The organism is Pseudoalteromonas atlantica (assembly GCA_007988745.1).
In the GTDB taxonomy this organism is placed as follows: Bacteria; Pseudomonadota; Gammaproteobacteria; order Enterobacterales; family Alteromonadaceae; genus Pseudoalteromonas; species Pseudoalteromonas atlantica.
In genome coordinates this window covers 1-57,671 of the sequence record BJUT01000020.1, presented here as the reverse complement: position 1 = coordinate 57,671, position 57,671 = coordinate 1, and the positions used below count along the sequence as shown (strand labels likewise).

Genomic DNA, 57,671 nt, shown 5'->3' with positions numbered 1-57,671 from the left:
GTCGTAAAAAAAATGATAGCGCCACATTAGCTCAAATAATGAATCTAAATAAGCAGTTAAATGATCAAACGCATCATCGTTTGCTTCAATAGGTTTAAAATGAGTATGTAAATGCTCGCTGTAAAGCGCAAAAATATGACGGATAATGTCTTCTTTATTTTTAAAATGATAGTAAAGATTACCCGGGCTCATCCCTAAATGTGATGCAATATGATTGGTTGATATTGCACGCTCACCATGTTCATTAAATAACGAAATACTGGTGTGTATTATTTTATCCTTAGTATTCATATGCGACGACTCAAATTAACTTATAAACTACATTACACTAAATATCAGCCTTGCAGTATAAACAAATCAGGCTGGTTTAAATACCATCATAATTTACTATTTTAAAAACGAGGGTCAGATTATACTGCACACGGGCATTTGCATAAATGCGGTGCTGTTAGCTAACGCAAAGCCTAAGCAGCGTAATTACACTTTAAAAAAATGGTAACTCATTTAAAGCACTTTTACTGATTAAATATCAAACATAAAAGCTCAACCTGATCTCCTAGGCTGATTTGTAGAACAAACACTGATAGACTACTTAAAAAATAATAGTTAGTGAAATCTATGAACGTTACGGCAATCTATCCTGGTACATTCGACCCGTTAACCAACGGCCACACCGACCTAATTCAGCGCGCAGCTAAAATGTTTAGCACGGTTATTGTTGCTATTGCTCATAACCCTTCTAAAAAGCCGTGCTTTAGTCTTGATGAGCGAGTTGATTTAGCCAACACTATTTTAGGGCATTTAAGTAATGTAAAAGTGATTGGCTTTTCAGGCTTACTAGCCGATTTAGCTTTTGATCATAAAGCTGATGTGCTTATTCGCGGTATTAGAGCGGTATCTGATTTTGATTACGAATTTCAGCTCGCAAATATGAACCGCCGCCTAAATCCAGATTTAGAAAGTGTGTTTTTAACACCTTCTGAGCGCAACTCGTTTATATCATCAACCTTGGTAAAAGAAGTTGCCCGCCATAATGGCGATGTGAGCGAATTTGTAAGCCCACTTGTAGTGGATGCTTTAAAACAAAGGTTAGGCTGCGACGCAAGCTAAATAAACACAATTAGCGCACTTTAGGTGCGCTAATATACCTAACTACTTTTTAGCCACAGCTTGTAATTCATTGCGGTTAAATAAAGCGCGTTTAAGCTTAACCAAGCCTAAAATATCTTTGTTTATAATTAATACTATTGCCATTATTAAGTCACTCGAAAACTGGCCAACCCCATAGACCCCCCATAACCACCAATAGTCATAACTAACCAACACCACATAATCGTAATGCATAGCCATGTGTAATGTTGCATTAAACGTTAAACCACAAAGAAGATAATAATAGGCTGTGGCGTTAGCATGTTTATAATTATAGGAGAGGCAAGCAAGCGTGAAAATGGTAAGTAAATCTGCAATTACTAAATCTAAATATATTGAGCCTGTAAGGATAAATGATGCTTTGAACATAAATAGGCTGAGCGTATAAGAGAGCATCATCACCAAAGAAATGTACATAATATGCTTATTGCGGCAGTTTATTGTACAAGCAAAATTATAAAGAAATGGAACTACAAAAGCCCATGTAATAAAAATACTTAGGTAGTCATTTACTGTGCTCAATGCCATAAATACATGTTGGAGCATTAATAAGCACCCATTTTTTTAACGAGATATTTTTTGACTTTTATTAACCCTAAAATATCTTTGTTTATAAATAAAACCAATGCCATTACTAAGTCACTTGTAAGCTGCCCAATACCATAAAGCCCCCAAAACCACCAATACTCTATATTCCCAACAACGATACTATCGTAATGCATACCGTAAAATACAAACGCATTAAAACTTAGCCCCACAATTAAATAATAAAAAGCGATCGGTTTAGCTTTCGATAGAAAAATCATCCATATCATCAAAGCGATTATGGTAACTGCATCAAATAAGAACAGGTTTAAGTGAGGTGTGGCTGTTTGCGGGTCCATAACCATACTTGATGTATATGAAGCCATCATAATAAATGATATTTGGGCTAAACTTTTATCTGACTTATTTATGCTTGTAGATAAGCAATATAAAAATGCAAAAACAAACAGCCATGTAATTAAAATGGTTATGTAATCATAAAGATCAGCCATCGCCCATAACAGGTTATGCATATCGGAAACGCTTCAACTTTGTAGTTAAATAATTACTTAGCTTTACTAAACCTAAAATATCTTTATTAACAACTAAAACCAACGGCATTAATAAATCAGTAAAATACATGCCAAACACATAAACATTCCAAAACCACCAATAATACAATGTGCCACGCACTTCGATATCGTAATGCATACCTAAAAATAAGCAGGCATTAAAGCTTAGCCCTACAATTAAATAATAAAAGGGCGTAGGTATAGTTTGTTTGGTGAAATTACGCCACAGAAGTAAAACCAGGATAGTTACAGCATCATGATAAAAATAGTTTAAGTGCGGCGTTGCAATAAGTGGGTCCATAAACAAACTAGCTGTGTAGGATACCATCATAAGAAATGAAAGCTGTGCTCTGCTCTTATCTGACTTATTAATACTTGCCGATAAGTTATACAAAAAGGCAAGAATAAAAAACCACGTAAACAAAACGCCTACGTTGTACCCTAAATCGACCAGCCCCCAAAGAATATCAGCCACTTTGCTTCAATCTCATAACACCGCTCACCCACTTATCAGTAGCATGCACTAACATTAAAAAATCCTTTTTAATGAACAAAATACTAACCATGATGATATCCATAATATTAATCACAACCGTATAAAAAGACCAAAACCACCACGGTTCGTAATTACCACGTACAAACACATCTATGTGCATAGCTAAAAATAATAACGAATTAATGCTCAAGCCAAATAATAAGTAAGTAGATATGCGCTTTTCAGGTAAGTAATACCGCAGAAAAAAAATAAAAAACAAAGTGACTACGTCATAGCAAAATAACTCTATGTAGGTAATATCATAAATATCAATAAAGAAACTAAAGCAATAAGATATGGCCATAACTAAAGATAGCCATACAGCCTGTTTTGTTGGATTGTTAATGCTAGTTGTTAGTGAATATAAAAAGGCCATTAAAAACCCCCACTGCACCAACACACCGATATAAACTGACACTTCAGGAGGGATTAGAACATTATTCACTATTGCGGTTTCTTAGCAAAGAACGAGTAAATAAGGTTTTTTAAATAAATAATTTTTAAAAAATCTCTATTGATAAACAGCACTAAAATCATGCTTAAATCTAATACCAGTACTACCGTTACATAAAAATCATAAAACCACCAGTGGGTGTAATTCTGTAAAATATGACGGTCTAAGTACATACCCAGAGCTAAACACATATTTATACTCAGCCCAAACATAAGGTAGTTAAAGGCAATTGTTTTTTCTTTAATATATAAGTTCTGCACAAGTGCCAATATAACTAGGGTTATAGCATCTAATAAAGCAATATCAAAATAAGTAACTGTTTGAAAATTAAAGAACATTCCTGGAAAATATGAAACAGCCATTATAAGCGAAAGAATAACTAATGCTTTAAAGCGTGAGTTAATAGATGAAACTAAAGAGTATAGAAATGCCATGAGAAATCCCCATTGCATAATAATACTTAAAGTATGTGCAAAGCTTATATCTGAGATAAAAGAAATAAACCCCATCTTAAAAGCAAGCTCGGAGAATAAAGATCTCGAAATTCATTAAAACAACCATTTACTAAACAACCTGACTTAACACTAAACTTTTTAACAATTATTATTAATTACAAAGTTCTATTAAAAAACCAACTTTTAAACCTAACAAGACCTAAAAAATCTCGGTTAATAAAGCACACTATGATCATGCAAATATTTACACTTCCTACCACAACCGTAAATACTGACCAAAACCACCAATATTCATAATATTTTGAAAAAGTCATATCTAGGTGCATTAAAAAACTAAAAATAATATTAGTGCATAATCCTGTAGTGACATAATAATACGCTACTGGGTATGATTTAAATTTGAAGCGCTTTAAAAAGAGTAGAGCAAGTAATGTACATGCATCTAATAAAATAAAATCTAAATAAGTAGTTTGCCCATAATCAGTGAACAAACTTCCCGAATAGCAAATGCACATAATAAGTGAGATATACACAAGCTCTTTACCTGGCTTGTTAATCGAGTTTGCTAATGCATGCAAAAATGCAAACAAAAAACCCCATTGTACAATTGCTCCAAGATAAATTGCGTAATTATAACTTACTGTCATTTTCCCCTCTATTTAAAATAACGGGTTGAGAGGGATTTACCATTCGGTGGTTAACCACTAATGAAAGCATCATTAATACATCGATAAGGTTCACACCAATGGAGTAGACACTCCAATACCACCATGGCTCAAAGTTATATAGAACATATAAGTCATAATACAAAAGCAACGTAAGTACGGCATTAGCAGTTAAAGCCAGAACGAGGAACAGGAAAGCTTTGTTACGTTTAAAAACATTGAAGTACTGCAAAGAGAGCAGCGCTACAATTGTAATAAAATCGTAGAACGCCCAATTAAGATATAGGTTATCTAACAATCTTATATAGCCGCCAAAAATATATGAGCAGAGGATTAGCGCAGATAGGTAAACTGGTGACTTATTTTCTTTGTTTATTCTGGAGACCAAACAAAATAGGAAGGCCATTAAAAAGCCCCACTGTGAGAAAGCCTCTACATAATCCATTAGGGCTTCAGATAAGTACATTTAAGCTAAGTTACTTTGCGGGTATCATTTAACTTGAAGTGGCTAAGGATTTTGTTCTTTAACTTATTAAGACCGAGAAAATCTCTATCAACAATAAGTGCAACAATCATTATTACGTCTATAATATTAACTGAAACTGCGTAAATGTCCCATAATAACCACCGTTCTTTGTTTTGATGTACATATAAATCAAAATACATCAAAAGAAAAAAAGTTAAATTTATTGACAGCCCTACGATCAAGTATATGAATGAAAAGGAAGTTTTTTTCTTACAGGCTAGGCTCACAAAAAGAATTAATATAGTTAGAACATCATATATTGCCCAATCTAAATATACAGTAGTTTTTATCGACAGCCATGTAAAGAAGTAATCAGATAGTGTATAAGAAACCATCATTACAAACGAACTGAACAAAAGGGTTGTATCTCTTTTCACATTTAGGGAGTAAACAAAGACATTGAAAAAAAATGCCATTAAAAACCCCCACATTGTAAATGCTGAAAGCGAAAAAAAGCCAAAAAACTCAGTTAAAAACATTTACAACCTTAATTAATCACTTAGGTTTTATAGGTATCATACCACCACCGCGCTGTAATTCTGCACCAGCTGCAGCAATAGCCTCTTGAGAGAAACTTACTGTATCAGATTGTAGGGTTTTAGGGCTAGCAATTTGTTCCGCTGCAGGCTGTAATTGTTGTGTTTTATTGTATGCTTGCATTTGTAATTGGCTATTAGCTGAAACTTGCATGTGATTTATCCTTGTATAAGTTTTAATATTATTTGGCGCAACTTTTAATCACACCATCATATAGGTAATTGCATTACCTGTTTTAAGCAGTGATAGCTATTTTGCTATCTGACTTATACAAAGCAACCAGCGTGCCAAGATTTTTTGACATACCCATAATATATGCTAACAAGGTATTATATTCACACTAAGCCTTAAGTTAACCCTTATAGCTAAAGTGAAAACTCGCACACCACCCCAAACTCATCTGACCAGCTTATTATACACATAAAAAAACGCACAGGGGTAACCGTACGTTTTTTATATCCAGGGAATTTAAGCCACGTATTTACACGGGATCTCCGCACCTGTACTTGGCTTTAAAATATATTCCATTGCTACTTCGTCACAGTTTTCTTTACGAAGGCAAAGTTCGCAATCTTTCATTACCTTCTCTGGTAACGATTCTTTACTACAAAAAGTAAAACGTTGCTGTTCAAAAAAATCCGGCACACGGGTTAGTACAATAACGCGATTAAGCGCCAATTTTTTGGCTTTTGCTAATAACTGCTCTACAAGCTGCCTACCCTGCCCAGTTACCGCGCTTTGTGGATCAATGCCTAAAGAGCGTATTTCAGCAAGCCCCGTATCGTAAATGTATAACGATGCACATCCCGACACTTTGCCGTCTATTTCCGTTACTGCAAATTCGTTAATTGAATGCACCATGTCGCTTTTAGCACGCGGCAAGTTTTCACCTACAGTTGCCCAGTGCTGTATCAGCCTAGCAATATCTTCAACATCATCTAAATTTGCATCACGAACCGTTATTTGCTGTTTTTTTTTGGCTTCTTTAACCGCTTTGGTAACTTGTTCAATAGATGTACCGCCAAGCGCTTGACGTGCTTTAATACAGGCATCTATTTCAAGTACTGGGTAAACGTCATCTTCAAACACGTCATTAACTGATTTGTACTGCTCAAGCGAAAGCTCCTCTAAGGTTTTACCTTCGCTTATAGCAAGCTGCACAAGTACACCCACAATGTGGTGGCCTTCTCTAAATGGCACACCTTTAGCTACTAAGTAGTCTGCAAGCTCTGTCGCATTAGCATGGCCGCCTTTTGCTGCTGCAAGCGTTTTATCACCGTTTACCTTTACGCCTTTAATACACGCTTGCGCCATGTGAATACAGGCAAGCCAAGTTGGCATGGCGTCAAAAAGGCCTTCTTTGTCTTCTTGCATATCTTTATTGTACGCAAGAGGGAGTGCTTTTAAGGTCATCATCATGGCACTAAACGCGCCAAATACACGGCCCGTTTTACCACGAATAAGCTCTAGTGCATCAGGGTTCTTTTTCTGCGGCATTAGCGATGAGCCAGAGGTAACATTATCCGCAAGCTCTATAAACCCGGCTTCACCAGAATTATAAAATATTAGATCTTCAGCCATACGTGATAAGTGAATCATCGAAATAGAGGCACAGCTTAAAAGCTCTACTACAAAATCACGGTCAGATACGCCATCAAGGCTGTTTTTAGTTGCGCCAGTAAAGCCCAAGCCTTGCGCCAAAGCTTGGCGATCAATTGGGTAGGCAGTACCTGCTAGTGCGCCACTGCCTAGAGGGCAAAAATTAAAACGCGCTTTGGCATCTTGCAAGCGGCTTTCATCTCGCTCTAGCATTTCAACGTAGGCCATACACCAATGACTAAATAACACAGGTTGAGCGCGTTGCAAGTGAGTGTAACCCGGCAAAATAGTGCCTAGTTCACGCTCTGCAAGGGCAACAAATTCAGCTTTTAATCCGGCAATAGCACCAAGCAAATGATCGGCAGTATCACGGCACCATAATCTAAAGTCAGTGGCTACTTGGTCATTACGGCTTCGGCCTGTGTGTAGCTTTTTAGCTAAATCACCTACTTTTTCGATTAGTGCAGCTTCTACGTGCGAGTGAATGTCTTCTGCACCTGAGGTTGCCACTGCTTGTGGATCTGCTTTTACTTCTTCAAGCAGTTCATTTAGTGCTGCAACCAATTTGGTGTGCTCATCGCTTGTAAGTACATTTACTTGCTCAAGCGCACCTGCCCATGCCACAGAGCCAATAATATCTTGCTCTGCTAACTGATAATCGAACGGAAGTGAGTCGTTAAATTGTTTAAACGCCTCATCTGGACCCGTAGAAAAACGTCCGCCCCATAATGCCATGAAATCTCTCCAAACCCTGTAATGCCCCTTATACAAGGGGCTATAAATAATTTACTTTTTAGCCATTGCTGAAATTCTGCTCGAAAGCGAGAATAAACGAATAAAGCCTTCAGCATGTGACTGGTCATATACGTCGTCTTCACCAAATGTAGCAAAGTCTTCGCTGTATAAGCTATTAGGTGATTTTTTCTGAACAGCTGTCACTTGGCCTTTGTAAAGCTTAAGTACAACTTCACCTGTAGCAAGTGTAGAAAGCGCTTCTGCACCGGCTAAAATAGAGTCTTTTAGTGGTGTAAACCAACGACCGTCATAGACTAAATGCGAAAATTCACCGCCCAGTACTTCTTTCCACTTACGGCTTGATTTATCAAGTACTAGCTCGTCAATAGCTTGCAGTGCCGCCATAATAACGGTACCGCCTGGTGTTTCGTAACAGCCGCGCGATTTCATGCCTACTAAACGGTTTTCTACAATATCTACACGGCCAACACCATGTGGCGCAGCAATGTCGTTTAATTTAACTAAACAGTCATAAGGTTTAAGCTGCTCGCCATTTACGGCAACCACTTCACCCTCAATAACCGTAAGCGTTACATGCTCAGCTTTATCGGGTGCTTGCTCTGGTGAATTAGTCCAGGTCCAAACTTGGTCACTAGGCTCACACCATGGATCTTCAAGCTCGCCGCCTTCGTGCGAAATATGCCATGCGTTAGCATCACGGCTGTAAATTTTTGTTGCTGAAGCAGAACACGGAATATCACGCTCAGCCAAGTAATCTAATAATGATTCACGGCTTGATAAATCCCACTCACGCCATGGTGCAATTACTTTTAAATCGGGTGCAAGCGCTGCAAAACATGATTCAAAACGTACTTGGTCATTACCTTTACCAGTACAACCATGCGAAAGTGCATCGGCACCTACTTTACGTGCAATTTCAACTTGCGCTTTAGCAATAATAGGACGCGCCATAGACGTACCTAATAAATAAGTACCTTCGTAAATAGAACCCGTTTTAAGCGTTGGGTAAATGTACTCACTTACCATTTCATCTTTTAAGTCAACTACGTAACACTCAGATGCGCCTGATGCGATGGCTTTTTCTTCAACGCCTTCAAGCTCTTCAGCGCCTTGGCCTACATCGGCAACAAAGGCAATTACTTCACAACCGTAGTTTTCTTTTAACCATGGCACGATAGCTGAAGTATCAAGACCACCTGAATAGGCTAAAACGACTTTTTTAATTGAACTCATAGGTGTTCCTTAACAAAATTTGGATTTAGTAATGTAACTAGCAGAGCATTTTGCGCATGCATGCGATTTTCTGCTTGTTGAATAATTTTTGATGCTGGGCCATCCATTACCTCAGAGGTAATTTCAAACTCACGGTGTGCCGGTTGGCAATGTAATACCGTAGTCGCACCTGTTTGTTCTAGCAATGCTTGGTTTAGCTGATAAGGCATGTATTTTTCTTTAACTTGCTCAAGAGGCGTATCATCGCCCATAGACACCCACGTATCTGCATATACAACATTAGCGCCTACAGCGGCTTCTACACGGTCGCTTACCATTACTGATGCGCCGTTCATTGCAGCAATTTGCTCAGCCTTTTTAAGAATTTGCGAATCAGGCGAGCTGCCTTTTGGTGTAACAGCAACAAAATCAGTTCCTAGCGTTGCCGCTAATAACATAAGTGAATGAGTAACGTTGTTACCTTCACCTAAGTAAGCCACTTTTAGCTCGCTTACATCGCCGTGTACTTCTTGTAGCGTTAAAAAATCAGCCAATGCCTGGCACGGGTGATATAAATCACACAAGCTATTCACTACAGGTACACTAGAGTATTCACCTAAGGTGGCTAAGGTGCTGTGCTGGTTTACGCGCGCTACAATTCCATCAGCCCACGTAGAAATATTAAGTGCAAAGTCTTTTACAGATTCACGTGCACCCATAGCGCCGTTTTGCTGATCTAAATACACAGCGTGGCCGCCTAAACGGTTAATACCAATATCAAACGATAAACGCGTACGTAAACTTTGCTTTTCAAATAAGGTAACAATTGACTTACCCGCTAATACTTGGCTGTACTTTTCTGGCTTTGCTTTTAAATCACGCGCTAGTTTTAGTAAATTTAGTGCGCCTTGTTGGTCTAATTCTAGACCCGTTAAAAAATTCTCTAACATGATAACCCTATGGTGTAATTTTTGTTCCGACATGCTCGCCCTGTAGCAAAGCAGTTAAATTGTCTGGCTTTTGCCAGCTGGAAATATACACACCGCGTCGTAAATGTTGGGCAGCGTGCAGGCTGGTCTTAACTTTGACCTCCATTCCGCCCAAAATTACCCCTTCATCAATTAAAGTATCAATGTGTTTTGTGTCAAGTTGATGTAACGGCTGCTTGTTTGCATCAAGTACCGCTTCTACATCTGTCATAAAAATAAGTTCTGCATTTAAGTTGCTAGCAATCGCTGCGGCAGCTTCATCAGCATTAACGTTATACCAGTTACCTTGCTCATCAAACCCAATAGAGCTGACGATAGGTAACCGACCAAGCTTAAGTAAATCGTTAACAATTGAATCATCATTACTTTCGCACTTACCTACTTGCCCAAGCGCTTTTAGCTTTTGAGACGCCATAACTCCGGCTTCATACAAACAAAGGCCAACAGGTTTATGGCCTGCATTAATAGCTTGGCTTACCAGCTGCTTATTTGCACAGCCAGCCAGCGCCCCCACTATGTAAGGCATTTGCTCACTTGGGCTAATACGCAGTCCTTGGTGCTTTGCACTAGCAAAGCCTGCTTGTTTTAGCCAAGTGTCAACTAACGAGCCACCACCATGAACAATAACAAACTGATTATTTTGATCAGCGTTTAATACATTAAACAAAGCTTTTGCCGCGTTTTCAGTATTAAGTACAGCACCACCTAATTTAATTACCCACGTTTTAGTGCTCATTAAAAGGCTCCTTTTAAGCCAGTGGTGTGATCTAAATTCATTGATAAGTTAATACATTGCAAGGCTTGGCCCGCAGCGCCTTTTAATAGATTATCTATCGCTGCCATAACAATCAGTTGAGAGCCTTGCTGCTGCCAACCAATATCAACATAGGGTTGTTTTACCACGCTTTTAATAGATGGCACTTTATCAGCTAACAAACGAATCAACGGCTCGTTCTTAAGTACTTGATAAGCATCAGATACGTTTTCCTTGGTAACGCCTGGCTTAAGCTGTACATAAATAGTTTCTAAAATTCCACGCGGAAAATTACCTAAGTGCGGTGTAAATAACACCTTGTGGCCAAGGTGTTGTTCAATTTCAGGACCATGACGATGGTTAAATAAACCATACGGGGCAAGCGATACTTCACAAAAGTGAGTACCTACGCTGGCTTTACGCCCTGCGCCAGTAACACCTGAAACAGCATTAATAATCACTTTTTCATCACTCAACAAGCCTGCCTGTTGCAACGGCTTTAACGCATTAAGCGCAGCGGTTGGGTAACAGCCGGCTACTGCCACAAGATTTGCATTGGCAATTGCACTGCTATTCCACTCTGCTAACCCGTAGGCTGCTTCGTTTAATAACTCAGGATGTTGGTGCTCAAAACCATAGTAAGTAACATAGTCGTCGTTGCTAGTAAGGCGGTAACCACCTGATAGGTCGAATACTTTTTTACCCATAGCTAAAAACTGCGGGGCTAAATCAACACTTACTTTGTGATCAGTACATAAGCAGATGTAATCGGCACTCGAATTTATGTCATCAAACGCTGATTCGCTCAGTGGTAGTAGAGGAATATCAAGAAGGTTTCTATGTTCTGGGTATAAATCACTTAATAATTTATGTTTATCTAAACTTCCCTCAGAGACATAACAGCCCGATAACGTTAAATTAGGGTGCTTAGCAACTAAGCTTGCTAATTCTGCGCCGCTATAACCGCTTGCGCCAATAATCGCTACATTCATTTTTTACTCGTTTATAAATTTACTACTAAATAGGTGTGGTGTTCGCTTACACTAGCTTAGATGCTAGCTAATACTTTTCTCAATGAATTGTTGATTATCGTCGCATTATCTTCATGGCTATACTTAATATATTTATGCTTAAAAAGTGAATTGATATTCATCATAAATACTTTTATATTGTTATGCAATTAAATTGAATAATTATTTTGGATTTCTTTATGTCTTTGCCGTCATTTATCTCTATGTACCAACAACTCATTGCAGCCCCCTCTATTAGTGCAATAGAAGATGAGCTTTGTATGAGTAATAAAGGGGTAATAGAGTTGCTAGCACGTTGGTGCGAAAGTTTAGGTTTTACTTGCGAAATTATAGAGTTAGAAGGTGGAAAAGGCCGATACAACTTACTTGCAAAGCGAGGGCAAGGCGATGGCGGCTTAATGCTTGCAGGCCATACAGACACCGTACCGTTTGACGATAGCCGCTGGAACCACGACCCATTTAAACTCACTGAACATAACAATAACTTATATGGGTTAGGTAGTATTGATATGAAAGGCTTTTTTGCTTTTGTATTACAAGCTATTAGTGAGCTTGATATAAAACAGCAAACACAACCTATTTTAATACTCGCCACTGCCGATGAAGAAACCACCATGGCGGGAGCGCAGCAAATTTGTAAGCATCCTAATTTAAAACCTGCGCGATGTATTATTGGTGAACCTACTGATATGACTCCTGTATTTACTCACAAAGGACATATGAGCACGGCTATAAGAGTGATTGGCCGTTCCGGTCATAGTTCCGATCCCGAACGTGGTCTTAACGCCATCGAAGTCATGCATAAAGTGATTACAAAGTTGCTGATCTTAAAAGAGCAGTTAAAGAATAAATATTCAGTTGAACATTTTGAAATACCTTACCCTACCTTAAATTTAGGTAATATTCATGGTGGCGACAACGCAAATCGAATTTGTGGCTGCTGCGAAATGCACATAGACATGCGCCCGCTCCCAGGGTTAAGCATTAAAGACTTACAAGCCTTACTTATTGATGCCACCAGCGATATAAACGCGCAATACCCAAGCGCAGTGAGCGTAATTGATTTACACGAGCCCATTCCAGCTTTTAGTGGCAGCACTGATAGCGCACTCGTTAAAATGGCAGAAAAAATTGCAGGAGAAAAAGCCGTTGCAGTAAATTACTGCACAGAAGCTCCGTTTATTCAGCAACTTGGCTGTGAAACAATAGTCATGGGGCCTGGCTCAATTAATCAAGCCCACCAACCTGATGAATTTTTAGCAATGGAGAAAATAAACCCATCGCAAAAAATTATAACTGACATTATTAGGGCAAACTGCTTTAACGCTTAAAAAGAAGACTGTATTAAAACTCACAGCAAAAATAACAAAGGCGCCCATTGGCGCCTTTGTTTTAGTTTATACCTAGGCGTTACTGCATATACTTACTTAAGTACTTTTTAAATACAGGGTCTGTTTTAGCAAGCTCTTTTTGCTCAGCTAAAATCTCTTTTAATATAACACCCGATGTGAGCGGATTAGCCAATACCACTCTAAATACCACCGTCGGTTGATTATCGTACTTTGAGGGTGTTAAGCGAGTACGCGATACAAACGAGCGCCCTGATTCACGTTGGCGTTTTTGCATACTGGCAGTAAAGCGATTGAGCGACGCGAAAATTTCTAATCGTGTTGCAGCATCTGCTTGGGCTATGGCTTGTTTAATTTGTTTAGGCACATAGCGGTATGTAAGCAAACACAGCTCAGGCTCTGAAATCAGCTCAAAGTCTTCATCGGCTTTAATTAAATCAGCAAAGTAATGTGCTTTTTTGATACTACGGTCAATAAGCATTTCATAGCCTTTGCGGCCAATAACGCGTAAGCAAGCATGTACTAACATAGCCATACCTGGGCGGCTGCCTTCAAGTGTATGGCTTCCTAAATCTTTTGAACCTTTACGTAATATGTACTCTGCATGGTGCTCTATTGCATCCGTAGCAGTTGGGTCTTTAAATAACACCAAGCCTGCGCCCATTGGCACATACATTTGTTTGTGTGCATCAATAGTAATTGAATCTGCGCGCTCAATTCCTTTTAATAATGGGCGATGCGTTTGCGATAAAAGCGTTGCCCCACCCCACGCTGCATCAACGTGAAAATGGCAGTTTATTTGCTGAGCTAAATCGGCCATATCATCAAGAGGGTCGATATTACCGGTCTCGGTTGTACCAGCAACCCCTACAATTGCCATAACTTTTATGCCTTGCGATTCAAGCTCTAAGGCTTTTTCGCGCATGGCATTCACATCAACCTTGTTATTTTCGCAGGTTTTTACACCAATTAAATTTTCACGGCCGATGCCTAGTAAGTCAATTGATTTACCTAAAGAGTAATGCCCTCGCTCCGACACTAAAACGGCCAGCCCTTTGTAGCCATAATGCAGCATACCGGCTACGAGCCCTTGAGCGGCAATGCCTTTAAAGCTGCCGTCGGGTTTTAATAAGCGGTTACGCGCAATCCACAATGCCGTTATGTTTGCAACTGTACCACCGGAACAAAAAGCACCGAGTGATGTTTTAGCACTGTGCATCCATTTAGAATAAAACGACTCATCTTGCGAGTAAGCTAAATGATGCATCATACCTAGTACTTGGCGCTCTAGGGGCGTAAATGCTTTTGAGGTTTCTATTTTTACTAGGTTTTGATTAAGCCCCACCATCAACTTTGAAAGCGGTAGTAAAAAATGCGGAAGAGCCGATGTCATATGCCCAATAAAGCTAGGCGCAGCCGTGTGTACAGAATGGGCAACTAGCTGCTCCATAATATCTTGGGCGTAAGCAGATACAAACGTTGGGTTTTCTGGGATCACCGCAGCCTGAAAATCTTTTTCAATTTCGTGTAATGGTTTTTCAATTGCCGCTATATTTTCGTTTAAAAACCCTGCTAAATTACTCGAAATTTCAAGCTCAATTTTGCTTAAAGTTGAGTCTGGCGCTTCAGGTACAGTAAATATACGCTTAAGGCTTTCTTTAGAGGCGACGGCACAACGCTTTTGATCCATCTTTATACCTAGTGTGTGTGTAGCTAAAACACGCGTTTAACAGTTAAAAATGCCAAACTATGGCGCTATTATAAGGAGCGTGCTTCTTTTAAAAATTGCGCTAACTTTACTGCAATATAAGTAAAATGTCTCCCTTTAAGCCATAAAAGCGACTAAACGGATGACAAATATTGTAAAAAAAATTTCAATAATAGGATTTTATTAAAAAGTCACATTTTAGTTTTGGGCAAATTACATTTATGCGTATACTTAATATGTGTAACAATAAGGGACAAGTATGCTCACAGGGAAATTAAAAGGGAAGTGGTTTATAGCTGGCTTTACATTGTTTTTGGTCAGTTTATTAGTCTATGTTTATTACACCTATAGCTCAGCGCGTAGCGAAATAATGCACGCTGTCGATGAGCGCCTTCTAAATGCAGCCACCAGCGTAAAACATATTTTAGGGCAGCGTTACCACGATAGAATTAGCCAAGGCTACGATATTGGTTTTTCGGTTTACCAAACTAAAAGCAAACAACTCTCAGAGCTTGCACAAGCGCTTGATATAGCTTACGTCTATTCGATGATCATGCGCGATAACAAAGTTTACTTTACCTCATCCAGCTACACTAAAGACGATCAAGAAAACGCACGTGTTACGCAATTTCTTGATTTATACCCAGAGGCCACCGACATTAACAGGGGCGCGTTTTATTCTACTGAGCCTGTTTTTGAGCAATCTAGCGACCAATGGGGTGATTTTAAAACTGTTTTTATTCCCTTTGTAGATAAATATGGTACCACCTACATTACGGGTGCCGACATAACCTTAGATGATTTAAATAAAAAGCTTCAATACAGCGTCACTAAAGCCATAATAACGGCGTGTTTTTTCTTTTTTATTGCGGTACTGGTTGCAGCTATTTATATATATTTGTTAAAGCGTACCCTAGCAACAGATGCCAGTACGGGCTTTGCCAATCATATTGCGCTTGAGTACTTTATCAAAAAGAGTAATTCACACCACATGCAACTTGCCATTATTTGGGTGAACGAAATTGAAGATATTAATAGCTTTTATGGCACTCAAGTTGGCGACAACGTAATGAAAAACTTGCTCAGTCATTATCAAAGCCGCAGCCCGCAAAGCTGTAAGGTGTATCGCCTTGCTACTAATAAAATTGCCGTTCTTACCCCTAAAAGCTTTAAAAGCAGCGAACTGAGCGATTTAGTTGAGTCGTATAACGCAAACAGCCCGGTATTAACTAACCCATTTATTTATATAACTTACTGCGCAGGTATCGCCAGTGGTAATAAATCACTACTGATTGAAAACGCGCACATTGCAACGCTTCAGGCTAAACACGGCCGCGGTAAGGTTGTTAGCTACTCAAAAGTAATGAGCGATGTAAAAAACCAGTATCAATACAATGTAAGCCTTGCCAAAGAGGTTCAAGAAGCATTTGATAACAACCGCATAGTGCCTTATTTTCAAGCTATGTTTAACACCACCAATAATGAAGTTGTACATTACGAATGCTTAGCCAGAATGGTGACTAAAAATGGCGAAATTTTAAAACCCGACTCATTTTTAAATGTAGTGAGCCGCTCAAGAATGGGCGGACTACTAACGCGCACGCTATTTAGCCAATGTATAGAGCGGTTTAGAAAAACAGATATATGCTGGAGCTTAAATATCAGCGATAAAGATATACTCGACCCTAGTTTGAGTGAATACATTGCTAGCGAGCTTAAGCGCTACCCGCACCCAGAAAACATAACGCTTGGCCTTTTAGAGTCACACGCTATTACTAATTTTTTAGAGGTTAAAACGTTTATTTCTATGGTAAAAACCAAAGGGGTGAATGTCATTATTACTGGTTTTGGTAGTGGTTATTCAAATATTTCGAATGCGCTAAAGCTTGAAGTAAACGGTATAAAACTCGACGGCGCATTAGTAAAACAAGCAGTAAGTGATGAAAATATAGCCTTATTTATTGAGCATACAGTTCATGCTGCAAAGCAACTTAGTTTAACGCTCATGGCAGAGTCGGTAGAAAATATAAGTATTGAAAATGCGCTTAAAAATGTAGATGTGGCGCTGATGCAAGGCAATTACTTTGCTTACCCAGCGCCACATGTTAACTCATCAAGCCAAGAGGAAGTGGCAGTTTAAAGATCTATCACTAAACGATGGCTTTGTTGGCCGCTGGCCCAGTATTTACGCTCAAACGGAGTAATTGCTTCGTTTGACTCATACAGCGTTACCTCACAAGGGTGTCCCGATAGCTCAAGCGCTCTGGCAAACTCTTTTACATAAATATCCCAGTTACTGCGCACCTCTAAGCGACCGCCTAGCTTAACAATAAACGGAAAAATAGCCGCGCCGTGCCACCTACGTTGGATATGCTTAGATTTAGGCCATGGGTTAGGATAAAGCAAATAATGATGAGTAGGCTGCCAATTAGCAGCCACAGCTAAACGCCAAAAGTCGTTTAAGTCAGCTTGTACCAAAATGTACTGGCCGCTGTCTGTTTGTTTATATTCAACATCGTGCTTATCTAAGCGGTGTGACGATTTATCAATACCAATAATTAATGCATCTGGGTGGCGCTTAGCTAAATTAGCCGAGCTCTCCCCTACTCCACAACATGAGTCTATAATAAGCGGTCCATTAAAAGCTTGAACCTGCTCATTGACTTCATCAAACGCTTGTTGAGTGTGCTCAGCAATAGGCTTTTTAAACTCTGCGTTTAAATGCTTGTTAACGATTTCATCAAGCTTTTCGTGTATACCCGCCTGATTAGATACAATACTGCGTGAATTTGCATCGCTCATTAATGTCTAAGCCCCACACCTTTTTTAATTAACGTTAGCGCTAAAGTAAATAGCACCGTAATAAATACTAATATAACGCCAAGCGCGACACTTAAATCAACATCCGACACGCCTAAAAAGCCATAACGAAACGCATTAACCATATAAATAATTGGGTTTATTTGCGATACATTTTGCCAAAACTCTGGCAGTAGCGTAATTGAATAAAATACGCCGCCTAAGTATGTTAGTGGCGTTAAAATAAAGGTTGGGATAATACTAATATCGTCAAAACTATTGGCGTAAATAGCGTTAATTAAACCACCTAGTGCAAACACGGCTGAGGTTAAAATTACCGTTGCCATAATTACAAATATATTGTGTATTTGAATATCCACAAACAACAGCGATACACAGGTAACAATAAAGCCCACCATCATGCCGCGGGTCATACCGCCGCCCATATAACCAAGTACAATTATGTAATTAGGCACAGGCGCAACCAATAGCTCTTCAATACTTTTTTGAAACTTGGTTGAATAAAAACTAGAAGCAACATTAGAATATGAGTTGGTAATAACCGACATCATTATTAGCCCCGGAACAATAAATTCCATGTAGCTAAAACCACCCATTTCACCAATACGTGAGCCAATTAAATTACCAAAAATAACAAAGTATAAACTCATCGTAATCGCCGGCGGTACTAAGGTTTGCACCCAAATACGTAAAAAACGAATACACTCTTTAATCCATAAACTCTTTAAGGCTACGCCATATTTAAACATTTATTCGCCCCGCCCTTGCTCTAGTAATCCTACAAATAACTCTTCTAATCTGTTTGCTTTATTACGCATACTCAAAACAGTGTTACCTTGCTCGGTTAGCGCGCTGAAAACTGCATTTAACCCTTGAGATTTAGCCACTTCAACTTCTATGGTGTGCTCATCAGGCATGCTAAACGAGTACCCCTCAAGGGTGACTGGCTGTGCTGGCTGTTTTAAATCAAGCACAAAGGTTTCTTTATCAAGCTTAGCTAGTAACGCTTTTATAGTGGTGTTTTCAACAATACGACCAGTATCAATAATCGCGATGTTTTTACATAAAAGCTCAGCTTCTTCAAGGTAATGCGTGGTTAAAATAATCGTTACGCCTTGCTCATTAATTTGGCGTAAAAAGTCCCACATTGAGCGGCGCAGCTCTATATCAACCCCTGCTGTGGGTTCATCTAATATTAGTAGCTTTGGCTCATGCATTAATGCACGGGCAATCATTAAACGGCGTTTCATGCCCCCAGAAAGCGTACGTGCTTGCTTGTCTTTTTTTTCTAATAAGCCAAGCTGAGTTAAATATTTATCGGCACGCTTATGCGCTTCTGCGCGAGTAACACCGTAGTAGCCTGCTTGATTTACCAATATTTGGCCAAGCGTTTCAAACTGACTAAAGTTAAACTCTTGTGGCACAAGGCCTAAATGCGCTTTAGCAGCTTCAAGGTCGGTATCGATGTTGTGACCAAACACTTCCACCTTACCTTGTGTTTTATTAACCAAGGACGATATAACACCAATAGTGGTCGACTTACCGGCACCATTTGGGCCAAGTAAGGCAAAAAAGTCGCCTTCAAAAACTTGTAAATCAACACCTTTCACGGCCTCTACACCGTTTTTATAAACCTTGGTCAGGCCTTCTATATTTAAAGCAACATTTTGCTTATTCATTATTTACCCTCACCATAACCCCAACGTTTAGTTAGGTTATGTTCAATGTTTAAATGATCTAAAATTCGCGCCACCATAAAATCAACTAAGTCTTCAATACGTTGTGGCTTGTGATAAAAACCAGGCGCAGCGGGCATAATAGTGACCCCTAAACGCGCAAGCTTTAACATATTCTCAAGGTGAATTTCGCTAAAGGGCGTTTCGCGTGGCACTAAAATTAATTGCCCTCGCTCTTTAATAACCACATCGGCTGCACGCTCGAGTAGGTTATCTGATGCTCCGAGCGCAATAGCAGACACGGACCCTGCGCTGCACGGGCATACTACCATTTTTTTAGGGGCGGCAGAGCCTGAAGCTACAGGGCTAAACCAGTTATCTTTACCAAATACTTTTAACTGCTCTGGCTTGGCATTAAATAAAGCGCTTAACTGCTCGGTTGCTTTATCTTCATTAGCTGAGAGTTTAATGTTTGACTCTGTATCAAGCACCACGCGCGCAGCACTTGATATAAGTACATACACTTGAAATTGCTGCGCGAGTAATACTTCAAGCAATCTTAAACCGTAAGGCGCGCCTGAAGCACCACTAAACGCCAGTGTAATTTTATCTTTAAACTGCACATTATTCTCCGCTGTATTTTTTAGCTAAACCATCAACTAAGTGTTGATGTAAGCCATTAAAACCGCCATTGCTCATAATTAATATGTGCTGATTTGGCATTATATTTTCAAGCACAGTGTCAATAATCATTTGCGTACTATTAAAACACTGCATACCGGCATTATCGGCTTGCGCTTTAAGAGACCAATTTAGGTTATCGGGCTCAAATAACAGCACGTCATCGGCATCACTTAACGAAGCAAGTAGCGTATGTTGGTGTACACCCATCTTCATGGTGTTTGAGCGAGGCTCTAAAATAGCAATAATTTTTTCATCACCCACTTTTGCACGTAACCCCGCAAGGGTGGTTTTTATTGCTGTTGGGTGGTGCGCAAAATCGTCGTACACCTTAATGTTATTTATATCGGCTTTAAGCTCCATACGCCGTTTAGGGCTAATAAACTCTTCAAGCGCTGCAATGCTATGCTCAACGGCTATACCTACGTGGCGCGCTGCCGCGATAGCCATAATCGCATTTTTAACATTATGCTCGCCTATTGCCTGCCAATTAACTGTGCCTTGAAGCTCATTGTTTAAAAGCACATTAAATTGGCTACCATCAGCGCTTAACAAGTCATAGTGCCAATCACCATTTAGGGTTTCACTTTCGCTCCAGAGCCCTTGCTTAATAACATCATCAAGTGCGACATCGTCTTTTGGCCAAATTACCTTGCCAGTATGAGGTAATGTACGCATTAAGTGATGAAATTGTTTTTTTATTGCATTTAAATCGTCAAAAATATCGGCGTGGTCAAACTCAAGGTTATTTAAAATGAGCGTACGTGGTAAGTAATGCACAAATTTACTGCGCTTATCAAAAAAAGCGGTATCGTATTCATCTGCTTCTATTACAAAAAATGGGGTTTCGCCCACTTTGGCTGACACACCAAAGTTTTGAACTATACCACCAATTAAAAACCCGGGTTTTAAACCTGCATACTCTAAAATCCACGCCAGCATGCTTGCTGTGGTTGTTTTTCCATGTGTGCCTGCCACCGCAAGCACCCAAGCATTTTGCAATAGGTTATGTTTAAGCCACTCTGGACCCGATGTATACGGCAAGCCCTTATCTAACACATACTCTACACAGGGGTTGCCTCGGCTCATGGCATTACCAATAACCACCATATCTGGCTTTGGCTCTAACTGTTTTACGTCGTAACCTTGGGTTAGCTCGATGCCCAGCTGCTCAAGTTGAGTGCTCATTGGCGGGTAAACATTTTGATCAGAGCCCGTCACTTTATGACCAAGCGATTTAGCAATAGCCGCTATACCGCCCATAAAGGTGCCGCAAATGCCTAATATATGAATATGCATAACTTTTAAATCCTTTCGTACTTCGCACGTCTGTGAAGTTTAATGGCGCTATAATGCCAAATTTTAGGCTTCGTGACTATGCACGTCTCGTCAATTCACTGATGCTAAAACAGCGTTAATAAAATAAAAAAGCCCTCTTACCTAAGTAAGAGGGCTTGCTGACAATAAGCTAAATTACAGCGTTAAAAATACAATTAAGCCTACGCCAAGTAAAAGTCTGTAAATTACAAACGGCAGCATACCCATTCGTTCTATCACTTTTAAAAACATGAATATACAGGCGTACGCCGATAAAAACGAAAGGACTACTCCTAAAATTAATGTGCTCCAATCAACCACATGATCGCCTAAAGCCAGCTCTATCGTGTAGTAAAGGCCCATCATAGAAATAATAGGTATAGCGAGTAAAAATGAAAAACGCGCTGCGCTTTGTTTGTTCATGCCCAGCAGTAAACCCGCTGTCATGGTAATGCCAGAGCGAGAGGTACCTGGGATCATAGCCACCGCTTGAGCAAAGCCAATAAGCAGCGCTGTTTTCCAGTTAAGCTGATAAATTGTTTTCATTTGCTTACCTTTGGCGTCGGCGTACCAAAGTAATAAACCAAAAATAATAGTCGTAGCTGCTATAACCCACGCACTGCGCAGGTACAGCTCAACAACGTCTTTTAGCAATAAGCCTAATAACGCAGCAGGTACAGTGCCCAATATAATCCACCAGCCAAGTTTACTGTCGTCGGTGGTGCCTTGGGCGCCAAACGATTTAAACCAGGCGCTAAGAATATCAGCCACTTCTTTACGAAAATAAATAACAACCGCTATTAACGTACCAACATGCACAGCCACATCAAAAGCAAGGCCTTGGTCTTCCCATCCCAAAATTTGCGAAGGTAAAATTAAGTGAGCTGAGCTCGAAATAGGTAAAAACTCAGTAAATCCTTGTATCAGGGCTAAAATAATTATTTCTAAAATACTCATGGGTAAGAAAACTCCACCTTCCATAGTTTTTGTTGAGGGTTGTTATAAGCACTCCATAGCGCAGAAATGGTTTGCTTAGCAACGGGGTGATAAAAATTGGGGGCGACTTCACAAAGAGGCTGAAGTACAAAAGCGTTTTTGGTAATTTCATCGCGAGGTAATTGTGCTGGCGAGTCGCAAATAACGTCATCGTAAAAGAGCAGATCTAAATCTAATGTACGGGGGCTAAATTTTTTATCATCCGCTTTACGCCCGTTATCTCGCTCTATTTGTTTTAATAACTTACATACACGCTCAAGCGGCATTGATGTGGTAGCAGCCACCACCGAGTTATAAAAGTTATTACCTTTAAACCCTACTGCTTCGCTTTCAAAAACAGATGAATGCACAATATCTGTAAAGTGGTGCTCAAGTGCATCAAGCGCACAGCGAATATAATGCGCTTTATTTATATTTGAGCCTAAGCTGATATAAATTTGCGCCATTTAGCTCATAGCCTTTGTGCGTGTTATTTCTACACCTACGGTGTTTGCTTGCGCTACAGCGGCCGGTTTGCTCACTCTAATTGTTACTTGTGGTGTATTAAATTCGGTTAATATAATAGTTGCTAGTTGCTCTACTAAGGTTTCAAGTAACTCAACCGGCTTAGCCGTAGTGTGCTCAATCACTCGCTCGCTTACTTTTGCATAATCGAGTGCTAAATTAATGTCATCATTTGCTGCTGCAGGCTTTATATCGCTGAGCATTTCAATATCAAAATAAAGGCTTTGTTTACTTTCTTTTTCAAAGTCGTACACTCCAATAATTGTGTCGACGTGTAGTTGAGATATAAAAACCTTATCCATTGATACTCCAAATAACTATAAACACTCTCTAAGCATACAATGCATTGATTAAATTAATACTGTATATGCTTTAAGCAGTGTTTAAATATGTAAAAATTACTTCTACAATAGCCAAATAGCTAGATTAACTGCAAAATACAGCAGTTAATAATTTTCACGATAAATTGTGCCGCCAATAATAGCGTAAAAGTGCTATCGATGGGTATAGCAATTAAAAAATAAGGGACTTTGTGTTAGCCATTTTACTGTTTGTTTTAGCCTACTTATTAGGGTCGATTTCATCGGCTATATTAGTGTCTCGGCTATTCAAACTGCCAGACCCTCGCAGCAGCGGTTCAAATAACCCAGGTGCCACCAATGTGTATCGTTTAGGTGGAGCATTTCCTGCGTGCTTAGTATTAGTGTTTGATATTTTAAAAGGCACCATCCCCGTATGGGGGGCTTATTTTTTAGATCTAACGCCTTTAGCGCTTGGTTTGGTCGCCGTTGCCGCGTGCTTAGGGCATATGTACCCACTATTTTTTAGCTTTAAAGGCGGAAAGGCGGTAGCTACTGCATTTGGCTCTTTATTGCCGATTGGTTTATCGTTGGCGGGTCTGTTAATAAGTACCTGGATTATTGTGGTAGCTATTACGCGCTTTTCTTCATTAGGCGCTTTGGTCACGGTGTCGCTTGCTCCACTGTATACGTGGTTGATTAAACCGCTTTACACCCTACCGGTAACCTTTATTACCGTGCTAATTATATTTCGTCATCGCACTAATATTATGCGCCTTTTTAAAGGTGAAGAACCAAAAGTGGGCGCCAAAAAAGCACCCACTAATGAAAAAAATCAATAATTATTGATGCTAAATCGCTTCTAAGCTGTCTATTGGCCAACGCGGTTTGGTTTTCATGTCGAGTGTGGCGAACTGGCCTGCTTTTAAGCGCTGCATACCAGCGTAGGCAATCATTGCGCCATTATCAGTACAAAACTCAGTACGTGGGTAGTAAACCTGTCCTTTCATCCCTTGCATAACACGCTCAAGCTGTAAGCGCAGCTGTGTATTTGCACTTACTCCGCCGGCAATCACTAAACGTTTTATCCCAGTTTGTTTTAGAGCACGCTTACACTTAATAACCAATGTATCAATCACTGCTGTTTGAAACGCATGGGCGATATCTGCTTTGGTTTGTGCGTCATCATCATTTTCGCGAATCGCTATAGAAGCTGCTGTTTTTAAGCCACTAAAGCTAAAATCAAGGCCTGGCTTATCCGTCATAGGGCGTGGAAAAACAAACCGTTTTGCAACACCTTGCTCAGCCATTTTAGCTAGTCGAGGGCCGCCTGGGTAATCAAGCCCTAGCAGTTTAGCTGTTTTATCAAATGCTTCACCTGCGGCATCATCAACAGATTCACCCAATACTTCGTACTGGCCTATACCGGCTACTTTTACCATCATGGTATGGCCGCCCGACACGAGCAGAGCAATAAAGGGAAACTCAGGCACGTTTTCTTCAAGCATAGGAGCAAGTAAATGCCCTTCCATATGATGCACGGCAACAGCTGGAATATCCCAACCATAGGCTAAAGAGCGGCCAATAGAGGTACCTACCAGTAACGCCCCGACTAAACCAGGGCCTGCGGTGTATGCAATGCCATCTAAATCTTCAGGGCCACAACCGGCTTGAGCAAACGCAGCGTCAATAAGTGGCAGGGTTTTACGAACATGATCGCGCGATGCAAGCTCAGGTACAACACCGCCATAATCTGCATGTACTTTTACTTGGCTGTATAACTGGTGAGCCAATAAGCCTTTTTCATCATCGTAAATTGCAATACCGGTTTCATCACACGATGACTCAATGCCTAAAATTCGCACTTTACTTCTCCTGCCTTTATTTACTGCTTAACCTGCATTGTGGTTAAGAGATTTACACACATATTTAAAACTATTTTATCATTCTCTAGCTAAGGTTTTTACTAAGTTCAACGTAATAAACGCTAAAATTGCTAGAGAGCGATTAATTAACCACAGTTAATAATTACAACTATAACGCTAAACCAATATTGGTTTGTCCATCTGCAACGGCCTGCTTTTTAAGTGCCTTAACGTTTTCAGAAGTCACGCGGCCCATATTTTCTACAAAGTCGATTAGCTCACTCAAAACTTCAATTTCGTATTGCATTAATGGGTGTTCTCGTACGGCTTTATTGTCAGCCACTTCACCTTCAACCGTCATTTGGTATTCAATAAAACGCGCCACCGTTGCTTGCGATATTTTACTAACACTTATAAATTCTTGCTCGTCTTGCCCCATCAAGCCGTGCATTAGGCTCAAAAGCGAGGTTGCAGCGTCTATTGCGGGGTAAGTGCCAAACATATCAAAGTCGGCAAGTTCAGGTACATTTGGCTCAATTTTTTCTACTTGTTTTTCGAGATCTATTTTACTTTTTGGTAGTAATATTTTTTCCCAGCAAACATTTAACGCACTGCGTAATAAGGCTTCATCACCAAAACCGGTGGCTTCACTAAATAAACCATAATTAGGTAACATACGCTCAATTAAAGCACTTGCTAACACCGCTTTTTGTAAGTAGTTTAGCTCTCTAATACGCTGAAAGTTATTCGCTTTTGTCATTTCTTAACGTCTCACATGACCAACAAAAATCAAATGTTGATCCATTATGCTCATTACAGTTAGGGCATACCCAATCTGGAGCGGATTGTTTTACTTGTTGGTAGTTTACCAATATTTCGCGCGCGTGGCGCTCTTTTATCGAATAAACCTGCACACTTACTTGGGTTTGTTCAAAGGGGATTTCGCCTAAGGCGCCTTGAAGCATTTCACCTTGAATTTGGCACTCAATTCCCGCGCTTAATAACAGCCCTTTGATTATATTTGCCTCTAATGTGTTATCTGCTTTGTAGAGCGTTACCCACTGAAAAGCTTGCTGAGTACTATGAGTATTAATATTTTGCAATTATCACCTCAATTATTTTGTGTTTACAATATCCTACGATACTCTACTAAAGTGTATAGCAGGTAACTTTTTAGGATAAAACAATGACACTTACTACCCCAGGTTTACTTTTTCCAGCAATCTCACTGTTGCTGCTTGCTTACACAAACCGCTTTTTAGTACTAGCGCAATTAATCCGAGAATTAAATTCACGAGAAGGTGAATCTATTCGCCCCGTTGTTGTGGCTCAAATAACAAACTTAAGAAAGCGCATTAAGCTAATACGTACCATGCAAGTGTATGGTGTGGCGTCTTTTTTATTGTGTACGCTATCAATGTTTGCCTTATTTATAGAATTTAATACCACAGGCATTATTTTGTTTGGGGTGAGCTTAGCGTGCTTAAGCCTTTCGTTATTAACATCGTTATTTGAAATTCATATTTCGTGCGACGCCATAGAAATAGAGCTACAAAGTATTGAAGACAAACCCTTAAGTAACCGCATTACTAAAAACTTTACTAACAAAAGTAATAAGCCTTAGCGGCTTATTTTTCTAAAATCTTAAACAATAATAAAGCGATGGCATAACCTAAAACTATAAGCGTTTATGCCTCACTTCATTACAAATCACTACGTAGGATTCTCCTATAGCCTTTTTTCTGGCATACTTTTTTATTAATTAATGCTAAATTATGTCTAAAGTATTACTTTTAAAAGCATCAAAGCACCTAAGTCATTGTATTTAGTCTTACTTGCTAACATAGCTTAGTTTTAAATAGAGTAATAAATCACTATAAATAAGCCTAATTGGTAATACTTTTAAATGCGTCTTCTCTTTAAATAATACTAAAAGAGGGATATGCTGAGGCAAATATGTCATAAATTTGCAAACACAGTTACATATTAGGCTTCGCTTTTTGAAAGCTCGAATCTAATATTATTGATGTTCGCGGCACACGCGACTTACTTATAAAAAGGGACTATAAAGTGAGATTTGAACAGTTAGAACAATTTGTAGCGCTTGGTGTGTTACGCCACTTCAGACAAGCAGCCGAACAAACTCAAATTAGTACATCAGCGCTAACGCGCAGCATTCAAACCCTAGAAGACGAAATGGGGTACGAACTGGTGAAACGCTCAACACGTTCAGTAAAGTTAACACCCGAAGGCGAGCTATTTCTTGATTACGCCAAAAACACCCTTGCCGAACTTGAGCATACAAAAAAACGAATTTCTCAATCGGTTAACGGCAATACTGACGAAAAGTTAGTCATCGGCTATACCAACAAAGCCAGCAGTGTAGTACCTATCTCATGCGGGCAATTTTTAGCACAATACCCCCATGTTAAAATAGAAATGCAATTGCAAGAGCAGCACGAACTTGCACGCAAACTGCAAGAGGGCGAGATTGATATCAGTGTTTATTCGCAGGCAATTAACAGCATCGGCAGCGACATACACCTGCCAGACCAACTGGTATTGTTTGTTTCTAAACATCATCCGTTAGCAAATAAAAGCGATATCAGCAAACACGATTTAGATAGCTACCCTATGTACGGCTGTTTTTCTCAGTCTAAACAAGTACAAAGCATGCTTAACGAAGCCATCGATATGCTCAACAAATCGGCTAGCATTAAGGTAGGCAGCATTGAGCAAGTAATGTCAGGGCTGGTTAAATCAGATCACTTTGCTATTGCAAGTATTGAACACGCGAGCACTCTTGCAGAGCACACAGAGCTTGTACAGCTAAAAACAAATAAAGACTTAAGTCACGAACAACTTGTTATACAAACAAGCCAACAAGCAGCAGTTGGCGAACACATTGACCATTTATTATCTCTTATCAAAAAAGCATCTACGACTATTACTTAAGCCAAGATAAAAATAGCATACCGCATTGCCCTTAAACCTTTTAAGGGCAACCAATTTAGATAGCCCTTACTGATTTACTCTTCTTGTTACCAAAACCTGCAGCACAGCAGCTTAACCTAAAAAGCCCTTTTAGTTTTTATGCTTACGCGTTAGGTTTTTATTTGCTTAAATAGCGGAGCACAAACCACTAGCTATTAAATTTTTTTAGGCTACACTGTCGCACCTTTTTTAATCAACAGACATAAATGAACACACTTTTTAGTTCTGATGTTTATTTAGATGCAATAGAAACCCATGGTTATGTTGTTATACCTAACGCACTTATTAGCGAGCTAGTAGAGAGTTTAATCACCGATTGCCACCGTATTAACCCGCATTTTAGCGCTGCAGGTATTGGCCGTTTTAATGACTTACAAATAGATAAAACCATTCGTAAAGATAAAACCTATTGGTTTGATGGCAGCTCACAAGCACAGCTAACTTATCAAGCAACAATGGAAAGTATAAAAACCACACTTAATCGGCAGTTTTTTATGGGCTTATTTGATTATGAGTGCCACTACGCTAAATACACCCAAGGCGACTTTTATAAAAAGCATTTCGATGCATTTAAAGGGCGATCTAACCGCGTATTTACAACAATCCTTTATTTAAATACGCCCGAGCAAGGCGGCGAGCTTGTTATTTACAAGCCAAAAAGTAAGCAAGTAGAGATAATAATTAAACCCACCGCGGGGACACTCGTTATGTTTGAAAGCGAGCGTTTTGCACACGAGGTGTTACCTGCCATTAATGAGCGCTACTCTATTGCTGGCTGGTTTAGAAAAAACGCCTCAATAAGTGGAGTAATTGACCCGCCACGATAAAACCAACATAGCCACAACAACTAGTGGCTATGCTGAGGTTAAATTAATAGCGTTGAGATGAAATTAACGCGCAAATACAAATGACAAGAACAAGCCAACAAAAATAGCTAACCCCACATAGTGATTATTTAAAAACGCTTTAAAACATGCATCACGTGCACGTTTATGAATAAGCACTTGCTGATAAATAAGTAACCCAGCGGCAGTACATAAACCTGCAACAAACGCCAAGCCTAGCTGGTTAATTAAGCCAATAAGCGCCAACAACGCTATAAAATTAGCGTTTAACAAAAATATAATATGGCGGTCGTATTTACCAAATAAAATAGCAGTAGATTTAACCCCTATTTTTACATCGTCATCTCTATCGACCATGGCATACATAGTATCGTACGCTACCGTCCAACAAATATTTGCAACAAATAACAGCCACGCCTGCAGCGGTAATGAGTCTATTGATGCCATATATGCCATAGGTATCGCCCAACCAAATGCAGCGCCTAAGACTACCTGCGGAAGATGTGTATAGCGTTTCATAAACGGGTAGCAAAATGCCAGTGCCAACGCCCCAAATGACAATAAAATAGTGTTGATGCTAAGTAGTAATACCAATACAAAAGCAATGGCTATCAGTAATATAAATAAACTCAGTGCTTCACCTGCACTTACTTGTCCGGTGGCCAAAGGCCGCCCTGCTGTACGCTTAACTGAGCCGTCTATTTTTCTATCTGCAAAATCGTTAATAACGCAGCCAGCACTGCGCATAACAATTACGCCTAAGGTAAATACAATAAAGTTAACTAAGCTTGGCATACCACCGTTTGCAAGCCATAAAGCCCAATAAGTAGGCCACAGTAATAGTAATGTACCGATAGGTTTGTCAATGCGCATGAGCTGAATATAAAAAGGGCTATGCTGTAATTGCAAAGGGGCTAATTTCATGAGTACAAATAGGCTCCGGGTAAAAATACTTCGCACACTAAAAAGTGATAATCATTAATAGAAAACACACTACGACGACCTAATAAAGGGTGCGTAGTTAAATTCAACTCTTTAACAAGTGACTGCAGCGCATGTTCTGAGTCAAAGCGCCCTACCTCAATATTACTTCGGGTAAGTTCAGGGTGCTGAAAAATAACATCACCTAAAGGGCGTGCGCCCATATTATGCAGTGTTGTTTGCGTTTGTGTACTGGGCAACCAACTTTGGGCATACACCATGGGCGTATTATCACACAATAAAAGCACCTCACGATTAAGTGCTTTATTTGTATTTGAGCCAAGTAGTTGTTGCTGTGCATCGCTTAGAGTAAAAGTTTGCTCATTAAGCACTTTTACACTAAAAGTTTGTGCATTACTTTTTAATTTAGCGGTTAATGAATGTGGCTCAAATAGCCACTCTTGCTCTAACGCAGATAAGTTATTTACCAAAGAAGCACATTGCCAATTGGCAGATATAGAAAGCGGAAATGTAATCACAATAGCTCAATAAAATTAAAACCGAGACGATGATAACATTGCCAAAGCATTTGAAAAAGTGATGTTTTACTGCCGATAAATAATTGCAGGAGCTGTTTATTAGGCGCTATTAAGTATAAACTATTTGTATTAAGAAAATGGAAACACACTAAAGATGAAAAAAATAGTATACGCAGGTTTTTTAGCACTGATCCTAAACTGTTTTAGCTTCTCGGCAAAAGCGGAATCGACAGTGGGCTATTTTGGTTTTGAGCCAGACATTATTACCAATTACATAGGCGCCTCAAGTAAAAAAATGGGCTATGTACGCGTGACTATAGATTTAATGCTTAGCAATAATACAGATATTGCTATTGTAGAGCACCATACTCCGCTTTTACGCGATGCGTTAGTAGAAATACTATCTAAAGAACCTGAAGAAAAAATAAAGTCGCTTACTGGGCGTGAAGAAATTAGAGCAAAGTGTGCCGAAAAATTAAAAAGCCTGTTAAAAGAAGAAACAGGCCAAGAGATTATTCGTGAAGTATTATTTACTAAGTATTTATACCACTAAGCTTACGCTTTTTTAGCATTAAATAAATTAGCGGTTACGGCATAAGCCATGCCGCTTAAAAGCCCACCTAAATGCGCCCAATTAGCCATACCAACAAACAACACATCAGCAAAACCGAGTACCAGCCAAATTAACATAAAGCCAATAATGGCAGTGCTTACTAGCGCAGGTTGCTTAGGATTTAAATAGCTGTGAATCCAACAAAAACCCAATAAACCATACACAACGCCACTTAAGCCACCAAAGTTAGGTCCCACAATTAAAAACTGAGCCCAGTTACTAATAAGTGCAGTAACCACAAATAGCCCACCTAAACTCAGCTTGCCGCATTGCTTTTCAATATTATCACCTAACGACATCCACCAAATTAGGTTAAATACGATGTGCATTGCGCTAAAATGAACAAGTGCCGGCGTTAACCAGTTCAGTGGTTGGCTCGGGCTAAACTGCAAAGCAGTATAAATTTGCTCAAAGCCACCCAATAAAAATGCAAAGTAAATAGCAACGCTTACAATACTTACGGTTTTATTTAGCCAGCTTAGTGCTTTAAAGCGCGCCACTAAATTAAGCGACTGTCCTTGATACGTTAAGCCAGATTGTGTACTGCCCACATCCCAGGAGGCTTGTTGATAACGCTCATGATTGGGGTTTTGTACAAATTCAGCCCACAAAGGTTGCACTTGATGAAAGTGCTCGCCCGCAACACAAATAATAACATTACTGCCATCAGCACTGCGCAGTTGCCCTTCAAAGCCTTGGCTTTTTAAATAATCTATAAAGCCCTGTGCGGCACGAGGATTATTTAAACTACCTAGCTCAATCATCGTTCCACTTTCTCGCTGTAAGCCGCTTCCCAAGCCGTAAAGCCACCATCCATGCTATATACATCTTCAAAGCCCTGCTCTACTAAATAACTAGCCGCACCTTGTGAGCTCATGCCGTGGTAGCAAACAATAATAATGGGCTGATCGAACTCTTTTTCCATCATAAACTGAGCGATATTGGCATTTGAAAGCGCTTCAGAGCCAGGAATATGCCCTGCTTGGTACGAGTTAGGATCGCGTATATCTGCAATCACTACATCTTCTTTATCAAGCAGTTCGTGCGTTTGTGCTATAGATATATGTTTAAATGCCATTGAAATCTCTTTTAAAAATATAATAAAAAGGCGGCTTAAGCCGCCTCTGTATGCAAACTTTAAACTATTCCCAGTTTAAAATTACTTTACCAGATTGACCTGAAATCATCATATCAAAGCCAGCTTGGAAGTCATCTACCGAATATTGATGTGTAATGATAGGGTCTAAATTAAGGCCCGATTGAATCAAGCTTGCCATTTTGTACCACGTTTCGAACATCTCGCGACCATATATACCTTTGATCACTAAGCCTTTAAATATAACTTTATTCCAATCTACGGCCATATCTGATGGCGGAATACCCAGCATGGCAATTTTGCCACCATGGTTCATGTTATTTAACATAGAATTAAAGGCGCTTGGCACACCTGACATTTCAAGGCCAATATCAAAGCCTTCAGTCATACCTAGCTCATTCATTACATCTTCAAGTTTATCATTCGCAACGTTTACGGCACGTGTAGCGCCCATTTTACGCGCAAGCTCTAAACGGTATTCGTTAACATCGGTAATCACAACATGGCGAGCACCCACATGCTTAGCAACGGCCGCCGCCATAATACCAATTGGACCTGCCCCTGTAATAAGCACATCTTCGCCCACTAAATCAAACGATAAAGCGGTGTGCACAGCATTACCAAATGGGTCAAAAATAGACGCAAGCTCGTCAGAAATATTGTCGGGAATTTTAAACGCATTAAAGGCCGGAATAACTAAATATTCTGCAAATGCGCCTTCGCGGTTAACGCCCACACCGGTTGTATTTCGGCACAAATGCACACGACCAGCACGACAGTTACGACAATGCCCACACGTAATATGTCCCTCGCCAGATACGCGGTCACCTACTGCAAAGCCACGTACTTCTTGGCCCATATCAACCACTTCACCCACGTACTCATGGCCTACAACCATAGGAGTCGGAATGGTTTTTTGTGACCACTCATCCCATTTATAAATATGAACGTCGGTGCCACAAATCGCGGTTTTACGAATTTTAATGAGTAGATCGTTATGCCCTACTTCAGGCTTGGGTACGTCGGTCATCCAGATGCCGGTTTCGGCTTTTAATTTTGATAAAGCTTTCATAGTTAACACTCAACTAAAAAACCGAAGCAATACTTCGGTTTATAAAAAATTAAATAACGCCCATTTCTTTACCAATACGGGTAAAGGCAGCAATTGCGGTGTCTAATTGTTCAATACTGTGCGCAGCAGAAATTTGTGTACGAATACGCGCTTGGCCTTTTGGCACAACAGGGAACGAAAAGCCGGTTACATAAATGCCTTCAGCGAGTAGTTTGTCTGCCATTAATGAAGCAACTTTAGCATCGCCAAGCATTACAGGGATAATGGCATGATCTTTACCCGCACACGTAAAGCCAGCGGCTTCCATTTGCTCACGGAAATATTTAGCATTTGACCAAAGTTTAGCGCGTAACTCGCCACCATTTTCAAGCATTTCGAGTACTTTAATTGATGCAGTTACAATTGAAGGCGCTAATGAATTTGAGAATAAGTAAGGGCGTGAACGCTGACGTAGCCATTCAACAATTTCTTTTTTACCTGATGTATAACCGCCTGATGCACCGCCCAGCGCTTTACCTAGCGTACCGGTAATAATGTCTACACGGTCAAGCACATTACAGTACTCAGGCGTGCCTTTACCGTTTTCGCCAACAAAGCCTACCGCATGTGAGTCATCAACCATCACTAATGCATCATACTTATCGGCAAGATCACACACAGCTTCAAGGTTACAAATTACGCCATCCATCGAAAACACGCCATCGGTGGCAATTAATTTTGTTTTAGCGCCCGCTTCATCAGCTGCAATAAGTTGCTTTTCAAGATCCTCCATATCGTTATTAGCATAACGAAAACGCTTAGCTTTACATAAGCGTACGCCATCAATAATTGATGCGTGATTTAGAGAGTCAGAAATAATAGCATCTTCAGCGCCTAAAATAGTTTCAAATAGGCCCGTGTTAGCATCAAAACAAGACGAGTATAAAATTGTATCTTCGGTTTCTAAAAACGCACTAATTTTTTGCTCAAGTGTTTTATGAATATCTTGCGTGCCACAAATAAAACGTACTGAAGCAACACCAAAGCCATGGTCATCTAAACCACCTTGCGCTGCTTTAATTAGCTCAGGGCTATTTGCTAAGCCTAAGTAATTGTTAGCACAAAAATTAATAACTTTATCGCCAGATGCAACTTCTATTTGAGCTTGTTGCTGCGAGGTAATAATACGCTCACTTTTATACAAACCTTGCGCTTTAACGTCTTCAATTTGCTCTTGTAGTTGGCTAAAAAAAGCAGATGCTCTCATCTGTAGTCTCCAATTAAATGAACGGGTAAACAACAACATTAAAGCCACTGTTTATGTTGAGGTGTATTGTAAAAGTTTAACAAGTAAAATGCACTGTTTGCAGCTCGTCGCTAATACAGGTAATGGCAGCAATACTTAACACTTCAGTTGCGAAAATATAAACGCACTTTATACCAGGTAGTGTGCTGGTAAATCGTTAATAGAGTCAATCACTAAATCGGCGTATTGTTTTGCGGTTTCGTCAAATTGTTGACCAGAGCGAACTAGCACTCGCGTGCTAATAGCTGCTTTTTGTGCCGCTTGCATATCGCTAAGTTTATCACCCACCATAACACTGCTCGAAGGGTCAATATTATGCTCTTGCATAGCTTGTAACAGCATACCTGGAGCTGGCTTTCTGCACTGGCACTGTTTTAAATATTGCGCCATCGCTTTTTTGGGATGGTGCGGGCAAAAATACACATCTGTAATTTTAATATTGTGCTTACTAAATTGTGTTTTCATCCATTGAGTTAAAGCTAAAAAGTCATCTTCAGTGTAGTAACCTCGCCCTATTCCTGATTGATTAGTCACTATGATAATTTTATAACCTGCATCATAAAATGCTTTACAGGTACTAAACACACCGTCTATAAATTCAAATTTTTCACTTTGATACACATAGCCATGATCAATATTTACCACGCCATCTCGGTCTAAAAAAAGCGCTTTGTTTTTTTCTGTTACACTCATTTTATAGACTCTTTTTGTACCACATGATCAAACATAGTTTTAACACTGCCTACGGTTATTTGGCTCATAAGGTCATCTCCCTTAACGCGCGTACCCCAAGGCAATTGTTGAGCTGTTTTACCCGTTTGCTTTAGCAGATTTTGATGATACACCTCAACTACGTAGTCTTGATATAAATAAGGGCCTGTACGTGCAGGATTAGAATGCGCATATAAACCAATAACCGGCGTACCTACCGTTACCGCCATATGCGCAGGACCGGTATCGGGGGCTAAAACTAAATCAGCGCGCTTAAGTACACATAGCAGCTCTTTAAGTTTTGTTTTACCAACTAAGTTTAAAATAGTGCAGTGACTGTGTTTTATAATTTGATTAGCTAAATTAATCTCAAGCTCAGTTGGGCCGCCCGTTAGTACCACGTTAAAGCCTTGCTCATGCGCGTAATCAGCAAGGGCAGCATAGCGCTCAGGCAACCAGTTTCGCTGTGCTTTACTGGCCGCAGGAGATATTACCAATAACTTATTTGCCAAATATGCAGGCCCTAATAATGCATCTGCTTTGTTCTCATCCGCTAAGGTATAAGGCATATCCCAGGTAGGTGAATAGTCTTTAACCCCAATGGCACCCGCAAAGCCTTTAAATCCCTCTAGCACATGCGCTTCTTTTTGTGGGGCTATTCGTTTATTTATAAACAAGCTATGTAATTCTTTTGAACGTGCCCAATCAAAGCCTATTTTTACTTTAGCCGGAATACAGCGCGCAACAAAGCCAGCTCTTAATGCGACTTGCATATTAAGCAGCACATCAAACTGCTGCCCTTTAAAAGAATGTGCTAACTTTTTAAGTGCATCCTTACCTTGTTTTTTATCAAAAACCACCAGCTCAACCCCAGGTAAATCGGCAAGTAACATGGCTTCTATTTTACCCATTACCCACGTTATTTTTGCATTGGGGTGTGCTTTTTGAATGGCTTGTACAGCACTAACGGCATGACACACATCACCAATGGCAGAGAGTCTTAAAATACAAATTGAGGAGTAATTAGGCACTTGAGTCACGCGTTCCACTTTGGCTTTAAATAATAGACTGCGATCTTAAATTATACTCGCACTAATGCAAGCACTTATGCTGCGCTATAAAACACGTTAATATACGCGCATTATTGAATTATTTTAACGAGCTATGTTTAAAACACTAACGCAAGGTAAGCACACTATTTTAAGCCACCCAGATTATTTTAACGAGGTTGATTTAAACTGGTTCAATGCAGATTATTGGCAACAGCAAAATAAAATAGTCGGTGCTAAAAAAGGCCGCGCCACAGCCTGGTTTTTTAAACACGATGATTTAACCGCTGTACTTAGGCACTATTGGCGCGGCGGTTTAGTTGGCAAGTTGTTAAGCGATCAGTACCTCTACCCTGGGCTTAAAAACACCCGTGTGTATAAAGAGTTCAGCTTAATGATAAGGCTTATTGAGCTTGGCTTAAATGTACCAAAACCCATTGCCGCCAAGGTAACAACCACAGGCTTAATTTATCGTGGCGATATAATTACAGAGGCTGTAAAAGGGGCTAAAAGCCTGCTCGATATTTTAATTGAACGCCCACTAACAGAAGATGAGCTCAAGCGCATTGCCAATACTGTTGCGCTATTTCACTCAAAAGGTGTGTACCACGCTGATTTGAATATAAATAATATTTTATTTAATGAAACGGGCGAGGTTTATATTATCGACTTTGATCGCGGCGAAATAAAACCACCTAACAAGCAATGGCAACAAAGTAATATGGCACGTTTAGAGCGCTCATTTTTAAAAGAGCAAGGACGTAACAACGCTTTTTATTGGCAAAGTAATGACTGGCAAACTTTATTGGCTATTTATAAAGAGCAATTAACCACACAAAGCTAGGTATTGCTTAGCAACTTGTTCGGCCGTTACCTTTTGTAAAATGTCGGCATTATCTACATTAGGCTTAGTGTTTAAAACCAGCTCAATTTTAGCCGCTAGCTCATCGCTATGCCCTACAGGCGCTAAATATTTAGCCAAGTCGTTTGTTAAAATTTCGCTCGGCCCAAACGTACAGTTAGTACTTACTACAGGCGTGCCAACAGCTAATGCTTCAATTAACACTGTAGGGAGCCCTTCAAAATCAGAGCTTAATACTAATGCCTCAGCCTGCTTAATCCAGTTATACGGGTTTTGCTCAAACCCTGGCACTATAAGTTGTCCCTCAATACCATACGTTTTTGCAAGCTTAAATGCTTTGCTAGGCTTATTACATAAAAGGACTAATTTGTATTTTTTATCAAGCTTTGCAAATGCCGAAAATAAAATATCGTGGCGCTTTTGTTTAGCTAATCGCCCTACATGAATAACATACGGCGATTGTGGAATTTGCGTATTAACCTCATTTGAGAGCCGCTTTATATCCACTAAATTAAAGGGATTATAAATAGTTGTGATGGCGCTTGGGCTAATTAAACGCCCTTGGGTAATTTCTTGCTCTACCCCTTTAGACACGCACACCAAGGATTTTCCATTTAAGTTTTGCTTTGACTTTTTAAGATAGTAATAAGAAAACGGGCCTAACTTTTTTTGCCTAGCTAGCTCTGCATTAACAGAGTTATGCATAACAAAGTGAACATTTTTAATCTGGCTTTTAGCCAATAAGTTATTGCTTCTATCTAAATTGCTAAGCACTAAATCTATGGGGCCAATTTGTTTTTGTTTGTTATTAAACCACGCCTCTAGTTTTGCTACACTTTTGTTTATTTTCCAAAAGCGATCCACTTTAGTGGCTTTATCACTGAATAAACTTTCAACCTTTATGTTCGCAGGGATCGTGTATTCATATTTATTAGCCAACGATAAAATAGTAACGCTATGCGTTTTTACTAGCTGCTGAGCAAGGGTTAGCATCACTTTTTCGGCGCCACCACCCGCTAACGAGTCTATTACAATCACTATATTCATCTATCGGCAACCATCAGCATGCTTTTAACCCCTTGCGTTATTTCTTCATAGCTATGCGCGCTTTCAAGCAAAGAATATTTTTCTAGTAGCTGGTTAAAATGCGGCTCTATTAGTAAAGCGCTGGCTTTATTTATTATGTCTTCAATCTCAAAGTTTGCTTTAATTACCACGCCAGTTGTGGCGCAGCTTGCTAGGCGCTGTGTTTGATCTTTTGATATAGCGCATGCCACAGCAGGCGTTTTAACAGCAACCGCCTGCAATAGCGTGTCGCCAGCACTTAACAATGCAAATTTAGCTTGCTCCATAAGCGACAAAAACTCACTATTTTCTAACGTATCCAAATTTATAACCGTATTTGATACTGGCAACGCTTTATTATAATTAGGGCCAAATACCACCACCGCCTTTAACCCTGTTTGCAATGAAATTTGCTCTGCGGCAGCAAAAAATACATCTGCACAGTTTTGATTATCTAGCACATGACCACCAGAGCCTGCACTCACAATAAAGTAGCCTTGTTCATCAAGCTGATATTTTTTTAACACCTGTTTGGTATCACACGCTGATGAAAATGCTATGTAAGGGCCCACATTTTTAGGCATAGCTAAAGAAAACATATCTATTTTAGCTTTTTCAGCCCAGCTCAGAGGTTCAATGCAGTAATCGGGCTGTACCACCCAATGGCTATCAATTAAGTTGATACGGTTAAGTTTTAAGCCCTTCGCTCGCTTTTTCGCATGCTGAGAAATAAACACCACTTTGGCACCCACTTTTTTTGCAGCTTTCATGTGAGCAGCGCGCCCTGCACAATCAAATATTACAATGTCAGGTTTAAAATCGGCTATAACTTCACACACTTTATCGCGCTCTTTAGTCGCAGAGCGCTCAAGCAAGGTGGTATCATATGGGCAGTTTTTAGCGTAGTTCGTGTGTTTATTTAAAACAAAATGGATGGTAAGTGAACCTAGACATTCACTCTCAAGGCTTTGGGCTAGCAACAACGAGCGCATGTATTCACCTATTCCTTGTGGCGATGATACGGGTATAAATAAAAGTCGTTTGTTGCTCATTGCATTCTCTATTTCCTATTTGCGCAGCAGTATATCAATCCCATTGTTTTTACGATAGCTAGGTTACATTTTTATACACAAATTTAACGCCCTAAAATAGATTATTTACTGCAATAGCCATGTTAGATTGGTAAACTTAGCCGCAATCTTAATCACAAGGATCTGAACTTTGCGAAACAGAATCTTTCTACTTTCTTCTCTTTTTTGCGCTATAAGCGCATCAGTAACAGCAGAGCCCTGGGTAAAGCCAGACGATTACGGTCTACGAGCCGACATTCAACAACTGGCCGATGCCGGTGTTATTTTAGCGCCTGTAACCACCTACCCGCTAATGTGGAAAAGCTTTATTGGCGAGCTAGAATCGAGCAAGCTTGAACTTTTATCTCCCAGCCTGCAAGATGCACTGCTTCGTGTAAAACATCGTTATAAGTCAGAAAACAGTAGCTCGCACAGTGTACAACTCTCAGCGCTTGCCGTATCAGACCCAATTATAGCCACCAGCTTTGGGGCAACCAACACACAAGAATCTGAGCTTTCTGCGGCCTACGCCTACCTTGGCGATAACTTTGCGGCGAAGGTAGCCATTAATTACCGAAACGATGGTAAACAATGCTTAGTTGATGGCAAAACAACCGATGATATAGCCACTAACGAACAAGCACTTGAAGATTGTAACGATACCTCATTTGACGATAGCTACTTAGCCTACCGCTTGGGCAATTGGATTTTTAGAGCCGGTGCCGTAGAGCAGTTTTGGGGCCCAGGTGTTGATAACAGTTTAATTATGTCGGGTAATGCAAAGCCACTGCCGGCACTAAGTGTAACCCGTGAGCAAAGCACAGCGTTTGAAACGCCTTGGTTAAGTTGGCTCGGGCAATGGAGCTTTACCGCGCAAATGGCAAAGTTAGAATCGACCCGTGTTATTCCTGATGCGCTGCTTTGGAGCAGCCGTGTTAACTTTCGCCCGATGCAACAGCTTGAAATTGCTTTAAGTTGGTCTGCGCAGTGGGCCGGTGAAGGCCAACCAAGCTCAGCAGGTGACTTTATTGATGTTATTACTGGGCAAACTAATTGTATTGATGGCAATGAAAATTGTGATAGCTCACTGGAGTCTAAAATTGGTAATCAGCTTGCAGGCATAGATGTGCGTTGGTCTGACACTTTATTTAGTCACCCGTATGCAATCTACGCAAGTACAATTGGCGAAGATGCCAGCTCGCAATTCAAACCAGCCGACAGAGCGTACTTATTTGGCGTACAAACTACGCAGCGCATTTACAATCAAAATGTGCTCGTTAACGTTGAATACATAGATACAGGTGTATCGTGCTCGGCCGAATCAACCAGTGAAAACTGCTACTACGAACACTCCGATTATAAATCGGGCTATCGTTACCACGGCCGCACTATTGGCTCAACCTTTGATAATGATGCACAGTCAGTGGTATTAACACTTTTAGGTCAGCTTTCAAATGGCGATGACTGGCAAGTAAAACTACGTAGTGTAGATTACAACAGCGATAATCTTGACCGTTACCCTAGTAACCCCGATTTAGGTAATACAATTACCAAAACCGGTTATAACTCAAAACAAGTTGAGCTACGCTACAGGCAGCTGGCTATGGGTGGGCGCTTAACGCTGGGCGCTTTTGCATCAAACAACGATGGCGCAGAAAACGACACATCAGCGTTTGCTAAGTACGAATATAATTTTTAAACCGTATATTTAAAAATAGCATTTTAAATGCCAGCTATTTATAACAAAAAAGGGTTGAAAACTGCGTTTTCAACCCTTTTTTATTTAATCAGCAAATATTACTGCTTTATTTTGCTAATCACCTTAGAGGTTGAACAACCATCTAAAAATGTCAGCACTTCTACTTTGCCGCCATGGCGTAGCACATGATCGGCGCCAGCTATTTGCTCTACCGTGTAATCACCACCTTTAACTAAAATATCGGGGCTTATTTGCTCAATTAATTTAGCAGGTGTGTCGTTTTCGTCCGCGCTGCCAAAGGGAATTACCCAATCTACAGAGGCGAGTGCACTTAATACCATTGCGCGCTCATCAAGCGGATTTATAGGGCGCTCAGGGCCTTTTAAACGCGTAATTGAATCATCATTATTTAAACCAACAACGAGTCTATCTCCACGCGCTTTGGCTTGGGCTAAATAGCGTACGTGGCCTGCGTGTAAAATATCAAAACAGCCATTGGTAAACACTATCGTTTCGCCATTTTGTTTAGCAAACTCAATATGTTGCAGCACATCGTCAAACGGAGTTTGGTAGTGCTCGCCATTGGTGTGTAAGTATTGGCCAAGCTTTTGGCTAAGCTCTTCTGGTGAAACCGTTGCCGCCCCCAACTTACTTACTACAATGCCTGCGGCTAAATTAGCAATTTCTACCGCATCTTTAGGCTCCATACCTGCCCCGAGCATCACCGCAAGCGTGGCTATAACAGTATCGCCTGCGCCAGTTACATCACTTACTTCTAGCTGCTGCGCTGCAAAGTCGTGTTTTTCATCAGCGTTAATTAATGACATACCTTGCTCAGAGCGTGTAAGTAGCATGGCTTTAATACCATTTTTACTAATTAGCTCACGCGCGCTTTGTGCTAATATTTCTTCAGAGCCTGTTTTCCCCCCAGCCAAATTAAATTCATGTAAATTAGGGGTAATATAGTCTGCGCCTTCGTATAAGTGTAAGTCGGGCGATTTAGGGTCTATAAGCACGGTTTTACCCGCTGCTTTAGCAACGCTAACCATTTCTTTAATCAAGCTCAGCGAGCCTTTGCTGTAATCAGAAAATACCACAAAGTCGTAATCATCAAGCACCAGCTCTAAACGGTTTAATAACAACTGGCTATGCTGCTCGCTAAAGGTCTCTTCTAAATCTAGGCGCACAAGTTGTTGATGGCGGCTAATTACACGCATTTTAGAAATAGTGGGTAAATCGCATACACTAACAAGCTGTGAATGTATTTTTTCACCCTTTAAAATGGTTTCTAAGATTTGCCCGCTTTCATCTTCACCAATTAAACCAAGTAAGCCCACTTTGGCATCAAGCCTAGCAATGTTTTTTGCAACATTTGCAGCGCCACCCGCTTTATCTTCAAACTTGCTTACTTTAACAACGGGTACTGGGGCCTCAGGCGAAATACGCCCTGTATCGCCATACCAGTATCGGTCTAGCATGACATCGCCGACAACTAAAATACGCGCTTTAGATAAGTTTTTTAATAGCGATAAATCCATTACTGCTGCTCCGCAACAACCATATCAATAGCTTCACATAACCAATGGCCAATAAACATATGTGCCTCTTGGATACGGGCTGTTTCATCATTTTTTATAATAATGGGCAATTTAGCAATGTCTTTTACTTTACCGCCCTCGCGTCCAGTTAAGGCAACCGTAAACGCGCCAATCTTGTTAGCCGCTTCCAGTGCTAAATTAATATTGGCGCTGGTACCTGAGGTTGTTAAACCAATCACTAAATCTTCCGGTTTACATAAAGCCTGAACTTGGCGTTCAAATACCGTATCAAAGTGGTAGTCGTTACTGTGTGCAGTCAGTATTGAGGTATCTGTGGTCAGCGCCATAGAGGCAAGCGGGCCACGCTCTAACTTATAACGCACAACAAATTCGGCAGCTAAATGCTGTGCATCGGCAGCACTTCCGCCGTTGCCAAACCAAATAACCTTACCACCAGCTTGCAATGCACTGTGGCACGCTTCTAATAATTGCATAGACTCTTGATGATAAGCCTCCATCGTTTCAAATAAGGCTTGATGACGGTTTAAACTTTCAACGTAGCTTGTTGCCACAGAATCGATAATTGACATGAAAAATTCCTCTAGGAACTGAAATGGCAGGAAAAAATTAAATCCATTATTCCATAGTTTTATTTAGTTGTGTGTATTTTATGGGAATATAGCTGAACTGAATTATAATTTAGTGCTTCACATGTTCAGAAATTATCACTTTCGCGTTAAACTAGCGCCACTTACCTTAATAAAAGTTCAGTATGGCACGCATTTTTTACTCACTCGCTTTAATTTTAATTAGCCCACTGATTGTATTTTACTTGTATGTACTAAGAGGTGAAAAAAATAAAGGCTACCGCGCGCACTTTAAAGAGCGCTTTGGTTTTATTAGCAAACACTTATTTAATAATAGCGCTAAACCGGTTGTGTTCCACTGCGCTTCTGTAGGTGAGGTCCTTGCTGCAACGCCACTGATTAAAGCACTGCAAAAACAACACCCGCAGCTTAATATACTTATTACTTGCAATACTCCTACCGGGCGTGCGCAAATTAGTGAACAATTTAAAAATAACGTGGCGTGTTGTTATTTACCTATAGACTTTGCAGGTTCGAGCGCTCGATTTTTAAAGCGCGTAAATCCACAAGCACTGTGTATTTTAGAAACTGAACTGTGGCCTAATTTAATGGCAATAAGCCATAAAAAGAATATACCGGTATTAGTGCTTAATGCTCGCCTAAGCGAAAAATCGCAACAGGGGTATCAAAAGGTGGCAGGGTTAACGCATATAATTATGCGTTCAATTTCAGTGCTTGCAAGTCATAATAAAAATGATGCTAAGCGCTTTATTGAACTTGGTTTACCCCCTTCAAAAAGCCATGTTACAGGCTCAATAAAGTTCGACATTACACCAAGCAATGAGCAACTAACTAAAGTAGCAAATCTTAAAGCCGAATATAAAACCAAAGAACGTTTTGTATGGGTGGCAGGCTCCACTCACCCGCTTGAACACGAAATGATATTAAACGCCCATCAGCAGCTATTAAAAAAATACCCTAATGCACTTTTAGTTATAGCACCGCGTCACCCAGAGCAATTTGATAAAGTAGCCGATAAGTTAACTCAAAGCCCACTTAGCTTTAGTCGTCGCAGCAACAATAACTATCAAAACGAGCAGGTACTATTAGCTGATACACTGGGCGAACTTCAGTGTTTATATGGCGCAGCGAATGTAAGTTACATAGGCGGTAGTTTAATTCGCCGAGGTGGGCACAACCCACTTGAAGCTGCTGCTTTTTCGGTTGGTGTTATTACAGGCCCACACACGTATAATTTTGATCATATCTACCCTGAGCTAATTAAACTTAAAGGGGCTGTCGTTGTTGAAAATACCGATGAGCTTGCTAAACAATTAATTAATTTAAGCCAAAACACCAAAGCGTGCCAAAGCTTGGGTATTAAAGCGCAGCAATGTGTAGTAAAAAACCAAGGCGCCATTGAAAAAACATTAACCATTATAAATCAGTATTTAGAGCCAAAAGCATGACTCATCAAGCAATTGCCCAAACCCGCGAGTGGGTATCATCCGTTATTGTAAAATATAATTTTTGCCCATTTGCCCGTAAAGAAGTAGAAAATAACTGTATTCATTATGTGCTTAGCCCTGCAATAAAAATTGATGACGCTGTAATGGACATGCTAGAGCAGTGTGTGCAGCTTGATCAAAACCCAGAGCGCGAAACCACATTAATACTGTTTGATAACGGCTTTAGCGATTTTGAAGACTTTTTAGATTTAGTCGATTTAGCCAATGCCTTACTGGTAGCGCAAGGGTTTGAAGGTAAATACCAAATTGCTAATTTTCATCCCGATTACGTGTTTGCCGACAGCGATGAAGATGATGCGGCAAATTACACTAACCGAGCCCCCTACCCTACACTGCATTTAATTCGCGAACTGAGTATGAGCGAAGCGCTTGATAACTATAACGAGCCTGAATCTATACCAGAGCACAATATAAAGCTTGCAAGGCGCAAAGGATTCGACTTTTGGCAGCAACTTTTAGCAAATATAAAAAAACCGAGCGCCTAAACGCTCGGTTTTTAAGTAATATGTTTAGCTGCTTGTATTACTTTTTAACCCAGTTACCATTCACTTCAATATAGTGGCCACTTTTGGTCTTTTCGATTGTTTTAGCTGCTGCGAGTGCTTCTACTTGTGCCAGCGATAAATCGTTCTTTTTAGCCAACTTTAAATACTGTGCTTTACGTTTAGCGTTAATTTCCTCAACCACGGCTTTTGCCTCGCTGTTTTGTACCACAAGCCCTAAGTAACCTGAGCTATCTTCACCCACTAAGCCTTGGTTTTTAGCATCATCTAAACTAATAGCCCACGCCGAAAACGACAAACATACCGCACTTGCTAGAGTGGCAATACTTAATTTATTTTTTATAGTCATCATTTAGCTCCTAAAATAATTCACTGTCGTCACTGAATAAGTTATCGAGTTCTTTATCAACTTTTACTCGAATTTCGTGATCTACTTTTACATTTAGATTGATCGTTATCGGCTCTTTCGCTGCCACCTCTACTCTGTGGGTACATGCGCTTAAAGCGCTAATAGCAGCAAGTGCAATAACGGCCTTAATGCTCAACAAATTTTTCACCATTAGTTTCCTTTTTTAGAGTATTGCTGCTCAACTTTTTGCGTTATTTCGTCGCTCAGTCTAAGCGCTCTTAGCAACGTAAACACGTTTTCTTCGTGATTATAATTAAAGTTAACTTGTTGCTGCTCTGGCTCATTAAAGCCTTGTAAGTTAACACCTAAGTTTAACCAGCCATCACTTTTAAGCGCTACTGTACTATTAAGTTTTTGTATATCAAGGTTTTTGAGCAACCCAAGCACAGGTTGTAACTCTTGTTGCTGGCGCATAACAGCGTCAAACGCTTCGTTATTACTAATAACAAGCTTCCCTTGGCCTTGATTGGTTAGGCTGCCATTTTTTACCTCAACCCCTGTGTCATCAAAATAAAACGGCAACGACCCTTTTAGCCTACCTGTTAGGGTAATACCCGACTTATCGTCAAGCGTTATTAATTTACTGGCATCAACATTTTCAAACGTAACATTAGCTGTTTGCTGTTGCTTTAAAAGCGTGTATTTATCTAAAGAAAATCTACCACCAAAAATATCGCCTTCAACATCAAAGGCCTGCGCGCTATTATTAATCACTTTAATATTACCCGTGATACTTTTAACTACAGCGCCTGCACGTAATTCATTAAGATTAAAGGTAGTAGGGGCAACATTAAGCTGCCCTGAATCGTAATGCCCACCTAGCTGCATACTAAATTGATTAGCTAAGTAGTCGTTATACAGTGCACTGGTATCAGTCATCGTTAAAGTAAAATTTGCTTTTTGTAAATTCACATCACCACTTATACGCCCACCCAATTTTCCTTGGGTTAGCTGAGCTAACGGTTCAAATTGGCTAACGATTGAATTTAACGAAAGCACACTTTGCTGCGGTATAATCACTTCAAACGGATGCGCTACCTTTGAAACATGGTGATTGGCCACCAGCTCAACACCATTTACAAATACATGATGAGACGCTTTAAGCGCGCGACTTTGCAGCCCAGTTGACGTTACGTTTATAGTATTTAAATCGACATTTGGACTAGTGAGTGTATTTATTTGGGTGCTTGCATTTAAGTGAGCAAATAACTCTCCCACACCTAAGTTTGCCCTTGCACTAAAGGTGTTATTAATACCGGTGAGTTTATATTCGTTGTATTGCACGCTTTTAAGCTTACTTTTAAGCGTTACTTTTGCATCGAGCTTTTCATTCATACTTGCTTCAAGGTTACCTGTGTAGCCGTTAAGAGTGCTGCCATAAGCAGCTGCGCTATCAACGCTTAACTCAATACGTGCGCTACCTTCTGGCTTAAAGTCAATAAGTTGAGTGACTGTAAAGTCCCCCTTGGCTTTAATATTATTAGCCTCAGCCGGTAAAAATTCAGGCAAAGCGGTAAGCGCAATATCGTAATTACCGCTTAATTGAGCGTTTTTAAGCTGCGTATTTAGCGTTATAGCGTCTATTTCATCCGTATGTAGCTGTGCCTTTAGCTGTGTGCGGGCGCTTTGTAACGGTGCAGCAGTATTTATAAACGTATCTGTAAACGTTATATCTATATTTTGCTTGGCTTGCTCTGCGCTTTTGAGCGTTATTAACGGTAAGGTTAGGTTGTTATGTGCAAAGTTAATTGGTTTAGCTAAAGCCCATTGCCAATTAAGTGGAAGCTGCTTTACAGCAAATGACTTGTAGGCACTTTCAGGAATAAGAGATTGGCAGTTATTACTAAGTTTTACATTGTTTTTAAGCTTGCTTGGGTCAAGCTCAAGGTTTTGGCTATTTAAATTATAGGTAGCACTTAGCACACCTTTGGAGCTGTTTGTTATATCGCAGCTTTGTATTTTATAGTCATACTGGGCTTGTAAATCACCAGTAAGGCTTGCCTCTACTCCGTTAAAGCTAAATGCCTGCGCTGCATTAAAGCTAAGTCCACTTAATAACTCATTATCTGTTTTAAGTAGTTGCTTCAATAATCCATCATTAACTTTAAGCTGCCCTTGTACCTTATTATTGTAAAGCGTTGCGCTTGCGTTTAAATCACCATTGACTACAAACTGGTTAAGCGTGGGCTCGGTGATATTTAGCATTAGCGGACGCTTTAAAAGCGCACTGTGTATAGTTAAATGCTCAACTGTAATTGTTGGCCTTTTTTCAGGAAGCGCTAAATCTAAAATTGTGGCAGCAGTGCTTGTTTTACTACCTTGAGGAAATGGATTTACATTAAGTACTGCGTGTTTAACTTTAACATGCTTAGTATTAGCAGTAACACCTGTAAGAGCAAGCTCTTGATTTTGGTAACTTAAACAGGCTTTTTGTACGTGCACATTTAACTTACTCGTAAGCGAAAAATCTAAGCAGCTTAAGGTAACACCTGCTTTTTCAAGTTCAGGCGCTACAGCCCATTGTAATAGTGGCAAACGAAATATATAGCCAAGCAAAACTATACTTAGCAATACAGCACCCATAATTAAACCAATGCGCTTTAACATACTGTCCTTATAAGCTTTTATTCATACCTTACAAACTATCGTAATTTTAAATCTACGCAATCAAAAAAGGCTGCACAGTGCAGCCTTTTTTATTTTACAGCTAGATTATGAATCTAACTTGTATATGTCGTTTTTAACCTACATTTTTACGTGCGTTGCGGAACATACGCATCCATGGGCTATCCTCTTTCCACTCATCTGGGTGCCACGAGTTAGCAACAGCGCGGAATACACGCTCAGGGTGCGGCATCATTACAGTGGCACGGCCATCAGTAGAGGTAATACCGGTAATACCCTCTGGTGAACCATTCGGGTTAGCCGGGTATTGCGTTGTCGGATTACCGTAGTTATCTACAAATTTAACCGCAACAGTGCCGCTTTCAAGCGCAGCTTTAGTGGCAGCATCGTTTGCAAACTCAGCATGGCCTTCACCATGAGATACAGCAATTGGCATACGCGACCCAGCCATTCCATTAAAGAACACAGACGGGTTTTCTTGTATTTCAACTAAACTGAAGCGAGCTTCAAAACGCTCTGACTTATTTGTTACAAAACGTGGCCAATGCTCAGTACCCGGAATTAACTCTTTCAATGTTGATAACATTTGACAACCATTACACACACCTAAGCTAAAGGTGTCTTCACGGTGGAAGAAGCTTTGGAACTGATCGCGTGCCATATCGTTAAACAATATAGACTTAGCCCAGCCTTCACCGGCGCCTAATACGTCACCATAAGAGAAACCACCACATGCCACTAAGCCTTTAAATTGCTCAAGGGTTAAACGCCCTTCGAGGATATCGCTCATGTGTACATCAACAGCGGCAAAACCTGCACGGTTAAACGCAGCAGCCATTTCTAAATGCGAGTTAACGCCTTGCTCACGTAAAATAGCCATTTGCGGCTTAGCGCCCGTTGCAATGTACGGTGCGGCTATATCTTCGTTTAAGTCAAAGTTAAGTTTTACGTTTAAGCCTGGATCTTTTGCATCAAACTTGGCATCAAACTCTTGCTTAGCACAATCAGGGTTATCACGACGTGCTTGCATTTGGTACGTTGTTTCGGCCCAAATAGTACGTAATTCAGTACGAGTATGATTAAGTACAGTTTGCTCACCGCGCTTAAATACAATGCTATCGTCGCTATTAAGCGAGCCAATCACGTGGCTAATTGCAGCTACACCGTGTTGTTCAAACACAGCATTTACGGCATCTAAATCGCTGTTAGCAACTTGAATTACCGCGCCAAGCTCTTCGTTATAAAGGGCTTCTAGGTCTGTCCCGGTTAACCCAGCTAAATCAACAGTCACACCGGTGTGCCCAGCAAATGCCATTTCAGTTACAGTAGTAAATAAACCACCGTCTGAGCGGTCATGATAAGCAAGTAGCTTGCTATCCGCGACAAGTGCTTGCATGGCATTGTAAAAGCCTTTCAGTAGCTCAGGGCTGTCAACATCTGGAGTTACATCGCCAAGCTGCTTGTAAACCTGTGCAAGGCTTGATGCGCCCAGTCGGTTTTTACCCGCGCCTAAGTCAACTAAAATAAGTGATGTATCGCCTTTATCAGTACGTAACTGCGGAGTCACTGTTTTACGCACGTCGTCAACACGGCCAAAAGCAGTAATAATAAGTGATAACGGAGAAGTAACTGATTGCTCAGCACTATCGTCCTCGTTTTTCCATGTCGTTTTCATCGACATAGAATCCTTACCTACAGGGATAGTTAAACCAAGCGCAGGACAAAGCTCTTCGCCCACCGCTTTTACAGCTTCGTAAAGGCCGGCGTCTTCACCAGGGTGACCGGCTGCAGCCATCCAGTTAGCCGATAGCTTAATGTTCTCTAGGCTGCCAATGTTGGCACAGGCAATATTGGTTAGTGACTCTGCCACGGCTAAACGCGCCGATGCACCATAATTTAATAGTGCTGCCGGCGTGCGCTCACCCAGTGACATAGCTTCACCGTGATAAGTGTCGTACGTTGCTGCGGTAACTGCACAGTTAGCCACAGGTACTTGCCAAGGGCCCACCATTTGATCTCGTGCTACTAAACCGGTAACCGAGCGATCGCCAATAGTAATTAAGAATGTTTTTTCTGCAATAGTAGGTAAGCGTAATAAACGCTGAGCAGCCTCAGCTATATCAATCGACTCTGCATCAATTGCCTTACCGGTAACTTGCTTTGAAGTTACATCGCGATGCATTTTAGGTGCTTTACCTAATAATACATCAAGCGGCAAATCAACAGGGCTGTTATCAAAGTGGCTGTCGGCAACAGTTAAGTGGCGCTCTTCTGTGGCTTCACCTATTACTGCGTACTGCGCACGTTCGCGCTTACAAATGGCTTCAAAACGATCAAAGTCTTCAACCGCTACAGCCAGTACATAACGTTCTTGCGATTCGTTACACCAAATTTCGTGTGGGGCCATGCCCGGCTCATCGTTAGGAATATCACGTAGTTGGAATTTACCACCACGGCCACCATCATCTACAAGCTCAGGAAACGCATTCGATAAACCACCGGCGCCTACATCGTGTATAAACGCAATTGGGTTTTCATCCCCTAGTTGCCAACACTTATCGATCACTTCTTGGCAACGGCGTTCCATTTCTGGGTTTTCACGCTGTACAGAAGCAAAATCTAAATCTTCGTTTGATTGGCCCGATGCCATGCTTGACGCTGCACCGCCGCCTAAACCAATGTTCATTGCAGGGCCACCTAGTGCAATAAGTTTTGCACCGACTGGAATATCCCCTTTTTGAACATGATCAGCACGAATATTACCTAAACCACCTGCAAGCATAATAGGCTTGTGGTAACCACGCACCTCTTCACCATTGTGACTTGTTACTTTTTCTTCGTAGGTACGGAAGTAACCTAATAAGTTAGGACGTCCAAACTCATTATTAAATGCCGCGCCACCTAAAGGGCCGTCCATCATAATATCAAGCGCATTTACGATACGATTAGGCTTACCAAAGTCGCTTTCCCACGGTTGCTCGTAACCCGGAATACGTAAGTTAGAAACAGTAAAACCAACTAAACCCGCTTTTGGCTTAGAGCCGCGGCCTGTTGCGCCTTCATCGCGAATTTCACCACCTGAGCCTGTAGCCGCACCAGAAAATGGGGCTATAGCTGTTGGGTGGTTATGGGTTTCTACCTTCATTAAAATTTCTATGTCTTCTTGATGATACGCATATTCACCTTGCGCATTCGGGAAGAAACGACCCGCTTTTGAGCCCTTCATTACTGCTGCGTTATCTTTGTACGCCGACAGCACATTTTCAGGATTGTGCTCAAATGTATTTTTGATCATTTTAAACAGCGATTTAGGCTGCTCAATACCATCGATTGTCCAATCAGCATTAAATATTTTATGACGACAATGCTCAGAGTTTGCTTGCGCAAACATAAATAACTCTATGTCGTTAGGGTTACGGCCTAACTTTTTAAAGTTTTCTACTAAATAGTCTATTTCGTCATCAGCAAGCGCAAAACCTTGTTCAACGTTTGCCGCAGCCAATGCTTCGCGCCCGCCACCTAAAATGTCAACTGATGACATTTCGCGAGGTGAGTCATTGCGGAATAACTGCGCTGCAGAAGCAAGTTCGCTATGCGTTGCCTCGGTCATACGGTCGTGTAATAACGCCGTTACTTGAGCAAGCTGCTCTGCACTTAGTTCACCTTCTACGTAATAAGCAATACCACGCTCAACACGGTGAACCTGTTTAAGGCCACAGTTATGCGCTATGTCAGTTGCTTTAGATGCCCATGGTGAAATGGTGCCAGGGCGAGGGGTAACTAAAATAAGTGTGCCAGCTGGGGTATGCTCGGCAATAGTTGGACCGTAAGTAAGTAGTTTTTCAAGCTTAGTTTGCTCATCAACACTCAAAGGCGAGGTTAAATCGGCAAAATGTGCATACTCGGCATATACATTGGTGACTGGAAGTTGCGATAGTTTGCAACGCGCTAAAATTTTATTAACTCTGAACTCTGAAAGTGCTGGTGCACCACGAAGGATCAACATAGATAATTTCATCCGGGGTTAGGGATTGAACGATATTTTAGGCGGGCATTATAGTCTATGTAGCACCGAGTTTTAACTCCAAATTGCGCTTTTCAGAAAATTAACTTTTTATTTATATAAACACCAGCAAAATTACCAATAAAAGCTAAACGCTAAGTGACGCCATAGTGAAGTTTTGGTATAACGGGGTATGAGCTTTATGGGGCGGTTAATGTTGAAAGAAAAGCTAATAATTATCATCACTTTAGTTATGTTGTTGTGTGCGTGTAATATGCAGGAGCAACAAACTCAACTTGCCCAAATTAAAGCACAAAACAAAATACGTGTAGGTACCCTTGCCAGTGCCAGCAACTACTACCAAGCCGTGCAAGGCGAGCAAGGTTTTGAATACGAGCTATCTCAAGCTTTTGCCGACTACCTAGGTGTTGAACTAGAAATAGTTCCGTTTTTTAATTTATCAGATATGTTTGAGCGCCTTGAAAGTGGTGATTTAGACTTAATAGCCTCAGGACTTACCTACAACAAAGTACGTGCACAGCAATATCGCTATGGCCCCACTTACAGAACAATTAGCCAAAAGTTGGTTTATAAACAAGGTCGAGTTCGCCCACGTGAATTTGACGACCTTGATGGAAACTTTACAGTTATAGCCAAAAGTAGCCACTCTTTAACCTTACAAAAAATAAAAAAGAGTAACCCAGATTTAACTTGGCAAGAAACCGAAGAACTCGATGAAGAGGAGCTTTTACAAGCAGTTATCGATGGCGAAATAGATTACACCCTCGCCGACTCACACACGCTTTCGCTGTTTAGACGTTACCACCCAAATTTAAGTATTGGCTTTTCAGTTACCCGAAATGACCCCATAGCTTGGATCCTTAATAAATCAAAAGATGATTCGCTTTATGCACTGCTAGTGCCCTTTTTTGGTGACGTAAAACAAAGTAACCAGCTGTATGTGCTCGAAGAAAAGTACTTTGGGCACGTACGCCAGTTTAACTACGTTAATACGCTTGCGTACATTGAAGCTATAAAAGAAACGCTACCCACTTACAGGCCTTGGTTTGAGCAATATGCAGGTAGCCTTGACTGGCGCTTACTTGCTGCGCTTAGCTACCAAGAATCTATGTGGAACCCTCGCGCTAAATCGCCTACAGGTGTAAGAGGCATTATGATGCTGACACGCAGTACCGCTAAACAGGTGGGCGTAACAAATAGGTTAGAGCCAGAGCAAAACATCCGTGGCGGAGCTAAATACTTAGCTAAGCTCGTTAAACGCATCCCCGACAGAATCCCGCAGCCCGATAGAACTTGGCTTGCACTGGCAGCCTATAATGTAGGTTGGGGGCACGTTAACGACGCGCGCATTATTACCGAACAACAAGGGGCGAGCCCTGATAAATGGGCCGATGTAAAAAAGCGCTTACCACTTTTAATCAAAAAACGTTATTACCGTAAAACCCGTTACGGCTATGCACGTGGCGATGTTGCGGTAAAATATGTTGATAACATTCGCAGGTATTACGATGCACTTGTATGGCTTGATGAAAATAATGCCCTAGCGCCAGAGCCAAAACCTGAATCAGAACCTGAAGCACCTAAAGTTGAAAAAGCAGCTCAACCAAGCAAAGAGCCTATAAACAACGATAAAACCGAACCTACCCCTTCGCCTTCACCTGAAGAAAAAAGTAAGCAAGGTGAAAATAACACGCAGCAGTCTCAGTAAAGCGTTTATATTTACGTTTTTAAATGGGCTATTCAGGCCTGTGAAACATTAAAATGTGGGCATTAAACGATTCTTTCCTCGTTTTAACAGGCGCTAATTTCCCCTTCAGGCCTAACCACTCTAGTAACTAAATTAAAAATCTGTTTACTTGTCATGAAATGATCACTAATGTGTGTTTATAGTATATTTACCTGATTTTTAATATATATCTTGTGCCTTTCTCACTCTCACGCATTAGGAGAACACATGCTAAAACGTAGACGCACGCAAAAACTAAAACGCAATATTATTCATTCAACAGCCACCAGACGTCGTATTATGCTACGTAACTTACATAAAAAAATTATTTGGCGTCGTCGCATGTTTGCGATGCAGCAAATGATAGAAGTAGATTCAGATAAGGCTAACTAGTCACTAATTTGACGAGCTGCTTTTTTAGCCGCTTTAATTTGTTCTCGGCGTTGTTTAAAAAACGCCGAAATAGTACTACCACAGGTTTGACCAAGCACCCCACCTAACACCTCTACCTGATGGTTCAGCCTCGGCTCTTGCAATAAGTTCATAATCGACCCAGCCGAGCCTGTTTTAGCATCAGGCGCACCGTACACAAGGCGCTTTATTCTGCTATGCACTAACAGCCCCGCACACATAGAGCATGGCTCTAACGTAACGTACAAAGTGCAATCAATTAAACGGTAATTATTTAAAGCTCTCCCTCCTTCACGCACTGCAATCATTTCGGCGTGCGCAGAGGGGTCATTATCAGTAATTGAACGATTATAACCCGCTGCAATAAGCGTGTTATCTTTCACAAGGACAGCTCCTACCGGAATTTCGCCCAATTGCTGCGCCTTATTGGCATAAACTAATGCCTGCTCCATCCAATACTCATCGCTTTTTAGATCGTTCATAGTGCTTACTTTAAATAAATTTTCTTTCGGTATTATATCAACTTGCCTGTTTAAAATGCGTAATTGATTAAATTATTGCAAAAATAAAACAAAATAATGTGGTTTATCGTGGCTCATAGAGTGTGATTTACGCTATAATCTCACGCTTTTTTTATTTAGCTCACAACACAGGTAGCAAATGAAATTTCCTGGACGCCGCAGACATAAACATTATTTTCCAGTGGAAGCTAAAGATCCACTTACTAATCAGCTAAACGCAACTGAGCGATTACAACGTAGCTACATTACGGGTATCGATCAGATCGTTGTTGATATTGAGGCCAAAGTCGATCAGGCTTTTTTAGACGAGTTTCAACTTCGCCGAGGAATGTCGCAAGTTATTGATAGCGATATTACTAACGCACTTTACGACCGTTTAAAACTAAACGACATGGTTGATTACGAATTTGCCGGTGGCACCATTGGTAACACAATGCATAACTACTCTGTACTAGCAGATGACCGTTCAGTATTGCTCGGTGTTATGAGTGAAAACATAAAAATTGGCAGCTATGCCTACCGCTTTTTATGTAACACATCAAGCCGCGTTGATTTAGACTATTTACAACCAGTAGATGGCCCTATTGGCCGTTGTTTTACCTTAATTGATGAAACAGGCGAGCGTACATTCGCAATTAGCGCCGGTTTAATGAATCACTTAAAGCCTGAGTCTATCGATAAACACTTAATTGAGCAGTCATCAGCACTTGTGATCAGCGCCTACCTAATGCGTACACAGGGTGATGAAACAATGACTGAAGCAACCATGCAAGCAGTTAAATACGCTAACGATGCAGGTGTACCGGTAGTTTTAACACTCGGCACTAAGTTTTTAATTGAGCAAGATCCAACCTGGTGGGCTAACTTTGTAAACGAGCATGTCGATATACTTGCCATGAACGAAGAAGAAGGGCTAGCAATTACTGGCTTTGAAGACCCATTATTAGCCGCAGACAAAGCACTTGACTGGGTAGACTTAGTTATTTGTACCGCTGGCGAAAAAGGCTTATTTATGGCCGGTTACGTTGATGAGAGCTTTAAACGTGCAACCGAGTACCCACTATTACCAGGTGCCATTGCCGATTTTAATCGCTATGAATTTTCTCGTGCAATGAAAAAATCCGATTGCGAAAACCCGATAAAAGCGTATAGCCATACGGCGCCATTCATGGGTGGGCCTGATTCAATCAAAAACACCAATGGTGCTGGCGATTGTGCGTTGGCTGCCGTGTTACACGATTTATCAGCAAACGTTTATCATAAGTTAAATGTCGCTAACTCAGCAAAACACGAACAAAAGGCCATTACCTACTCTTCTCTTGCACAAATTAGTAAGTACGCTAACCGCGCAAGTTACGAGGTATTAGTACAGCACTCTCCACGTTTATCACGTGGGCTGCCAGAGCGCGAAGACTGCCTTGAGCAAGTGTACTGGGACCAATAAATAGGGAGCTTTACGTGCTCCCTATTGCGGTATTTTAGAAAATCGAAATATCGAGCTTTTTAGATAGCAGCTCTAATGCTGCTATCCCCGCCACCGAGTTACCAAATTCATTAAGCCCTGGTGAATATACTGCCACTGTAAACTTACCCGGTAATACCGCTAATATAGTGCCTGACACACCCGATTTACCCGGCATTCCCACTCTGTAGCCAAAGTCACCTGCCGCATCATATAAGCCGCTGGTGAATAAAATCGAATTTAATTGTTTATTCTGGCGACTACTCAAAACTCGCTTACCCGAGCTGTAATCAACCCCTTTATTCGCTAAAAAGTTATACGCTCTAGCTAGCTCAATACAGTTAAGCTCAATCGCACAAAAATTGAAGTAAGACCAAAGTACGTCATCGACGTCATTCTCAAAATTACCAAACGACTTCATTAAATGCGCCATTGCCGCATTTCTATGCCTAAACTCGTACTCAGAATTGGCCACTTTTTTATCAATCACTATTGCACTATTACCTGCAAGTAGCCTAAACGTTTCAAGCATTGAGTGGCGAGGTGCTGATAACCGACTGTACAAAGCATCGCACGTCACAATCGCGCCAGCATTAATGAAAGGGTTACGTGGTACGCCTTTTTCAAACTCTAACTGCGTAAGAGAATTAAACGCGGTACCAGAGGGCTCTTTGCCTACCCGATGCCATAGTTCATCGCCATAGCGCTGTAGCGCCATTGTGAGTGTCATTACTTTAGAAACTGACTGAATAGTAAAACGTTTTGAGCAATCACCCGCACAAATGGTTTCGCCATCAGTGGTATAAATAGCAATAGAAAACTGCTCGCTAGAAACCTCAGCAAGTGCAGGTATATAGTCCGCAACTTTACCTTGTGATAACAAAGGGCGCACTTCGTGTGCTATTTCATCTAGTACAGTTTGGTAGTCAGCAGTGGGCAATTGACACCTCTATTTTGGCATTTATAAAAATTTGATTTTAACACGCACAACTTCTGCACGCCTAGCTATGTTACATGAATAAAATAGCAGATAAGCATGAACTTAATGTTTATTTTCAAAGTGATATTTTCTATATCAAAGTAATACCAATCCGCAATAAGCCTTAATCATTTTGCGAGGCTATAAAAAACTGATTACACTCAGCACGATGTGCGCCGTGACTTTGCTTCAGGAGCTTAGCGTTATATAGGGATATGAATGTTATGGCTCAAAGAATTTACAAGGGCGGGCATTACAGAGACTGAGTTAGTATGAGATCTTGGCTTTTTATTAAGCCCCAGACAGCAAAAAACCCGTTACATCGCTGTAACGGGTTTCTTTAATTTGAATCCTGGTAATGTCGTAGTGCCCACAGCGATGGAGAGTCAAATAGCAAATACTACACTATCATTGGCCGGGGCTCGCCTTCGAGCTGTTTTGTTTAACTACTGAGTTTGGCATGGGCTCTTGGTTATTTACTAAACCCCAGACAGTAAAAAACCCGTTACACCGCTGTAACGGGTTTCTTTAATTTGAATCCTGGTAATGTCATAGTGCCCAC

General features: G+C 40.6%; 59 protein-coding genes (1 of these 59 running past the window's edge). 15 read left to right on the top strand and 44 right to left on the bottom strand.

Annotated elements, in window-relative coordinates; genetic code table 11:
- Positions 1–291, bottom strand: partial view of a TetR/AcrR family transcriptional regulator gene (locus tag PAT01_RS10405; RefSeq protein ID WP_004588522.1) — the start only. The gene continues 363 nt to the left of window position 1, outside the view; 291 of the gene's 654 nt are visible here — the first part of the coding sequence; its start codon is at positions 289–291; its stop codon lies off the left edge, out of view.
- 327 nt (positions 292–618) lie between these two features.
- On the opposite strand from PAT01_RS10405, the gene coaD reads away from it, so the two are divergent.
- Positions 619–1,110 (top strand): pantetheine-phosphate adenylyltransferase, encoded by a 492-nt coding sequence (gene coaD, locus PAT01_RS10400; protein ID WP_054983183.1) that lies wholly within the window; start codon positions 619–621, stop codon positions 1,108–1,110.
- Between the two features lie 42 nt (positions 1,111–1,152).
- Here the strand turns inward: coaD and PAT01_RS10395 are convergent, their stop codons facing one another.
- The 13 genes from PAT01_RS10395 to argC form a co-directional block, all read right to left on the bottom strand.
- Entirely contained in the window at positions 1,153–1,677 is a 525-nt protein-coding gene (locus tag PAT01_RS10395; RefSeq protein ID WP_318299745.1) for a hypothetical protein, read from the bottom strand.
- Positions 1,678–1,694: 17 nt separating this feature from the next.
- On the bottom strand, positions 1,695–2,207 hold the full coding sequence (locus tag PAT01_RS10390) for a hypothetical protein (protein WP_154945423.1): 513 nt from the start codon (positions 2,205–2,207) through the stop codon (positions 1,695–1,697).
- Positions 2,200–2,721, bottom strand: coding sequence for a hypothetical protein (locus PAT01_RS10385; RefSeq protein ID WP_029773592.1), 522 nt, complete (start codon positions 2,719–2,721; stop codon positions 2,200–2,202). Before PAT01_RS10385 ends, PAT01_RS10390 begins: the two co-directional genes overlap by 8 nt.
- Positions 2,714–3,229, bottom strand: a complete 516-nt coding sequence (locus tag PAT01_RS10380; protein WP_036964138.1) for a hypothetical protein — start codon at positions 3,227–3,229, stop codon at positions 2,714–2,716. Before PAT01_RS10380 ends, PAT01_RS10385 begins: the two co-directional genes overlap by 8 nt.
- Positions 3,226–3,744: a hypothetical protein gene (locus PAT01_RS10375; RefSeq protein WP_036964140.1), complete on the bottom strand. Its 519-nt coding sequence runs from the start codon at positions 3,742–3,744 to the stop codon at positions 3,226–3,228. The genes PAT01_RS10380 and PAT01_RS10375 overlap by 4 nt, the downstream gene beginning before the upstream one ends.
- Before the next feature lie 101 nt (positions 3,745–3,845).
- Positions 3,846–4,337, bottom strand: a complete 492-nt coding sequence (locus PAT01_RS10370) for a hypothetical protein (RefSeq protein WP_024034336.1) — start codon at positions 4,335–4,337, stop codon at positions 3,846–3,848.
- Positions 4,321–4,800 (bottom strand): hypothetical protein, encoded by a 480-nt coding sequence (locus PAT01_RS10365; RefSeq protein ID WP_318299744.1) that lies wholly within the window; start codon positions 4,798–4,800, stop codon positions 4,321–4,323. The genes PAT01_RS10370 and PAT01_RS10365 overlap by 17 nt, the downstream gene beginning before the upstream one ends.
- 576 nt (positions 4,801–5,376) lie before the next feature.
- Positions 5,377–5,571, bottom strand: a complete 195-nt coding sequence (locus PAT01_RS10355) for a hypothetical protein (protein WP_024034339.1) — start codon at positions 5,569–5,571, stop codon at positions 5,377–5,379.
- 315 nt (positions 5,572–5,886) lie between these two features.
- Positions 5,887–7,752: an argininosuccinate lyase gene (gene argH, locus PAT01_RS10350; RefSeq protein ID WP_154945421.1), complete on the bottom strand. Its 1,866-nt coding sequence runs from the start codon at positions 7,750–7,752 to the stop codon at positions 5,887–5,889.
- 51 nt (positions 7,753–7,803) lie between these two features.
- A complete protein-coding gene (locus tag PAT01_RS10345) occupies positions 7,804–9,006 on the bottom strand; it encodes an argininosuccinate synthase (protein ID WP_004588532.1) in 1,203 nt (400 codons plus the stop codon).
- Positions 9,003–9,935: an ornithine carbamoyltransferase gene (locus PAT01_RS10340; protein WP_154945420.1), complete on the bottom strand. Its 933-nt coding sequence runs from the start codon at positions 9,933–9,935 to the stop codon at positions 9,003–9,005. The genes PAT01_RS10345 and PAT01_RS10340 overlap by 4 nt, the downstream gene beginning before the upstream one ends.
- A 7-nt stretch (positions 9,936–9,942) precedes the next feature.
- Positions 9,943–10,710, bottom strand: a complete 768-nt coding sequence (gene argB / locus PAT01_RS10335) for an acetylglutamate kinase (RefSeq protein ID WP_096042142.1) — start codon at positions 10,708–10,710, stop codon at positions 9,943–9,945.
- Positions 10,710–11,720, bottom strand: coding sequence for an N-acetyl-gamma-glutamyl-phosphate reductase (gene argC / locus PAT01_RS10330; protein ID WP_154945419.1), 1,011 nt, complete (start codon positions 11,718–11,720; stop codon positions 10,710–10,712). Before argC ends, argB begins: the two co-directional genes overlap by 1 nt.
- Positions 11,721–11,938: 218 nt before the next feature.
- Between argC and argE the strand changes: the two genes are divergently transcribed.
- Entirely contained in the window at positions 11,939–13,090 is a 1,152-nt protein-coding gene (gene argE, locus PAT01_RS10325) for an acetylornithine deacetylase (protein WP_029773581.1), read from the top strand.
- Between the two features lie 79 nt (positions 13,091–13,169).
- Here the strand turns inward: argE and panP are convergent, their stop codons facing one another.
- On the bottom strand, positions 13,170–14,798 hold the full coding sequence (gene panP / locus PAT01_RS10320; protein WP_004588537.1) for a pyridoxal-dependent aspartate 1-decarboxylase PanP: 1,629 nt from the start codon (positions 14,796–14,798) through the stop codon (positions 13,170–13,172).
- 277 nt (positions 14,799–15,075) lie between these two features.
- Between panP and PAT01_RS10315 the strand changes: the two genes are divergently transcribed.
- Complete coding sequence (locus tag PAT01_RS10315; protein WP_154945418.1) at positions 15,076–16,956, top strand: bifunctional diguanylate cyclase/phosphodiesterase; 1,881 nt, start codon at positions 15,076–15,078, stop codon at positions 16,954–16,956.
- Here the strand turns inward: PAT01_RS10315 and trmB are convergent.
- The 8 genes from trmB to folB form a co-directional block, all read right to left on the bottom strand.
- Positions 16,953–17,618, bottom strand: a complete 666-nt coding sequence (gene trmB / locus PAT01_RS10310) for a tRNA (guanine(46)-N(7))-methyltransferase TrmB (protein WP_055252926.1) — start codon at positions 17,616–17,618, stop codon at positions 16,953–16,955. The two genes, PAT01_RS10315 and trmB, sit on opposite strands and share 4 nt — an antisense overlap.
- A complete protein-coding gene (locus PAT01_RS10305; RefSeq protein WP_004588540.1) occupies positions 17,618–18,385 on the bottom strand; it encodes an ABC transporter permease in 768 nt (255 codons plus the stop codon). Before PAT01_RS10305 ends, trmB begins: the two co-directional genes overlap by 1 nt.
- The gene (locus tag PAT01_RS10300; RefSeq protein ID WP_004588541.1) at positions 18,386–19,315 is read right to left on the bottom strand and encodes an ABC transporter ATP-binding protein; all 930 of its coding nucleotides are present in this window, start codon (positions 19,313–19,315) and stop codon (positions 18,386–18,388) included. It abuts the gene before it with no gap.
- Entirely contained in the window at positions 19,315–19,935 is a 621-nt protein-coding gene (locus tag PAT01_RS10295) for a flavin prenyltransferase UbiX (protein ID WP_004588542.1), read from the bottom strand. The genes PAT01_RS10300 and PAT01_RS10295 overlap by 1 nt, the downstream gene beginning before the upstream one ends.
- A 1-nt stretch (position 19,936) precedes the next feature.
- Entirely contained in the window at positions 19,937–21,292 is a 1,356-nt protein-coding gene (gene mpl, locus PAT01_RS10290; protein WP_029773577.1) for a UDP-N-acetylmuramate:L-alanyl-gamma-D-glutamyl-meso-diaminopimelate ligase, read from the bottom strand.
- A 174-nt stretch (positions 21,293–21,466) separates the two neighbouring features.
- Complete coding sequence (locus tag PAT01_RS10285; protein WP_004588544.1) at positions 21,467–22,267, bottom strand: undecaprenyl-diphosphate phosphatase; 801 nt, start codon at positions 22,265–22,267, stop codon at positions 21,467–21,469.
- Positions 22,264–22,752, bottom strand: coding sequence for a 2-amino-4-hydroxy-6-hydroxymethyldihydropteridine diphosphokinase (folK, locus tag PAT01_RS10280; protein WP_138578359.1), 489 nt, complete (start codon positions 22,750–22,752; stop codon positions 22,264–22,266). The genes PAT01_RS10285 and folK overlap by 4 nt, the downstream gene beginning before the upstream one ends.
- Positions 22,753–23,112 (bottom strand): dihydroneopterin aldolase, encoded by a 360-nt coding sequence (gene folB / locus PAT01_RS10275; RefSeq protein ID WP_004588546.1) that lies wholly within the window; start codon positions 23,110–23,112, stop codon positions 22,753–22,755.
- A gap of 230 nt (positions 23,113–23,342) precedes the next feature.
- Here folB and plsY point away from each other — a divergent pair, with 230 nt between their 5' ends.
- The gene (plsY, locus tag PAT01_RS10270) at positions 23,343–23,951 is read left to right on the top strand and encodes a glycerol-3-phosphate 1-O-acyltransferase PlsY (RefSeq protein WP_138578361.1); all 609 of its coding nucleotides are present in this window, start codon (positions 23,343–23,345) and stop codon (positions 23,949–23,951) included.
- A gap of 9 nt (positions 23,952–23,960) precedes the next feature.
- On the opposite strand, the gene tsaD is transcribed toward plsY, so the two are convergent.
- The 3 genes from tsaD to PAT01_RS10255 all read right to left on the bottom strand — a co-directional run bounded on the left by tsaD (position 23,961) and on the right by PAT01_RS10255 (position 26,077).
- The gene (gene tsaD, locus PAT01_RS10265) at positions 23,961–24,974 is read right to left on the bottom strand and encodes a tRNA (adenosine(37)-N6)-threonylcarbamoyltransferase complex transferase subunit TsaD (RefSeq protein WP_054983164.1); all 1,014 of its coding nucleotides are present in this window, start codon (positions 24,972–24,974) and stop codon (positions 23,961–23,963) included.
- Positions 24,975–25,143: 169 nt separating this feature from the next.
- Positions 25,144–25,734 carry a YjaG family protein gene (locus tag PAT01_RS10260; RefSeq protein WP_004588549.1) on the bottom strand — a complete coding sequence of 197 codons (591 nt, stop codon included), beginning with the start codon at positions 25,732–25,734 and terminating at the stop codon, positions 25,144–25,146.
- Positions 25,718–26,077: a putative signal transducing protein gene (locus PAT01_RS10255; RefSeq protein ID WP_024034351.1), complete on the bottom strand. Its 360-nt coding sequence runs from the start codon at positions 26,075–26,077 to the stop codon at positions 25,718–25,720. Before PAT01_RS10255 ends, PAT01_RS10260 begins: the two co-directional genes overlap by 17 nt.
- 83 nt (positions 26,078–26,160) lie before the next feature.
- Here PAT01_RS10255 and PAT01_RS10250 point away from each other — a divergent pair, with 83 nt between their 5' ends.
- The 3 genes from PAT01_RS10250 to PAT01_RS10240 all read left to right on the top strand — a co-directional run bounded on the left by PAT01_RS10250 (position 26,161) and on the right by PAT01_RS10240 (position 28,795).
- Complete coding sequence (locus PAT01_RS10250) at positions 26,161–26,598, top strand: DUF2721 domain-containing protein (RefSeq protein WP_096740037.1); 438 nt, start codon at positions 26,161–26,163, stop codon at positions 26,596–26,598.
- A gap of 446 nt (positions 26,599–27,044) precedes the next feature.
- Positions 27,045–27,929 (top strand): LysR family transcriptional regulator, encoded by an 885-nt coding sequence (locus PAT01_RS10245; RefSeq protein WP_004588552.1) that lies wholly within the window; start codon positions 27,045–27,047, stop codon positions 27,927–27,929.
- Positions 27,930–28,174: 245 nt separating this feature from the next.
- Positions 28,175–28,795 carry a 2OG-Fe(II) oxygenase gene (locus tag PAT01_RS10240; protein WP_138578363.1) on the top strand — a complete coding sequence of 207 codons (621 nt, stop codon included), beginning with the start codon at positions 28,175–28,177 and terminating at the stop codon, positions 28,793–28,795.
- 63 nt (positions 28,796–28,858) lie between these two features.
- Here PAT01_RS10240 and ubiA read toward each other — a convergent pair whose 3' ends face one another.
- Both ubiA and PAT01_RS10230 read right to left on the bottom strand, forming a co-directional pair.
- Positions 28,859–29,737 carry a 4-hydroxybenzoate octaprenyltransferase gene (ubiA, locus tag PAT01_RS10235; RefSeq protein ID WP_138578365.1) on the bottom strand — a complete coding sequence of 293 codons (879 nt, stop codon included), beginning with the start codon at positions 29,735–29,737 and terminating at the stop codon, positions 28,859–28,861.
- On the bottom strand, positions 29,734–30,273 hold the full coding sequence (locus tag PAT01_RS10230) for a chorismate--pyruvate lyase family protein (RefSeq protein WP_004588555.1): 540 nt from the start codon (positions 30,271–30,273) through the stop codon (positions 29,734–29,736). The genes ubiA and PAT01_RS10230 overlap by 4 nt, the downstream gene beginning before the upstream one ends.
- A 154-nt stretch (positions 30,274–30,427) precedes the next feature.
- On the opposite strand from PAT01_RS10230, the gene PAT01_RS10225 reads away from it, so the two are divergent.
- A complete protein-coding gene (locus PAT01_RS10225; protein ID WP_138578367.1) occupies positions 30,428–30,826 on the top strand; it encodes a flagellar basal body-associated protein FliL in 399 nt (132 codons plus the stop codon).
- Between the two features lie 2 nt (positions 30,827–30,828).
- Here the strand turns inward: PAT01_RS10225 and glpG are convergent, their stop codons facing one another.
- From glpG to PAT01_RS10195, 6 genes are all read right to left on the bottom strand, one after another.
- Complete coding sequence (gene glpG / locus PAT01_RS10220; RefSeq protein WP_138578369.1) at positions 30,829–31,650, bottom strand: rhomboid family intramembrane serine protease GlpG; 822 nt, start codon at positions 31,648–31,650, stop codon at positions 30,829–30,831.
- A complete protein-coding gene (glpE, locus tag PAT01_RS10215) occupies positions 31,647–31,964 on the bottom strand; it encodes a thiosulfate sulfurtransferase GlpE (RefSeq protein ID WP_004588558.1) in 318 nt (105 codons plus the stop codon). The genes glpG and glpE overlap by 4 nt, the downstream gene beginning before the upstream one ends.
- A 64-nt stretch (positions 31,965–32,028) precedes the next feature.
- A complete protein-coding gene (tdh, locus tag PAT01_RS10210; RefSeq protein WP_004588559.1) occupies positions 32,029–33,054 on the bottom strand; it encodes an L-threonine 3-dehydrogenase in 1,026 nt (341 codons plus the stop codon).
- A gap of 49 nt (positions 33,055–33,103) precedes the next feature.
- A complete protein-coding gene (locus tag PAT01_RS10205) occupies positions 33,104–34,300 on the bottom strand; it encodes a glycine C-acetyltransferase (RefSeq protein ID WP_024034359.1) in 1,197 nt (398 codons plus the stop codon).
- 168 nt (positions 34,301–34,468) lie between these two features.
- A complete protein-coding gene (gene gmhB, locus PAT01_RS10200) occupies positions 34,469–35,032 on the bottom strand; it encodes a D-glycero-beta-D-manno-heptose 1,7-bisphosphate 7-phosphatase (protein WP_138578371.1) in 564 nt (187 codons plus the stop codon).
- Positions 35,029–36,090 (bottom strand): glycosyltransferase family 9 protein, encoded by a 1,062-nt coding sequence (locus PAT01_RS10195; RefSeq protein ID WP_138578373.1) that lies wholly within the window; start codon positions 36,088–36,090, stop codon positions 35,029–35,031. Before PAT01_RS10195 ends, gmhB begins: the two co-directional genes overlap by 4 nt.
- 124 nt (positions 36,091–36,214) lie before the next feature.
- Here PAT01_RS10195 and PAT01_RS10190 point away from each other — a divergent pair, with 124 nt between their 5' ends.
- Positions 36,215–36,943 (top strand): 3-deoxy-D-manno-octulosonic acid kinase, encoded by a 729-nt coding sequence (locus PAT01_RS10190; protein WP_054983157.1) that lies wholly within the window; start codon positions 36,215–36,217, stop codon positions 36,941–36,943.
- Here PAT01_RS10190 and PAT01_RS10185 read toward each other — a convergent pair.
- The gene (locus PAT01_RS10185; protein ID WP_054983156.1) at positions 36,926–38,008 is read right to left on the bottom strand and encodes a glycosyltransferase; all 1,083 of its coding nucleotides are present in this window, start codon (positions 38,006–38,008) and stop codon (positions 36,926–36,928) included. The two genes, PAT01_RS10190 and PAT01_RS10185, sit on opposite strands and share 18 nt — an antisense overlap.
- Complete coding sequence (locus PAT01_RS10180) at positions 38,005–39,078, bottom strand: glycosyltransferase family 1 protein (RefSeq protein WP_138578375.1); 1,074 nt, start codon at positions 39,076–39,078, stop codon at positions 38,005–38,007. Before PAT01_RS10180 ends, PAT01_RS10185 begins: the two co-directional genes overlap by 4 nt.
- A 169-nt stretch (positions 39,079–39,247) precedes the next feature.
- On the opposite strand from PAT01_RS10180, the gene PAT01_RS10175 reads away from it, so the two are divergent.
- The gene (locus tag PAT01_RS10175; protein ID WP_138578378.1) at positions 39,248–40,795 is read left to right on the top strand and encodes a capsule assembly Wzi family protein; all 1,548 of its coding nucleotides are present in this window, start codon (positions 39,248–39,250) and stop codon (positions 40,793–40,795) included.
- 98 nt (positions 40,796–40,893) lie between these two features.
- Here PAT01_RS10175 and hldE read toward each other — a convergent pair whose 3' ends face one another.
- Both hldE and PAT01_RS10165 read right to left on the bottom strand, forming a co-directional pair.
- Positions 40,894–42,333 (bottom strand): bifunctional D-glycero-beta-D-manno-heptose-7-phosphate kinase/D-glycero-beta-D-manno-heptose 1-phosphate adenylyltransferase HldE, encoded by a 1,440-nt coding sequence (gene hldE / locus PAT01_RS10170; RefSeq protein ID WP_029773562.1) that lies wholly within the window; start codon positions 42,331–42,333, stop codon positions 40,894–40,896.
- A complete protein-coding gene (locus tag PAT01_RS10165; protein WP_004588568.1) occupies positions 42,333–42,923 on the bottom strand; it encodes a D-sedoheptulose-7-phosphate isomerase in 591 nt (196 codons plus the stop codon). The genes hldE and PAT01_RS10165 overlap by 1 nt, the downstream gene beginning before the upstream one ends.
- A gap of 182 nt (positions 42,924–43,105) precedes the next feature.
- Between PAT01_RS10165 and waaA the strand changes: the two genes are divergently transcribed.
- Both waaA and PAT01_RS10155 read left to right on the top strand, forming a co-directional pair.
- Complete coding sequence (waaA, locus tag PAT01_RS10160) at positions 43,106–44,389, top strand: lipid IV(A) 3-deoxy-D-manno-octulosonic acid transferase (RefSeq protein WP_138578380.1); 1,284 nt, start codon at positions 43,106–43,108, stop codon at positions 44,387–44,389.
- Positions 44,386–44,934, top strand: coding sequence for a DUF1415 domain-containing protein (locus PAT01_RS10155; protein ID WP_096042157.1), 549 nt, complete (start codon positions 44,386–44,388; stop codon positions 44,932–44,934). Before waaA ends, PAT01_RS10155 begins: the two co-directional genes overlap by 4 nt.
- 37 nt (positions 44,935–44,971) lie before the next feature.
- Here the strand turns inward: PAT01_RS10155 and PAT01_RS10150 are convergent, their stop codons facing one another.
- The 4 genes from PAT01_RS10150 to purL form a co-directional block, all read right to left on the bottom strand.
- Entirely contained in the window at positions 44,972–45,301 is a 330-nt protein-coding gene (locus PAT01_RS10150; protein ID WP_055252911.1) for a YdbL family probable chaperone protein, read from the bottom strand.
- Positions 45,302–45,311: 10 nt separating this feature from the next.
- Complete coding sequence (locus tag PAT01_RS10145) at positions 45,312–45,512, bottom strand: YnbE family lipoprotein (protein ID WP_138578382.1); 201 nt, start codon at positions 45,510–45,512, stop codon at positions 45,312–45,314.
- A complete protein-coding gene (locus PAT01_RS10140; RefSeq protein WP_154945417.1) occupies positions 45,512–47,968 on the bottom strand; it encodes an intermembrane phospholipid transport YdbH family protein in 2,457 nt (818 codons plus the stop codon). Before PAT01_RS10140 ends, PAT01_RS10145 begins: the two co-directional genes overlap by 1 nt.
- 133 nt (positions 47,969–48,101) lie before the next feature.
- The gene (gene purL / locus PAT01_RS10135; RefSeq protein ID WP_154945416.1) at positions 48,102–51,992 is read right to left on the bottom strand and encodes a phosphoribosylformylglycinamidine synthase; all 3,891 of its coding nucleotides are present in this window, start codon (positions 51,990–51,992) and stop codon (positions 48,102–48,104) included.
- Positions 51,993–52,203: 211 nt separating this feature from the next.
- On the opposite strand from purL, the gene mltF reads away from it, so the two are divergent.
- Complete coding sequence (mltF, locus tag PAT01_RS10130; RefSeq protein ID WP_138578388.1) at positions 52,204–53,718, top strand: membrane-bound lytic murein transglycosylase MltF; 1,515 nt, start codon at positions 52,204–52,206, stop codon at positions 53,716–53,718.
- A 246-nt stretch (positions 53,719–53,964) separates the two neighbouring features.
- Positions 53,965–54,129 carry a hypothetical protein gene (locus PAT01_RS20080; RefSeq protein ID WP_004588576.1) on the top strand — a complete coding sequence of 55 codons (165 nt, stop codon included), beginning with the start codon at positions 53,965–53,967 and terminating at the stop codon, positions 54,127–54,129.
- Here the strand turns inward: PAT01_RS20080 and tadA are convergent.
- Positions 54,126–54,629: a tRNA adenosine(34) deaminase TadA gene (gene tadA, locus PAT01_RS10125; protein ID WP_004588577.1), complete on the bottom strand. Its 504-nt coding sequence runs from the start codon at positions 54,627–54,629 to the stop codon at positions 54,126–54,128. The two genes, PAT01_RS20080 and tadA, sit on opposite strands and share 4 nt — an antisense overlap.
- A gap of 178 nt (positions 54,630–54,807) precedes the next feature.
- Between tadA and PAT01_RS10120 the strand changes: the two genes are divergently transcribed.
- Entirely contained in the window at positions 54,808–56,112 is a 1,305-nt protein-coding gene (locus PAT01_RS10120; RefSeq protein WP_004588578.1) for an inosine/guanosine kinase, read from the top strand.
- 34 nt (positions 56,113–56,146) lie between these two features.
- Here PAT01_RS10120 and glsB read toward each other — a convergent pair whose 3' ends face one another.
- The gene (gene glsB, locus PAT01_RS10115) at positions 56,147–57,070 is read right to left on the bottom strand and encodes a glutaminase B (protein ID WP_004588579.1); all 924 of its coding nucleotides are present in this window, start codon (positions 57,068–57,070) and stop codon (positions 56,147–56,149) included.
- Between the last annotated feature and the right edge of the window lie 601 nt (positions 57,071–57,671).

Coding starts and splice junctions, on each gene's coding strand:
- coaD (WP_054983183.1), top strand. CDS start 619: ATGAACGTTACGGCAATCTATCCTGGTACATTCGACCCGTTAACCAAC.
- PAT01_RS10395 (WP_318299745.1), bottom strand. CDS start 1,677: ATGGCATTGAGCACAGTAAATGACTACCTAAGTATTTTTATTACATGG.
- PAT01_RS10390 (WP_154945423.1), bottom strand. CDS start 2,207: ATGCATAACCTGTTATGGGCGATGGCTGATCTTTATGATTACATAACC.
- PAT01_RS10375 (WP_036964140.1), bottom strand. CDS start 3,744: ATGGGGTTTATTTCTTTTATCTCAGATATAAGCTTTGCACATACTTTA.
- PAT01_RS10370 (WP_024034336.1), bottom strand. CDS start 4,337: ATGACAGTAAGTTATAATTACGCAATTTATCTTGGAGCAATTGTACAA.
- PAT01_RS10365 (WP_318299744.1), bottom strand. CDS start 4,800: ATGGATTATGTAGAGGCTTTCTCACAGTGGGGCTTTTTAATGGCCTTC.
- PAT01_RS10355 (WP_024034339.1), bottom strand. CDS start 5,571: ATGCAAGTTTCAGCTAATAGCCAATTACAAATGCAAGCATACAATAAA.
- argH (WP_154945421.1), bottom strand. CDS start 7,752: ATGGCATTATGGGGCGGACGTTTTTCTACGGGTCCAGATGAGGCGTTT.
- PAT01_RS10345 (WP_004588532.1), bottom strand. CDS start 9,006: ATGAGTTCAATTAAAAAAGTCGTTTTAGCCTATTCAGGTGGTCTTGAT.
- PAT01_RS10340 (WP_154945420.1), bottom strand. CDS start 9,935: ATGTTAGAGAATTTTTTAACGGGTCTAGAATTAGACCAACAAGGCGCA.
- argB (WP_096042142.1), bottom strand. CDS start 10,710: ATGAGCACTAAAACGTGGGTAATTAAATTAGGTGGTGCTGTACTTAAT.
- argC (WP_154945419.1), bottom strand. CDS start 11,720: ATGAATGTAGCGATTATTGGCGCAAGCGGTTATAGCGGCGCAGAATTA.
- argE (WP_029773581.1), top strand. CDS start 11,939: ATGTCTTTGCCGTCATTTATCTCTATGTACCAACAACTCATTGCAGCC.
- panP (WP_004588537.1), bottom strand. CDS start 14,798: ATGGATCAAAAGCGTTGTGCCGTCGCCTCTAAAGAAAGCCTTAAGCGT.
- PAT01_RS10315 (WP_154945418.1), top strand. CDS start 15,076: ATGCTCACAGGGAAATTAAAAGGGAAGTGGTTTATAGCTGGCTTTACA.
- trmB (WP_055252926.1), bottom strand. CDS start 17,618: ATGAGCGATGCAAATTCACGCAGTATTGTATCTAATCAGGCGGGTATA.
- PAT01_RS10305 (WP_004588540.1), bottom strand. CDS start 18,385: ATGTTTAAATATGGCGTAGCCTTAAAGAGTTTATGGATTAAAGAGTGT.
- PAT01_RS10300 (WP_004588541.1), bottom strand. CDS start 19,315: ATGAATAAGCAAAATGTTGCTTTAAATATAGAAGGCCTGACCAAGGTT.
- mpl (WP_029773577.1), bottom strand. CDS start 21,292: ATGCATATTCATATATTAGGCATTTGCGGCACCTTTATGGGCGGTATA.
- PAT01_RS10285 (WP_004588544.1), bottom strand. CDS start 22,267: ATGAGTATTTTAGAAATAATTATTTTAGCCCTGATACAAGGATTTACT.
- folK (WP_138578359.1), bottom strand. CDS start 22,752: ATGGCGCAAATTTATATCAGCTTAGGCTCAAATATAAATAAAGCGCAT.
- folB (WP_004588546.1), bottom strand. CDS start 23,112: ATGGATAAGGTTTTTATATCTCAACTACACGTCGACACAATTATTGGA.
- PAT01_RS10260 (WP_004588549.1), bottom strand. CDS start 25,734: ATGACAAAAGCGAATAACTTTCAGCGTATTAGAGAGCTAAACTACTTA.
- PAT01_RS10250 (WP_096740037.1), top strand. CDS start 26,161: ATGACACTTACTACCCCAGGTTTACTTTTTCCAGCAATCTCACTGTTG.
- PAT01_RS10240 (WP_138578363.1), top strand. CDS start 28,175: ATGAACACACTTTTTAGTTCTGATGTTTATTTAGATGCAATAGAAACC.
- ubiA (WP_138578365.1), bottom strand. CDS start 29,737: ATGAAATTAGCCCCTTTGCAATTACAGCATAGCCCTTTTTATATTCAG.
- PAT01_RS10225 (WP_138578367.1), top strand. CDS start 30,428: ATGAAAAAAATAGTATACGCAGGTTTTTTAGCACTGATCCTAAACTGT.
- glpG (WP_138578369.1), bottom strand. CDS start 31,650: ATGATTGAGCTAGGTAGTTTAAATAATCCTCGTGCCGCACAGGGCTTT.
- glpE (WP_004588558.1), bottom strand. CDS start 31,964: ATGGCATTTAAACATATATCTATAGCACAAACGCACGAACTGCTTGAT.
- tdh (WP_004588559.1), bottom strand. CDS start 33,054: ATGAAAGCTTTATCAAAATTAAAAGCCGAAACCGGCATCTGGATGACC.
- PAT01_RS10205 (WP_024034359.1), bottom strand. CDS start 34,300: ATGAGAGCATCTGCTTTTTTTAGCCAACTACAAGAGCAAATTGAAGAC.
- gmhB (WP_138578371.1), bottom strand. CDS start 35,032: ATGAGTGTAACAGAAAAAAACAAAGCGCTTTTTTTAGACCGAGATGGC.
- PAT01_RS10190 (WP_054983157.1), top strand. CDS start 36,215: ATGTTTAAAACACTAACGCAAGGTAAGCACACTATTTTAAGCCACCCA.
- PAT01_RS10185 (WP_054983156.1), bottom strand. CDS start 38,008: ATGAATATAGTGATTGTAATAGACTCGTTAGCGGGTGGTGGCGCCGAA.
- PAT01_RS10180 (WP_138578375.1), bottom strand. CDS start 39,078: ATGAGCAACAAACGACTTTTATTTATACCCGTATCATCGCCACAAGGA.
- hldE (WP_029773562.1), bottom strand. CDS start 42,333: ATGGATTTATCGCTATTAAAAAACTTATCTAAAGCGCGTATTTTAGTT.
- PAT01_RS10165 (WP_004588568.1), bottom strand. CDS start 42,923: ATGTCAATTATCGATTCTGTGGCAACAAGCTACGTTGAAAGTTTAAAC.
- waaA (WP_138578380.1), top strand. CDS start 43,106: ATGGCACGCATTTTTTACTCACTCGCTTTAATTTTAATTAGCCCACTG.
- PAT01_RS10155 (WP_096042157.1), top strand. CDS start 44,386: ATGACTCATCAAGCAATTGCCCAAACCCGCGAGTGGGTATCATCCGTT.
- PAT01_RS10150 (WP_055252911.1), bottom strand. CDS start 45,301: ATGACTATAAAAAATAAATTAAGTATTGCCACTCTAGCAAGTGCGGTA.
- PAT01_RS10145 (WP_138578382.1), bottom strand. CDS start 45,512: ATGGTGAAAAATTTGTTGAGCATTAAGGCCGTTATTGCACTTGCTGCT.
- PAT01_RS10140 (WP_154945417.1), bottom strand. CDS start 47,968: ATGTTAAAGCGCATTGGTTTAATTATGGGTGCTGTATTGCTAAGTATA.
- purL (WP_154945416.1), bottom strand. CDS start 51,992: ATGTTGATCCTTCGTGGTGCACCAGCACTTTCAGAGTTCAGAGTTAAT.
- mltF (WP_138578388.1), top strand. CDS start 52,204: ATGTTGAAAGAAAAGCTAATAATTATCATCACTTTAGTTATGTTGTTG.
- PAT01_RS20080 (WP_004588576.1), top strand. CDS start 53,965: ATGCTAAAACGTAGACGCACGCAAAAACTAAAACGCAATATTATTCAT.
- tadA (WP_004588577.1), bottom strand. CDS start 54,629: ATGAACGATCTAAAAAGCGATGAGTATTGGATGGAGCAGGCATTAGTT.
- PAT01_RS10120 (WP_004588578.1), top strand. CDS start 54,808: ATGAAATTTCCTGGACGCCGCAGACATAAACATTATTTTCCAGTGGAA.